The following is a 56,437-nucleotide window of genomic DNA, read 5'->3' on the forward strand; positions in this document are numbered from 1 at the left end:
CGTGTTTCCTTTATCTCAGTCGAAGCGCTCCAGTCCATACACCGATAGACGGGCGCCTTCCGCTTTTCTTAGTTTGATTAGCGAATAATGATTCGATTTATTGGGAACCATCCGCCAGGTTTTAATTGATAATAATATTGTCCGCCACGGCCTTCATCAATTAAGATAATGTCCCCGGTCGCAAGGAATCTCCCCTCGTAATTTGTCGGAATTCTATCGGTCACATTAAAACGGCTAAAGGTCTCCTGTAAACAATGTTCACGGCTATTTGCGGGTATAAGAATTCGATAAACCTCTTTATACCCTTTTCGTTCACGATACTTTGGAGTTTGAAAGATCGTCACATCATATTGATTACATGCTCGTTTTGTTAACATTTTGATCATCATATACCTCCAATTAATTAGAATTTATTGTCTATTCTAATTATTAGCTGTCGATGATGTCGATTCCTCCATAGAAACTTAAATATTTTTGTCGAATTTCATTTTTTAAAAATATTTATTTTAATGGAAGTGTCCTTCCAAATATGTTAGGTTTTTATTCCTCCACCTCTTCGTCAATAATGCTCTTTTCAATCAAATATTCGAATGTTATATCCGCAAGCTCTTCCAATTCTTCCTCGCTAGGAACGTATCCCCTTTTTACAAGCTCATGAAAGAAAAATTCGGCAATTTCTTCCGTGTCAATGAATACTTCAATTTCTCTCATAGCATCGCCCCCTTTTTAGAGAATGTATGATGTACATGGCCTTTTCATGCTATTTACTTTGATTTCCATATACCATTTGATTTAACCCAAAATATCCAGAAATAAGGAAATAATTTATTTAAGAGAGCATGTCTAATTTGGATTGGACAAGCATAGGATGTAAAAAAACACTTTGAGGTGATCAAATGTCGAACTTGCAATTGAAGTTAGAGGCGTTTATTGATGATGTTAACCGTGAGGATAGTCTCACCCTACGATTCATGGAGAAGATAACTGACACCATGTTTTTTCTGATTAAATGGGCTGCAATTCCGTTTGCTATCTATTTATTATTTGTCATTTCAAGCTGGTAGCTAGACATGGCTTTTGCCATCGTTGCTTGTTAGACCTTCTAATTTTCTAAGAATCACGCGCATGACCTGATAATATTCTTGATCCTGAAACAGTTCATATAAAGTTCGGTAATCATTATATATGTCTAATAGATTATCGATTAATTCCTTTTTTTCCTTTTTACGTTCGATTTCTTCAACTTCTGCTTTTCTTATCATGTTCTGCAATAATTTTGGGGTTTTTTCTGCTTTTTCATTTTTATTGACTAAGTATAGGAGACCTAATTTTTGAATAAAGGTGTCGGCATTCTCCGCATCGGCAACAAGAGTTAATTCCTCCTCCCCCGCTTCAAGCCATTCCCCATCACTAACCCTTGAAAGTTCATAAATGACATCTTCCCAGGCATCCTCTTTGTAGCGCCAAATTTCGGTTCGAAAACCAACAACTTTAAATAAATCAGCACCATAACCACTTACCTGAACTAAATCTCCGAAAAAAAACTTGTATTCAATATCAATCTGTTCCTGCTCCATAACTGTGCCATCATATTCTGAAAGTAATTGTAAGGCTTCTTCAATAAATAAACCTTCACTCTTATTTACTTCATACACATATTTCCCTTCCAGCCATTTGACATCAGTGACCTTACCGACGGTGCCATACATAGTAATCACAACGGTATCACCAATCTGATACTTCGATTTTTTCCTTTTTGCCATGTCCTCCCATCCCCTCAATTGGATTAGTCTGAATAGTATATACAATAGTATATGCGTGGTAATGGATATCGCTAATGTGATTTAAAAAATGAAAAAATCGCCTCCAATTTGGAGACGATGTCATTTCTTCATTATTAACTTTCGGACGCGATATATTGCTGCCAGGCTTCATCAAACACAGTCATAGACTCCAAATAAGATCCATTTAGTTCCAAATAAGAACTTAATTCATGGTAATCTTCAGCTGTTTTTGGAAAAGCATGATCCAGATAGGCATGGTTAGCAAACTTACTTATCTCATCCTTTGGTGCTGGATGTCTATATTTCATTAGGAAATGATAAAATGATTTTCTCATCAATAAATGACCTTCTTCACTGGTTACAGATTTCATATGAAATACTATAACGGATTAGGTCGTTTCCGTCTACCTGTAAAACTGGAAAAAGCAGCCCAAAATCGGGGCTGCTCACTTTAGGAGGAAAAATCAAAATAATTCTTTTTCAATAACTTTTGAATTTTCATTAATTCCTCAAAGGCAATCACTTTGCCAATTTGCTTGCAATCAATAAGATACAAATGATTCTCAATTTCTTTGACAATGACCTCACTCTGATAAATCATGTCACAATCTCTGCAGCAGTATGTGGGGGTTTTCGCGATTTCAATCGCTCTTAAACCGTCCGGTAATTCCCAAAACACGGAATCCGTTATTTGTTCTACATTGATGCTGTTGCACCATTCACATTCAATTTTCACCCTTCCCGCCCCCCTATTCCTTTATCAACTCAGAAGCTCTTTATTGGCCTTTTCCTTCTCAGTCAAGGCAATAAATTTCTTTTCCTTTAATTCATCACGCTTACTCCGCTTATCCTTTAATGAGGTATGTGCAGGGTCCTGATTATAATTCTGACGGCGATTCAATCTTGTTAAACCTTCCGGAACAAGATTAAAATGTTGATCATTCATGATACCAGCAATACCTGCAAGCGACCGTTTCTCGTCCATTTCCGGATAAATTTCTTGAAAGTACCCTTCCGCTCTACCCGGTACATAGTTTTCCGGTTCCGGATAAGAGGTAATCACCCCTTCAAAATTACGGAGAACCACTTTTTCCGGGCTTTGGGAAATTAAATAGTTCGGCTGCAGGGCGATTTTCCCGCCGCCGCCAGGAGCATCTACGACAAAAGTCGGGACAGCATATCCGCTTGTATGTCCGCGCAGTCCCTCAATAATTTCGAGTCCTTTCGATACAGGTGCCCGGAAATGGCCAATTCCCTCTGACAGGTCACATTGATAAATATAATATGGGCGAACACGAATTTTGACGAGGTCATGCATCAGCATTTTCATAATCGGAACACTGTCATTAATTCCTGCCAAGATAACCGACTGATTACCAAGCGGAACTCCTGCGTTTGCCAGCATTTCACATGCTCTTTTTGAATCATCGGTAATTTCGATAGATGTATTAAAATGAGTATTTAACCACACAGGATGGTATTTTTTCAAAATATTGCAGAGGTTTTCGGTAATTCTCTGCGGAAAGACAACAGGTGCCCTTGTTCCAATCCGAATAATTTCCACATGATCAATTTCTCGTAAATTTTTTAGGATATATTCTAAAATATTATCATTGATTAATAGCCCGTCACCACCGGAAATTAATACATCACGAACCTGCGGTGTCTGCCTAATATAGGAAATGGCGGCATCTAACTGCTTCTTCGGAACACCCATCCCTATCTGCCCGGAGAAGCGTCTTCTTGTACAATAGCGACAATACATCGAGCATTGATTGGTCACAAGGAATAGGACACGGTCAGGATAGCGGTGCGTCAGACCAGGTACTGGGGAATCCTCATCCTCATACAATGGATCCTCCAGGTCATATTTCGTTTTATAAATTTCCTTTGAAATCGGAACAGATTGCATTCTGATTGGGCACCTAGAATCGTCAGGATTCATTAAGGAAGCATAATATGGAGTAATATTTAAGGGAATCGTTTTCGTTGAGATCCTTACGCCCTCCTCTTCATCAGGAGTTAAGTTAATCACCTTTTTAAGATCGTCTACTGTGCGGATAGTATTGGTTAATTGCCAGAGCCAATCATTCCACTGCTCTTCCTGAACATCTTTCCAGAGCTCTATATCCTGCCAATGCCTTTTAGGTTTATATAAAAATTGCTTCATCATCCATTCCCCCTAAAACTTGCTTTATTACCTAAATATGCAAGTTTCGTGCCATTTTTTAAAACAGCTTGAGAAGTGGGTTTGATGGAAAATTCATAATTTTAATAAGAATTTCATAAAAAAAAGCGCCGAAAACTCGGCGGCTTACTCCATCATTTTTTTCATTTTATATTGTAATGTCTGCCTCGGAATTTCCAGAAGCTTTGCTGCCTGGTTAATATTCCCCGCACATTGGTCAAGTGCATCTTTGATCAGTGTTTTCTCTACTGTTTCAAGATTCTTTCTTAATGATAAACCCTCAAGAGGAGGATTCTTTCCCTTTGATTGGGCAGGAGGCTGCCGCAGCATGATTGGCAAATCCTCAACCCGTAGGTTTCTCATCTCGCAAACATTCATCATATATTCCACGGTATGTTTAAGTTCCCGGACGTTCCCTGGCCACGGATAGTCAATGAAGAAACGTTCAAGCTTTTTATCCACACCTTGAATATCTTTTTTTAGTTTTTTATTAAACTCTTGAATAAAGTTTTTCGTTAAATACAATATATCCTTTTGCCGATTCCTTAAGGGAAGGAGGGAGAAAGTGAATACATTTAAGCGATAATAGAGGTCAGATCGCAGCTTCTGTTCCTCTAGTGCCATGCTTGGGTGTACATTCATGGCCGCGATCACACGGACATCAACGGAAATATTTTGCGAGCTGCCAACCCTTCGCACCATTCCATCCTCTAACACCCGTAATAGCTTCGCCTGCAGTTCAATCGGCATGGTATGTAGTTCATCCAGAAACAGGGTTCCACCGTCAGCAAGTTCAAATAGCCCTTTGCGATCGACTGCCCCCGTATAGCTGCCTTTTGCGGTGCCAAATAGGATACTTTCCAACAAGGTTTCTGGGATGGCGGCACAGTTTTGGGCAATAAAAGCACCACTCGAACGAAGTGATTCATGATGAATTCCTTGGACAAATAATTCCTTCCCCGTTCCCGACTCACCATAGACAAGAATCGGAGAATCTGATTTAGCCAGTTTCCTAGCTTCATCTATCAAGCTGCTAAATTCAGGAGTAATCGTCATTAAATCATTTAATGTATAGTTTACTTGCTTTGATAATTTTTTCTTTCTGCTCTTATTGACCCCTTTTTGTAAATCCAATAACCTTTCTGCCAGCAGCTTCATCCGCGAATAGTCTTTCGCAATTTCAACAGCCCCGATTATGTCTTCGCCGAGAAAGATTGGCAGTGTCGTGTTAATGGTATCAATTCTTGTCCCATGTAAATTCAGATAAACCTGTGTTTGATTGTAAATCGGCTTCCCTGTTTTAATCACCTTTAAAAGCGTACTGGATTCTTCAGTCATCGAGGGGAATGCATCAATTAAATGCTTTCCCTGCACTTCCTTGACATCCATGCCATCATGCTTTGCTGCAACTTCATTATAAAAAATAGTTCTTCCTTCTATATTGACCACATGGATCCCTTCATCAATGCTCTTAAGAATGGCGGTCAGAACTTCTTGCGTTAAAGCCGTTAATTGAACCATTTCATTCACCTACCCTTCTGGAGGTATTGTAAGGTGCCGAAAAATTGGCTTCTTCAGCCGAAATATTAGCAGGTTGCCAGATTCTTCACCCACATATTCATATTTTCGAGCTTGTCATAAATATAGCAATTATTAACGAACCTTCCCCGGTACGAATAGCCAAGTTGAAATAAAACAGCGTTCATCCCGAAGGATAATGACCTTGCAATCGAATAGGCACAAAAAATTCCGTTTCGTTTCAATTCCCGTTCAAGCTCCTGAAGAATAATCTTCATCAGTCCATATTTCCTGTGCTCCGTTAATGTGGCACAATCCGTTAATTCGGCATTTTTATAAAAGGAATTGATTTCGGCAGAAGCGGCACTGACAATTTTCCCTTGATAAAAAAAGATGTAATAAATCGTTCCCTCCTGCATCGTCTTTTTTACATATTCCTGGTCATGTAATGGGGTTGGATAGATTTGAAATACTTGTTTATAGAGGGCTGAAAGCTCCACAGCACAGCTCTCATCCGCTTTTTTTAATTCATATTCCTTTGGTGGGTACGTTTTTTCCACTGAAGTGTCTAATTGATAAATGCTATGAATCATCCCGTCTTCGGTAATCCAATGATCATTGCGTTTCCGTTCCGGTGTATAGAATTTAGAGAAAAAGTGGGCATCTGAGCCCAGAAAATAGCGGTCAACCACTGCCTCAGGCTGAAGTCCTTTTTCGAAAAATAGCAGAAAATCTTCGCTGCGAGCCTTGATAATTAATTTTTCCGCTTGGTGCTTGTGGGCTAGTTCCTCTGCTTTTTCAAGCAATAATCGTGTATTCCCACGATAATCATCCACACGAATTCGTTTATTAAACGGGTCTAGATACACCTCAAGGAAATAACTTTCTTCCTCCAGATAAATGGTGGACGCGGTTAAGTTCATTTAGGTCACTCCTTACAGTGATTTCTCTGTCACGTCTATTTGAAAAATGTCTGGCCAAGAATTAAGCCAGACATTCCATTCATTCAATTCAATTATATCAATTAATTGTGTAAAATGGTGAATCCCCTACTCATCGACCTCGCACCATTTCAAGAGTGTTAATGCAATGATTTCACTTGCGGCAAACAGATCTTCTAGATTAATATGCTCATTGGCATCATGTGCCGTTTCAGTTATACCAGGCCCGAACACAACGACGGGAGTATTACCCACTGTAGAAAGTATGCCGCCGTCTGTTCCCCATGGACTTGCTTCAACAATAGGGGGTGCTCCCTTCACTTCAATGAAACTATTTGTCAGTTCATTCATTAATGGATGGTCACTTCCAAGACTTCCAGGCAGCCACATGCCGCCAAACCATTCAAGATTGAGAGGATTTTCTCGCAGCCATTCATCCCCCTCATTTAATTCTCGCAGACAACTTTCCATTTCATGCTGTGCCGCTTGAATCGTTTCTTCTGGCGACACGCCCATTCTCCCTTCAATAATGGCGGTGTCAGGCACCGATGAAGGCCATTCGCCGCTAGTAATCTTTCCAATGTTAATCGGAATCGGAATCGGGAATTTTTCAAAAAGGGGATCCGTTATTTTCTCATTTCTATCTTTCTCTAACTGTTGTAATCTTTGAATCACAAAAAGGGATTTCTCGATGGCACTGACTCCTTCGTATCTTGTACCTCCATGTGCCGCTTTACCGGTAATGGTGATGCGAAACCACATCGAACCTTGCTGCTTAGGAAATAGTTTCATATTCGTCGGTTCAGGAATAATGGCTCCGTCTGCATGATACCCCCTCAAAACAGCCGCAAGCGTCCCAGCCCCGCCGCTTTCCTCTTCAATTACACTTTGAAAAATAACATCCCCTTTCAGCTTAATGCCATTGGCGATCAACGACTCGATTGCCATTAGCAATGCCACATTTCCGCCTTTCATATCGGTTGCCCCGCGGCCATACAACTTTCCGCACTCAATCATGCCACTAAATGGGTCATGCTTCCAGCTTGACTCGTCCCCGACTGGAACGACATCGATATGACCGTTTAAAATGATTGATTTGCCGCCGCCCGTACCTTTTAACACCGCTACCAGATTAGGATTTCCATCGAAGCTTTTGCGGTCACAGCAATATGCTGGGTGGTTTTTTAATTCAGCGCCGCCTATTTCCCAAATATCAAGTGCCAGCCCAAGCTGGCGACATTTTTCAATCACAAGTGCTTGCGTACTGCTTTCATTTCCCCGCGTACTATTTTCACGAACAAGGATTTGTAACAGTCTCGCTCCGCGTGCGCGATTCTCTTTTAGCCACTGCTTTATTTGGTTGTCATATTTCATCTACTGATTCACTCCTCCTCAAGGCAAATTTACGCTTAGTACGGGATATGACGAACAGGTTCGGCTAGTTTAAATTTACACCCGGTTTTATCCATTACATTTTCTAAACTGTATGGTGCAAATAGCTCTGTCAAAAGCAGACCCTCGTCGGTCACCTTGAAAACAGCTAACTCGGTAACTATTAGATTAACGCTGCGGCCCGAAGTTAATGGTAATGTGCAGGATGGTAAAATTTTGGGGTTTCCATGTTTGTCACAATGATTCATCACGACAATCACCTTTTTTGCCTTTTGCGCGAGTTCCATCGCCCCTCCCATGCCAGGCACCTTTTTCCCCGGAACAATCCAGTTAGCGAGGTCGCCATATTGACTGACCTGCAGTGAACCTAATATGGTGATATCAACCCTGCCGCGACGAATCATTCCGAACGAAATGGCACTATCACAATAAGAACCCCCACTATTTAGTGTGACAGGAAATCCGCCGGCATTGCATAAATTTTCATCCTCTTCCCCAATGTCCGGACTCGGCCCCATCCCGGTAATTCCGTTTTCAGCATGAAACATTACCATTGTCTCCTCAGACAAATGGTTTGGAACAAGTGATGGGATCCCAATGCCGAGGTTAACCACCATACCATTTTGAATTTCTTCCGCTGCCCTTTTCGCCATTTGGTTACGCACATCTATTCCCATGCCCATTTCCAATTCACCCCCTTCGATGGAATCAAATAATCAACAAACACTCCCGGGGTAATGATTTCGTCAGGATCAAGACTTCCCAATGGGACAATTTCTTCGACCTCGGCAATTGTAATATCCCCTGCCATCGCCACGAGTGGATTGGTATTTCGGGCACTTTTGTCATAAATTAAATTACCATATTCATCTGCCTTTTTTGCATAAATGATCGAAACCGCTGCTGTTAAGGCTGTTTCCACCAGATAATCTTTCCCATCAATCGCAAAAAGCGGTTTATTTTTCGAAACTAGTTCATTATCCATGCCAATATCAGAAAGAAAAGCTGGCAAACCGACACCCCCAGCGCGGATTCTTTCGGCTAAAATGCCTTGTGGCGAAAATTCTACTTCCAATTTTCCATCATGCATAAGCTGTCCTGCAATCGGGTTGGAGCCGATATGCGAGGCTATTACCTTCTTGGCTAAGCCCCGGCTGACGATTTTCCCGATGCCAATATGCGGAAAACCCGTGTCGTTTCCAATTAAGGTCAGTTCGCTAATACCTTTCTCCAAAATCCCATCAATCAATGTCGGTGGAGAACCCACCCCACCAAATCCTCCAAACATGACTGTCATACCGTCATGAAAAAATTCCATGACCGCCTCTAATGTAGTCATTTTTCCGAATGAATTTTTCATTTAGCTATCACCAACCGTTTCCGCATTTATTTGGTTCGAAAAAGCTGCAAGGGTTTCTTTTACTAATAATAGTAAGTTCTCAATCTCTTTTTCTGTGATTGTTAATGGCGGTGAGATAATAATCGCGTCGCCATTCACCCCATCAATTCCAGCACCCGCTGGATAAACAAGGAGACCTTTTTCCATAGCAATCCTTACCACTTTTTGGGTTATGAAGGCCTTTCTCGGAAATGGCGTTTTCGTCTCTTGATCCTCAACAAATTCGATGCCAAGCAGTAAACCCTTACCACGGACATCACCGATAAATGAAAACTGCTCTTTTAGTTTTTCAAGCTGATTCTTCAAAAAAATACCCTTGGATTCTACTTCTTTAATAATCACGTTTTTTTCTAAGTATTCAAGGACAGCTAATGACACGGCGCAGGACTGTGGATTCGCACTTAATGTATGTCCGCTCATCACTGACTTTGTTCCGGCCAAAATTGGTGCCATCACCTTTTCACTGGCCACTGCAGCAGCAATTGGTGCATATCCTGCCCCCATCCCTTTGCCAAATGCGACAATATCCGGGATGACATCCCATTGCTCACAGGCCAGCACCGTCCCTGTCCGGCCAAAACCGGTCATGACCTCATCTGCAATAAAGAGAATATTGTTGTCCTCGCAAATTTTTTTAATGGTTTTAAAATAATCCTTAGGTGGCGCAATCGCCCCGCCAGCGGCTCCAATAACAGGTTCAGCGATAAAAGCAGCTATTTGGTCAGCGCCAATCCGTTTGATGGCCATTTCCAATTCATTAGCACACGCATAACCGCAAGCTGGTGCCTCAAGATTATACGGGCAGCGGTAGCAGTAAGGAGGGTTGATCACTGGAAAATCTTCTAAAAGGGGAACAAACCTGGCCCTTCTCCCGGTATGTCCAGACATCGAAAGCGCTCCCAATGTAATCCCGTGGTAACTAACCCATCTTGATAATACCTTTGTCTTAGTAAGAATCCCCTGCTCCTGCCAATATTGAATCGCCATTTTCATCGCCGTCTCTGTCGCTTCCGAGCCGCTGTTCACAAAAAAACTCCAGTTTAGATCCCCTGGCATCCAGTCGGCAATTTTCTTCGCCAGCTTTTCAGCCGCTTCACTGGTAAATTGCGAGCGATATACAAAAGAAACTTTTTTCGCCTGCTCCTCCATCGCTTCAATAATTTCGAGGACACCATGTCCGATGTTGGCGGTTACGGCACCGGAAGCAGCATCAAGGTATTTTTTTCCTTCCATATCATATAAGTAGACCCCTTTACCATAATCAATGACCGGGTATATTTCATCAAGCATGGGTTTGATAAGAAATGATTTTTCCATATGCCACCACTTTCTTTTTTCAAAATAAATTCTTATTAATTCCATTATATGAGAGGATTTTTCATTCTATCATTGCATTTGAAAAGGTGACATTGAAGAAATAATCATGTGGGGCATTATGAATCTCTCTTTTACTTTTTGGCATGGGTATTATAGAATGACTGTAGATTACAAAAGGAAAGGGTCATATGGACACAATTAAAAAAATTCAATTAAAAACGAAGGAATTATCGACGATCCAGTTAATCGTCATCTTTTATTTGTCTGCATTAATCGTTTCTACACTATTATTAAAAATCCCTCTAGCCCACCGTGAAAATGTTTCATTAAGTTTTATTGATGCCATGTTTACTTCTGCCAGCGCGATAAGTGTAACGGGCTTAAGCGTTATTTCGTTAAAGGAAACCTTTAGTAACTTTGGCATTTTTCTTTTATGCTTGATTCTGCAATTAGGCGGACTTGGAGTGATGTCGTTAAGTACATTCCTCTGGATTATGCTGGGCAAAAAAGTGGGGTTGAAAGAAAGACAGCTGATTATGATTGACCAAAATCAGTCTAATTTAGCGGGGTTGGTGCAGCTGGCCAAACGGATCTTCATTATATTTGTATCATTTGAATTAATCGGCGGACTTATTTTAGGTTTCTGGTTCAAAAGTTACTACGGAAGCACGTTAACTGCTTTTAAACATGGATTTTTTGCTTCCATTAGTGCCACAACCAATGCAGGGTTTGATATCACAGATGAATCGCTTAGCCCATTCAGCCATGATTATTTTGTTCAAACAGTGATCATCATTTTAATGATTGTTGGTGCCATCGGTTTCCCGGTAATGGTGGAGATTTATGAATTCTTTTTAAGCACGAAACAAAAGAAAAAATTTCATTTTACTTTGTTTACAAAATTAACGACATTAACCTTTGTCATTCTTACAGTGGTTGGTGCTCTTTTTATTTTTCTTTTAGACAGTCATCACTTCTTTGCAAATAAGGCCTGGCATGAATCGTTTTTTTATTCGCTCTTTCATTCGGCCACAACCAAAAGTGCCGGATTAACGACAATGGATATCAATGATTTTACGCCAAGTAACCAGCTGTTCCTGTCGATTTTGATGTTCATTGGCGGCTCACCGAGTAGTGCAAGCGGAGGAATCCGAACAACTACTTTTGCCATCGTAATATTATCGATTATTTTTTATGCTCAGGGAAAAAGCTCAATCAAAATATTTAGACGGGAACTCCATAATGAAGATGTACTTAAATCATTTATCGTGCTTACAACTGCTGCCTTCCTTTGTTTGTGTTCGATCATCGTATTATCAATAACAGAGCACGGCACATTAATTGAGGTCATTTTCGAGGTCTCTTCCGCCTTCGGTACAAATGGCTTATCAATGGGGTTAACCTCCGAATTAACGACTTTTGGAAAAATCCTTATTATCAGCTTAATGTTTATCGGAAGAGTGGGGATTGTAACCTGTTTGCTTATCTTACGAGGAAAAGGAAGTAAGGAGAAATTCAATTATCCGAAGGAAAAGGTTACAATCGGTTAAAATATAAAAGCTGCCCTCGTGAGGCAGCTTTTTCCAGTTTAGAACCCCCAGCTTGCGCCGATGATAATTAACAAAATAAACAAGACAACAATTAACGCAAATGCTCCGAAACCTCCGAAGCCTCCGCATCCACCTACTGGGGCGGCCGGGTAACCGCAGCAGCCATCATATCCATATCCATATCCACCATACATACATGCTTCACTCCTCGATAATTTGTATCTCTTCCCTGTTACTTTATGTACTAGGTACTTGACCTGTATGTGCATTCGCCTATATTATGAAAGACAATGATAAATTTGTGGGTGATAAGGTGAAATCAATTCTAAAGAATTTTATTAATGGTATTTTAACCATAGTGCCAATCATTCTTGTAATCTACGTCATTTATAAGACGTTTATATTTTTGGACGGGTTATTAGGTAATACATTAAGACCCTACCTGAGGGAAGATTACATACCTGGCTTTGGCTTATTAACGACGATTGTGTTGATTACTCTACTTGGATGGATGTCTACAAAGTATGTAACAGGAAAAATAATTAGGCTAATTGACCGCCTTCTTGAAAAAATTCCTGTCGTGAAGACGATTTATTCTGTCATCAAGGATACAGTTCAATCCTTCCTTGGCGACAAGAAGTCTTTTTCCAAAGTGGCTTTGGTGGTGATTCCGGGAACTGAAATGCGCAGTTTAGGTTTCATTACTTCCGATCAATTAGAGGAATTCTACAGCCCTTTAAAGGATCACGTGGCAATCTATATTCCACAATCATTCCAGGTAGCCGGATTTACCTTTTTAATCCCAAAGGAACAAGTGGAGATTATCGATGTTAAACCAGAAGATGCAATGAAATTTGTCTTATCCGGCGGGATGACATCTTCTTCAAAACAGAAGGGGAAAAATTCATAACAAAAAGCCGCAAATTGCGGCTTTTATTTGTTATCAAATAGTTTTGTAAATTCTCCGTACCCTTTTTCTTCAAGCTGTTCTTTTGGTATAAACCGTAGTGCGGCGGAGTTGATACAATAGCGTAAGCCTGTCGGATCGGGCCCATCATTAAATACATGACCTAGATGAGAATCTGCAGATTTACTCCGTACCTCAGTCCGAACCATAAAATGGCTATGATCCGCTTTTTCCAATACTTCTTCATCTTCTAGCGGTTTCGTAAAGCTTGGCCAGCCGCAGCCAGCATCAAATTTATCTAGAGAACTGAATAACGGCTTACCTGAAACAAGGTCAACATAAATCCCGTCTCTTGTTTCATTCCAATATTCATTGCGAAATGGCGGTTCAGTACCATTATTTTGTGTCACTTCATACTGGATGGGTGTTAATTCCTTTTTCAAATCTTTATTTTGCATGTTCATCCCCCCAATTCCTCTCGATAAATCCGGCCCGTCCTGACCCGACATGATAAGACTGATAATGTGCGCGGTTTTTCTTATAGTAGTGTTGATGATATTCTTCAGCTGGATAGAAGGTTTGCGCAGGTAAAATCGGTGTCACGATTGGCTTACTAAATCGGCCGCTTTCCCGCAATCTTTGCTTAGACTCTTCTGCAATCCTTTTTTGTGTTTCATTATGGTAAAAAATCGCCGTTTGATATGATTGGCCTCGGTCATAAAACTGGCCGCCTGCGTCGGTAGGGTCAATTTGCTGCCAAAATAACTCTACTAATTTTTCATACGGGAAAATATCCGGATTATAGGTAATTTGAACAGCTTCATAATGTCCAGTCGTATCTGTGCATACCTGCTGATAGGTCGGATTTTCAACTGTTCCACCGGTATATCCGGACAAAACACTTATAATGCCCGGCTGTTCGTCAAATGGCTTCACCATGCACCAGAAACAGCCGCCCGCAAATGTTGCTACTTGATGCTTCTCTTCCATATTCCCACCCCTTTTCGTCTTATTAAAAGTATAACAGAAGTTATAATAAAAAATAAATTTCTGGCACTCCACATAAAGAAAGCCGAACCAGTCCTTCCTGGTTCGGCAATTCCAACTTAGCGGCTTTTCCTCTGCTTCATCTGTTTATTGATCTGTTTCCACTGTTTACGTTCTTCAGACTGGGCCCGTTTATCGGCTTTCCGTTCAATAAACGCTAATTCCTTTTGCAGCTTGTTGTAGCTAAAAAGCCTATCAGCCTCAACAAATCCATCTTCAATTGCTTTCACGACAGCACAGCCCGGCTCATCCTTATGCTTGCAATCGCGGAAGCGGCACTGTGAAGAAAGTTCTTCAATTTCAGAAAAGGTTTCCATTAACCCATCAGCGCTTTCCCAAAGCTGTAATTCCCTCATTCCGGGGGTGTCAATCAGGATACAGCCATTTGGCAATAATATCAGTTCTCTGTGGGTTGTCGTATGTCTGCCTTTCGCATCGTCCTCGCGAATTTCCTGAACCAATTGTTTTTCTTCCCCCAACAATCGATTGGTAATGGTCGATTTCCCGACGCCGGATGACCCGAGCAAGGCAACCGTCTTTCCTGGCCGCAAAAAGTCTTCCAATTTTTCAAATCCACTCATCGTCTCCGAACTGATCGGAATAACAGGGACACCGCCATAGGCAATGGCTTCAACTTCGGCCAACCTCGCAGTGATATCTTGACAGAGATCTGCTTTACTTAACACAATAACCGGATTTGCCCCGCTTTCCCAAGTTAACAATAAATACCGTTCAATCCTTCTTAAATTCAAATTCTCATTTAGAGAATTTACTAGCAAAACGGTATCAACATTTGCGGCAACGATTTGTTCTTCAGCGGTGTCACCAGCAGATTTTCTCGAAAACTTACTTTTACGCGGCAAGACGGCGTAAATGGTTCCCCGCCCTTCATCAAACCTTGGTTTCAAGGAAACCCAATCACCAACCGCAGGAAAGTCCTCTCTCGTATGAGACTGAAAGCTAAACTTACCCGAAACCTCACATAATACTTCACCCTGCTCCGTCCAAACCCGGTACATCCGCTTATGCTCAAGGGCCACGCGGCCGATGATCAAATCATCACTAGTTTTTACTGTATTAAAATCATTCAATATTTTATCAGTTAAACCCATTGTTACTAAATTCATCCTTTTTCCTCCAGCGAATCTTTATTTTTTCAAAATAAAAAACCATAGGCACACACAGCCCATGGTTGAATTCGCTTCCTGAAATAAAGGGTATGTAAAGAGACCCTATACGGAACATCCTTGGGCTGTGCAAACAATATTAAACTCAACTAATAATCTCATCGTTTCAATTATCATTGCACGTCACCCACTTTCATTGATATTTAATCCTAGTATATGCAAAAATTCCCCACTTGTAAACAAAATTTCCATTTAAAGCAATTGAATATAGACACCTACCTATTTCAGCTTGAATAAATTATAGGTAAGCCACTAGTTAGGAGTTGATAATATGTCCGAGACAAGAAACCAAGCCGATTATCTCCAAAAAGCTGCCATGTATGATTTGTTAGCGCAATACTATAAATACACAAACCCAAACTTACACATTCATTTCTATTTAAAACATGTTAAAAGCATCAATAAAGCAATGAACATCATGCGTACCAATTTTCAATTACCACAGGGAGAAGCCAAAGTCCGCCTGCTTCACACCTCCCATGATGCCCCTAATGTTGATATGTATATAAATGGTAAACGAGTCATAAGGGATCTTCCGTTAAAACAGGTTAGCCAGGAACTTGCATTACATCCTGGTAAATACCATATAGATATCTATCCAGCCGGAAACATGGTGGATAGCGTCTTAAATAAAAAAATTACGGTTGAGGCGGGAAAATCGTACACGCTGACAACGATTGATTCTGTCAAAAAAATGCGCTTGCTCGTATTTTTAAACGAGCCGCAGGTTCCTTTAAATGAAGCAAAGGTTCGCTTTATCCACTTATCTCCCGACACCCCTCCACTTGATATCGCCGTGAAGGATCGGGATGTGATTTTTTCGAAAATTTCCTACAAACAAGCAACAGATTATTTGGGATTGACACCAATGAGAGTTGACCTTGAGGCAAGAACTGCCGGCAGTAAAGAGGTAGTCTTACCAATGCCGAAAGTTCAGTTTAAAGCAAATGAGACCACTACAATTGTCTTTCTCGGTTTATCCAAAGGCACACCCGATTTACAATTTATCAGGATCAAAGATTAAAAAACAGGTGCCCCGTAGAAAACGAGGCACCTATTTCATAGGTACTAATATTGTAAAACCAATATCATCCTTCTTCAGATCAAATTTATCTGCCTTGATTTGAAGATCACTTTTCAATTTTAATTGCTGCATATGGACATAGACGAGATGATCGTTCGGGCGAATCTCAACTCCTTTTGGGAGCTTATAGTTTTCGCTAATATAATTTAATACATAGGAGATGGGAAGATGTAACTTTCCCACCGACATTGATTTTTGCTCCAAAACTAAATCACCATTCTTCTGAGCAATCGGCTCAAAAGTCAATTTCAAATTTAACTTTTCACTAAAAAACGGTAATACCCCATATAGCTCGACTTCATCTCCTAATATGATCCGATACTCAATCGGAGAATCAGCAGCCTCTTCTTTCAGGTAATGATTAATAAGTCGATTTAAATCATACTTGTTTGATTTAACATGAAAAGAAACATGGTCACCTGTAGGACTATTTATTTTGCTTATTTCCTTACCATCCAAGGGAGATATAACGAGTGAAAAAATAATAATAGCAATTAAAAGGTTAATACCTAACAAAAGTAGGAAACCAATTTTCCATTTGTTTCGTTTCATCTAATTCTCCTCTGTACTGACCATGTAGGAGGATTTCTCTAGGTCAGGTATTACGCGGTCACCCAAGGTCTCATTCAACCTTTCAGCAATCAGTTCATATCCCTTGTCGTTAGGGTGGAAATGATCAGTATACAAAAGATCTTCAGCAGCTGTCAAAAATACATCTTCTATTTTAACGAAGTAGGCATGCGAAAAATTGGCAATCACATTTTGACCAACTTGATTCCACTCAGCAACAACCTGATCCATTTCTTTAATATCAGAAAACCATGTTGAAAATGGATTGTACAAGCCTACCAGCACGATCGACGCATTAGGGTTTTCTTGGACAATTGCCTCAAAAATTTGTGTCAAATGTTCTTGAAATGCGGCTTTTTCCTTTGTAAAATTGGAAATTTGCAGGTTTGAAATATTATCCTTTACGACCTTCATAATATCATTACCGCCTATCGTAAGGATGACCAAATCAGTTTTCTGTAATACTTCCTTCATTTCCGGTGTCTTGAGTCTTTTTAATAGCTGTGTTGTCCGATTTCCTTTTACCCCAAAATTATAGAAATCCACTTCCTGTATCCCTTTTTCCTTTTCCAGCATCGTTTTTAAGTATGGCAGGTAACCACCTTGGCCTGTACTATCACCAACGCCTTGTGTTAAGGAATCACCTGCAGAAACGATGGTCAATTTTCGCGGGACAAAATCAGCGGGAATCGGGGCAAAAACCTGTGCTGCAACCTTCTTTTCCTGATGGAGCACTAAAGGATTGGACTCACTGCATGAACATAATAATAATACCGAGAGAATTAGAGGGGTGAAAAACTTTTTCATTTTATTCACCTGCCTTCTATTTTCACTTTATTATACCACGACTATAATCATTCAAAACAATTAAGTCCTATATCCTATTCCTGGCAAAAAAAATAGACCTATGTTATGGTCTATTGCAATGTTTTAATGTCACCGATAATTTCATCAAAAGGAACTTCTTCGTTCCCTTTATATGTTTTTTTGATGTTGCCGTCCCGATCCACCAGATAAAAATATGGTTGGTGCATAACATTACCCTCTGATACTTTTTTAATAATTGTTTTAAAATTTTTAGGTCCATATTCTTCAATAAAATCCTGAGAATAGCCAGTTAGAAATGTCCAATTATTAAAATCAACACCAAATTGCGCAGCATAGCGTTTAAGAACTTCTGGTGTATCTACCGTCGGATCCACACTGAAGGAAACAAATTCTATATCCTTTAACCCTTCATCCTTCACCATTTTTTGTAACTTCGTCATATTGGAAGTCATCGGCGGACATATATCCGGACAGCTGGTAAACATGAAATCAGAAATCCATATCTTACCCTTTAAATCTTTTAACCCTAATGGCTTGTTATCTTGTGTGGTCGCGGTAAAATCTTTTAACGGCCATGTCACAGAATCTTTAATATCCTTTTTTCCGCATGCGGCCATTAACAATACACTAATTACCAAAAAAATAAACAAAAACCGAGCCCTCATCGTATCACCTGCAACCTTTTCTATTACATAACGTGAATAGTTTATCAAAGAATTGAAAAAGAGGAAAGTAAATGGGCTTTAATCAATAGAACCGGTCTTAGTTATAGTATTTTTTACTTCAACATCAAATTTTGCATTTTTGTATTTTTCTTTCCATCCTTTTTTAGAAATCCTTTTCCCGCGTGTACTGGCGATATATTTTTCCCCAAATCCTGCAGGATCCACACCATTTTTTTGAAAACCTAGGAGTAATTTTTTTATCTCCTTTTCCATTTCCTTATTAGCTTCATTTTCAATATACTTAATTTTCTCCGGAGAAGACAAATCTAATGGCTCTGTAGCTTCCAACAATATTGATGCCAAGTCTATTTCTATTTTATAACGAAGGTTTTGTTTGTCGACTAATTTAATTTTAGAATGACTGCGAATATTATCTAGATTAAGATAAAATTTATTGTAAACCGTTCGATAAGCAATACCTTCTTCTTTCCTGATGACTTTTTTAAATCGGGATCGGGTAAAGCTAAGTTCGAATGACCCGGATCGATATTTATCTGATAAGACTTTTAAGTAAAAAAGTTGGTCACTATTAAGTGTACTAACCATCCTGTCTTCCTTAAAAAGGGCAAGGCCCGATATGACAATGGCCCCATTCTTTATTGTTAAAATGGGCAACACTGGGTCCTTTCCGTGATCACTAAAGAAATGATTGAATTCATGCAGTGTGGGAGAAAGGAGCTGCTCACTCTCAACATTTTGTTTAATTAAATTATATAAATACGTCCCAAGGTCAGATTTTAGACTCTTTTGTTCAATATTAAGAATAGATGAAGCATCACCTTCAGCAACCGTTAAGTAAACCGTATTTCCAATGCTTGGATCGCGATTAAGGGCATCTACAAGCTGAATAATTCCCCGCTTTGCCAATTCCCTACTGTAGATTACACAGCGAAGCTGGCCCATGACAAGATTTTGGTCGGTTTCAAGATTTTGTTCTTGGCGGATAGCCTTACTTGTATTGCCATCAACAGTAATGATTTTCGTAAGATTTTTTGCTAACGGATCAAATTTATGGACAACTGCTGAACCTTTAATCCGATTTTCCTGTTCTAGATCATACCCCACTGCCGTCATTAATCCTAACTTTTCCAACTGTTTTCGCTCAACACATCCCGATAAGAAAATGATGGAAGAAAGAAGGGCTGCCAGCAGATTCCACTTAGGATCCTTCAGCATGTGTTTTTTTCCTCCTTGATAACCGTTTTTTCAAAAAAACAATAATGGAAAGAACAATTGGGTAGCAATAAGCCGCATAAAACGCTATTTTTGCAACTATATCTGTAACCACATTCTCTTGATATCTTGCTTTTATGAAAAAAGTGGTACTAAAAGCGAGTATAGCTATGATCCATACTCCCCATTTTTGCTTTCGTTTAAAAATTCTCGAAAACCCTTTTGAGGCCGCCCATAAGTAAGCACACAAATTTGGTAAAATTACCAGCATCCAAAAGGAAACAACAATAAACTCAAACCTTTCTAGATTGGGAAGCTTGACAACTTTAAACATCGAGATCACAGGCCAGATCACATTTTTAAGGCTATCTTCAGCAAAAAAGATAATCGAAATAAATGTAAGAATTGTAAATGTTAGAGTCGTAAAAGCATTGCCAATCTGGGCATAAAGATGGGCCTTACGTTTTTCCTTAATGAAGGGATAGACGAATAAGATTAATTCAAAGCCCATCATCGAGAAAGTAGTACTTTTAACACCTTTTAGCAGGTGTTTTATATCTACATTCATAATTGGAAATATATGCGCAATGTCCGCATACCGTAAAGGTACTATTTGAATTAAAATAAGCCATGCCGTACCCATAACAGATAGAAATGCTACCCCAACAACCACTCTAATACCACCATAAACAGCATAAACGGATATCAGGATAAGAACGAAAGCAAGCTGCCAAGTGGGTAAAGTGGAGAAAATCCACACCTGAACAATTTCAATATAGTTCATCATGATAATAAAAAAAGCGGTGGACATATAGAGCATGTAAAGAATGCTCAGAAAATTACCTAGCCATTTTCCGAATACATCGACATGAATCCCGTATAAATCAGCACTTTCATATTGATTAAGCATCATCATCATGAACCACAAAATAATGGCAACGAAAACACCGCCTAATATCACAGAGATCCACGCATCATGCTTGGCCTCTAGAAAAACGATTCTTGGCAGCCCGACAACCCCCACCCCAGCTTGGACTGAGTGAATAATAAACATGAGAAAAAACGCATTAAACAACATACTTTTTTTGGGATGTAAATTCACCTTCATTTTGTTCGCTCCTATTCATCTACATCCTTTTTTTTCGCTTTTTGCGGGGAAAATCGCTGCACATCGATTGGGCGGTTCGATATTGGCCGCTTTGAAAGATATTGAGTTGGAACGCGGAAGAAACTATATCCCAGGTCTTTCCACCTTAACGGATAGACAGGTGAAAGATAGGAACCTCCCATCGTGTCCAATCTTAGGAGATGAATGAGGAAAAAACAAAAAGCAACCATGATCCCAATTCCTCCCCAAAAACCCGCTAACAGAATGATCGGAAACCGGATCATTCTAATGGATGTGCTCATTAAATAACTTGGAGTGGTAAATGAGCCAAGCGCACTCAGGGCAATGATAATAATTAAAATATTACTCGTAAATCCGGCATCTACTGCTGCTTGCCCGACAACAATACCACCAACGATACCCATTGTTTGACCAACCTTTGTGGGCAGCCTGGCTCCCGCCTCCCGTAAGAGCTCAATAAAAAATTCAAGCAGGAGAGCTTCAAACACAGGTGGAAATGGTACATTTGCTCTAGATTGTCCAAGTGAAACAAGCAATGGTGAGGGAATGATTTCATAATGATAGGTTAAAACGGCTACATAGGCAGGTGTAAGAAGAACGGACATAAAAGCTGCCAGTAACCGTAAAACTCTTAGACCAATCCCCATGTTCCAGCGCATATACACATCTTCTGTGGACTCAAAAAAAGTAAAAAATGGAGTTGGGCCATATAAGGCATCTGGACTCCGGTCCATTAGGACAACAACCTTTCCCCTCATAAGGGCAATCGAGACCCGATCAGGCAGTTCCGTTGTGACTAATTGCGGGAAAACCGTCCAACTATTATTCTCTATCAATTGACCAAGGACTGTCGTACCAGGAACATGATCGATTTCTAATTGACTTATTTTCTCTCGAAATTCGTTGACATTCTCTTCATCCGCTATATCTTTTATATAGATGAGCTTTGCCTCAGTTTTCGTTCTAGTCCCAACTGTTAAATCTTCCATACAAAGGTTTGTATCTTTGATGTTTTGCCTTAAAATATTTATATTGCCAATCAGTGATTCAGTAAAAGCAATTTTGGGACCGTAAACAAGTGACTCCGTTTCTGCCTTTTCAATTCCTCTTTCCACGGTTTTGCTAACATTACCGAGAATTCCATAGGGCTGTCCTTCCACATAAATATACACATATCCGGCGTTTAACCCCTCAACAACATCATCTATTTGATTTTGAGCAGATAAATCAGCAATAGGAAGGATTTGAACAATTGATTCATAAGTCCATTCATTGTGAGTATTTTCTTGAATGGGCGCTACAATAAATTCATCTAAAGCGGTTTTATCAATTAAGCTCTTCATATAGCAGCAAACAAGTTTGTTGCCACCATGTTTTATGGTTCTAAAAGTCAAATCTTCTCCAACATTGAGTTGACTTTTAATCTGTTCCTTTAATCCATCAATCGTTAAACTATGTGGTTTCGTTCCCTCTGTTTTCTTTTTTCCAGCTAACCATTTGAACATCGGCAACACCTTTTAAGAAATAGTTTTTCTTATCTTTTCCAAAATATTTGATTTTACCCATAAAAGGAAATAGGGTCGGTTTCATTCATTTTTTAATTCAAGTAATGCTTTACCACATCACAATGTAAAAGAACTATTTTCATGAGTTTGAAATATATGCTATGATTATGAATGAGTATTCAGTCAATAAGGAAAGTTACGAATAAAAGGAATGCGATGAAAGGCAGAGTGATTATATGCAGAAAATTGGCCCAATCATGATTTTGGAAGGCCCAAACAATAGTAAGGTTCCCTATTCACGCAGTCTGTTCATTGATTGTCCGGACAAGGTGTTAATCGATAGCGGGGCGGATGCTAAAATCCTGTTAGACATAAACCAAGAATACGGGATTGAATTGATTATTAATACACATTACCACCCTGACCATACCCGTCATAACCACCTATTTAGCGGTGTAAAAAAGTGCATCAATCCAATTGAATTTGAAACAGCTAAAACGGTAGAAGGAGTTGCCCGTGCTAATGGGGTTTATCAGGAATGGGGATCCGCCGGGGTTGAAAAATGGAAAAAATCTCTTCCACAAGAGTGGACGCAAAATCTTGGTGAAATTTCAGGGACGTATGAATATGAAACGGACTATTTATTTGGTGATGTAAAGGTGCAGTTTTTACACACCCCAGGACACACCAGCGGACTTTCATGCCCTTACTTTCCGGATCAAGGTGTCGTCTTCGTTAGCGATTATGATATGACTTCATTTGGCCCATGGTATAATGGCACTGATGGCGATATTGACAACTTTATTGCTTCCGGCAAAAGACTGCTGGCACTTGATGCAGACGTCTATATTACGGGTCACCAAAAAGGAACCTTTTCTAGGCAAGAATTTACTGAGAAAATGGAAAAATTTCTTCATATTATTGATCGAAGAGATGAAACGATTGATAAGTATGTCCGTCAAGGAATGACTTTTGAAGAATTAACGAATATCGGGATCTTCTATCCAAAAAAGAGTTTGGAAAATTCCATTTTCCGGACTTGGGAACGAAGCGGCATTCGCAAGCATTTACAGCGTCTTGGAATTTCATGTTCTACATCTACAGGAGAATTATTGCATGCAAAATAGGATGAGCTTGGTGCCCATCCTATTTTCTATTCTTCTAATCAACATAATACATCAATGCAAGGGCTCCTGGTCCTGTATGTGTACTGACAATTGGGCCAGTGTAATCAATTTCCACGTTTTGAAATCCAGTTAGGTCAATAATACTCTCTTTTATTTTCACAGACAGTTCATAGGCCTCCGCATGGGCAATCCCCACACCACGAATCGTTTTCCCTTTTACGTCTTCTGCAAACTGCTTGGCCATAAATTTAACGACCTGGGAATGGCTGCGAACCTTTGTCACCGGGTTATATTCTGCTCCCTCGAGCGAAGCAATCGGTTTGATATTTAATAGGGAACCGATAAACGCCTTTCCTTTGCCAATTCTTCCGCCTTTTACAAGATTCTCTAACGTATCTACCATAATGTATAATTTCGTATGTTCACGGATGGTCTCTAGTCGTTCAAGAATTTCCTCCGCACTCTTGCCCTGTTTTGCCATTTCGGCGGCTTCCCTTACTTGAAAGGAAAGAGCTTTCGAAATAAACTTTGAATCAACAACAGTCACTTTAGTTTCTGACATCCCGGCAGCGCTTTCTGCTGAGCGAACGGTGCCGCTCATTTTCCCTGTCATATGAATGGAAATGACTTCATAACCCTCTTCACCAAGACGGTCATATACCTCCAGAAAGGAGCCTGTGGAAGGCTGGGAGCTTTTCGGCAATTCTTTTGAACCACTCATATTCTCAATAAATTCAACCGGATTAATTTCCACCCGGTCTAAATAGGCTTCACCATTTATCGTTACAGTCAAAGGTACAATGACAATACCAAGCTGTTCAGCCATTTCATTTGGGATATCCAAAGTTGAATCGGTTACAATTTTAATCTTGCTCATATATTCACATCCCTACCATTACTGCTATGTATTATACAGGTTTCATGTAATGAAAAAAACAAAATCTATCTATTTTATTAAAACTAACCTGAGACCCAATTACCAACCCAAGTATGGAAATAAATTGATTATGAGTAGCACACCAACATAATAAAGGCGGTGTGAGCAGAGCTGGGGTTCACTTCGTTCAGTGTCGAATAATATTTATCAAACGCTAAACTTGTCTATACTAATTCTCTTTTACGGCGCTCCGCCCCTTTTCCATACAAATAAAAGAGCGCCGGTCGCCCGATGCTCGAAAGAAGTAAGTTATGCGTTGTTTTTTAATTCTGCTACTTTAAACAGCTGTTCATAATCCGGCCACTTCATGACCTTCTTCAAATACTCTTTAAAAGAATAACATCTCTTTGGCTTCGTTTCCCGGTCAATAGCAGCGAGAAACGTTCGTAAACGGACTTGGATCATAAATTTATAAGTACTATCTTCCTCCAATACAGGAATATCCATGACTTTAACCTTCTGTCCAACATCATTTTTGAACTCTAGGCTTTTGAATAACAAAATATCAATCCTCTTTTTCACCCGTTTGACTATATTATACACCTATTACAACTCGAAAGCTGTCTAATTATGCTTGGATTAGGAAAATATTTGTGAATTATTTGCAATAAAAAACAGGACACTTTTATATGGCCTGTTGGATTAATCGAAGGATTTGAATGCGTAGGGTTTTATCTTTGCATTCAATTCTGGAGTTTGTTCTAGGTAGTCCTTTTTAATGATGAATAATTGCGGTCTATCATTTTGGGAGGTTTCAGCATCTTTAGGTGTGACATGAGTGAGGTCATTGTTGCAGTTTGGGCATAGCCATTTATCTCTATCACTGCTGCTGAAGGATGGTTGGTGGCATTTGGTACAAAGTTTTTTGTACATATGGGACAACTCCTGTTTTTGGGTTTTTAAACTATTAATTTACTATTTTATTAGTTATGTACATTATTTATTAAAATAGGCCTTGATTTTCAAATATTGCAAATCAAGGTCTTGTTATACACGTCTTTCAATCCTTCTTCGTCTTTTTATGATAAATTGAAAAATGGTTCCAGTTAAAACTAACACGGCTCCAGCTACTAGAATATTAAACATATTTGTTCCGGTTTCGGGAAGTTTCGGGCCGTCAGCTGGGAGGATGCCGCCTAGCGTTCCTTCAACGTAAAACTTAAATTGGAATTCACAGCTTAATCTTTGAAAATCATTTCCGAGTTCACTTGGAAAATAAATACTAAAAGTAAGTTCTTCATGAGTATTACTTTTTAGGTTTCTTGAAACTAGTTTTTCATAATCTTTTAATTTTCCTTTATAAAGTTCACCAGACTTATCAGTAACAGTTAAAACTAATTCCTTATAAATTTTTTCAGAACCTGTTAATAAACGATTGGAAAAAAGATAACTAAAGTCTTTTGTTCCCTCATTTTGAACTATTAATGTTTTGGTAAATACATCTCCTGGTTTAGAATTTATAATTTCAAAAAATACCTTATGGGGGCTTGTTGAAATATCAATTTCCTTTATATTTCCTTCAGCATCTACATTTTTTATAGGGAAAATAAAAGCAATACAAATACTAGTAAATAAAAACAAAAGCAAAAATTTTGTTTTCATACCTTACACCCCAAATTGTATTTTTTAAAGGTGGGCTAACTTACACCCACCTTTCTTATTTATAATTTTATTCGTTTGTATCCTTCCATGCGTCATTATCTGTTTTATCGGAGCCTAATAGTTTTTTAGATGAATCTGTAGTTTGTTGATCACCGATTTTTCCATTTCCTGTTACTGTCCCGTTAGGCCCTTGTTGATCGTGGTATACATCACCCATTACTTGGCGAGCATCTAAGTTAAAGTTAACCTTAGCCTGCATTCCTTGCAATTTATTTTGAGGCTCTTTTGTATCTGGGAATGAAATCATTACACGAAATCTATGGCTTTCCCCAGAATTAATACCATTTGGAGTAAGATTAAGTGTTCCGTCTTTTTTTAAATATAAAGGATTAATTTTATCCTTAAAGTCACCAGCAATTGCCTCTTTTAATGTAATATCTTGAGAGTTCAACAATAGATAGCCATCTCCAGATTGACCTGGACCAGCATCAACAAAATAACTTACCTTTAATGCACTTAAAAAGTCACCATCGGTAGCTCCAGTCTTAAGCGTATTCTCAACTGATACTTTTGAAAAACTCATATAAGTATCTTCAATTGCTAAGCTTCCACTATTCTTTAAAACGAACTGCCTTTCAAAAGTATCACCAGGTCTGATATTTTGAAGATCGAAATTAAGTGGCCAATTTGTTTCAGGATAATTACCTAATTCAAGATCTAACGTACCTGCTGCGAATCCGTTATGAATTGTTGCTTGATCACTAAAGTAAGCAAATGTTCCGCCCCCAATTAATGATAAACCTAGTGCTGCTGATGCCATTCCTAAACCTAATTTCTTTTTAATACCCATTCTTTTCTCCTCCAATTTTCCCCTCATTTTTATGAGGTATGTAGTTTTATATTGAACCCTTATGTTTTTATAAGGAGTTGCAACCAGTTAAACGGTTTCTTGCACATCTTTTGATTTTTTAGAATTATCGATTTCCCTTAAAGCTTTAAATATAGTAAATCCAGAGTATGCAAGTAAGAGTAAGCCAGGCAGAATTAATAATAATGCTGTTCCATTTTTTGATTTTGCATAATCTACTAGGTAACCTACATATGGAATAGTGAATCCTGTATACTTTGCTACAACATTCTGAGCAACTACTGGATCTGTATCAGCATTATCGTTGTTATCACCTTTGGTTTTGTACATTACATGATTAACATTTTTGATTACATCAATTACCCTGTGAGTAGCCATTTGATCATCTGTTATCATAAAAGTGATTACATCACCTTTTTTTAAGCTAGTTTTATCTTCTACCGGCTTAACTGCTATGATTGAACCTGTTTTAAAGGTCGGTTCCATTGATCCGGAAAGGACTGTTTTTAGTTGATAGCCTAAAAAGTTTGGTTCCCCACCTGAGGCTTTGGACGAAATTACCACAAATATCATAAATAGCAGGGTTATAGATAGGATTATGGTTATTAAACTACTAATAATCTTTTTTGCTTTTTTCATGTTTACACCGCCATTGTTAATTAATTTTCTCCGTTTTCCTTTGTTTGATCATTATTAGTTTCCTCAATATTTGAATCAGAACTTTCAGAGGTAATTTCTGTATCAGGTTTATTACTTTGAATCTTTGTTGGATTTCCTTCATTTTCATCATTTTTTTCTTCTATTGTTTGCGATTCTGTTGTTTCATTTGCAGGGGCATCAGATGTATCCTGACGATTTTCATCCTCTAAATCCTTACAATGTTTGTTCCAGAATTCGGAGTCCTTTTCAGCGTCCTTACAAAAATCTTCCGAAACACTAATTGTTCCGCTTATTGTTTCAACATCATTAAAATAAGCACCAGTATCGGTTGTAAGATATGTACCAGTTAGGATCAGAATGTACCATGCAGCAACAATCTGAGCTGCAAATACTAGTTTTTTTTCACTTTTTTTAAACCTTTTCAAACGAGTATGTCGGATGGTATTCCCTCCCTCATTCGTTCTATTAAATTGAGAAGTCTTCTTATGGAGCTTATTGAGAACGAAGTTGGTGACTTTTTTTATCATGTTCATCAACTTCCTTTTAATACTCATTTTGTTCCGTATAACGAACTTATAAGTTGAGTATATGCCAAAATAACGAACTTGAAAAACCCCAATAACGAGCAAATTTTCTTAATTAAGAACATTTTATGGGGTTTTCCTCCTATTATCTTCTGTTTCCTTACTTTTTTGTACTTTATAAAAAAATAATTGTTCTTTATAATGTATATTAATACTGCAAACAAAATAGGAGTTGAGGGTGATGATCGGGGAACGGATTAACCGTTTAAGAGAAAAGAAGGGATATTCGATAACAGAGATGGCACGATTGGCAGATGTTTCAAAGTCTTATTTAAGCCAAATCGAAAGGGGGTTACAATCCAATCCGTCACTATTATTTTTGAAAAAGATTGCGATCCCATTAGATACCAGCGTAGAATACTTATTAATGGATGGAAAGTCACAAAAGCAGCATGAAACAAAACTTGATGAAGAGTGGAAGGCGTTAATTCAACAGGCGATGGAAAATGGTGTGAAAAAAGAGGATTTTCGAGATTATTTAAATTACATACAATTCCAATCCTGGTTGAAGGAACAGAACAAAACTTAAAAAACAGCCCCATTCTTTTTAGAGAATGAGGGCTTTAAATGTTAGATATGTTCGTTATTTCTTGATACCAAAAAGGCCTTAAAGGATTTTTATCCTTTAAGGCCTTTCATTTACATTTAAACTTCCGCTGCCTCTTCCTTATCCTCATCTTGCTTTGCTTCTTGCAGTTTCTTCAACCGTTTACGGTAAACGAATTTTGATAAATTAATACTGACTTCATATAGAAGCAAGAGTGGTAAGGTTACAACAAAATCAGACATAAAGTCTGGCGGTGTAATTACTACAGCAATAATGATCAGAACGAAATAAGCATATTTACGAATTTTTGATAATACAAACGGATTGATAATTCCCAGTGATGTTAAAAACATTACCACTACCGGCAGTTCAAACAACACACCAAATGGCAGTGTCATGTTCATGATAAAGCTAAAATACCTTTCGGCAGTAAAGTTTGTCACAAACATATCTTGACCCATATTTATCAAAAATTTCAATACCATTGGAAATATGACAAAGTAACCGAAAGCAAGGCCAATAATAAATAAGAAAAATAATGCAGGTACATAAGAAAGGGTTATTTTTCTTTCTATTGGTCTTAACGCAGGCTTCACAAATAGCCAAATTTGCAACGCTAAGACAGGAATGGTTCCCGTAATGGCAACAACAGTTGCAAGCATGAAATAGATCCACATAATATCACTGGGCCCAAGAACCATTAGTTTTGTATCCCCTACAAACCAGCGATAAATATCATCAACATAAATAAAACCAACAATAAAAAAGACGATAAATGCCAAAGCTGAAATGATGAACCGTTTGCGCAATTCCTCTAAATGATCAACTAAATTTAATTCTTTATCTTCCATGTACTTCCCCTGCCAATTTCAAAGGTTAAAAAATGGACACGTGAATGTGCTCTCAGATTTAAATGGTTCTAAATTGAGAGATTAACACGGTTTCACGCATCCTTATAGTTTTAAAACGAAGAAGAAAAAAGGTGCAAGACACACATCTTACACCTTATTTAGTCAAGTTGTTCTTTTCTTCTTTAATATCTTCCATTACATCATCCGTAAGTTCGCGGGTTGATTTCTTAAATTCCTTTAAAGTTTGTCCAAATGCTTTTCCGATTTCCGGCAGTTTCTTTGGTCCAAAAATAATCAGCGCTAGTGTTAAAATCAAAATTAATCCGGGTATTCCGATATTAGAAAACATGGATTTACATCCCCTTCAAATGTTGTATATTTCTACTATGATTATAGTATTGAAAGACCATTTTGAGTAAATTATCCGCAATAATTCATAGTTATTTCACAAATTCCAAAAAAAATACCTTTAGAGTGATTTTTAGCATTTTCATCACTATAGACAATTTAACAATTACGACGGCTTAAGTCAATGTCCAATTTGTTGGTTAAATTTTTAAAATATTTTGACAACTGACTTATTTTTGCATATAATTGGAAGAATAAGAACATATACTAAGGAAAAAATAAAAACCTTTGGATGGGATGTGATGAGGATGGAATTTTCACTATGCAGTTTTGATGGAGCCCTCCCTGTTGAGGTAACAATTGATGACGATAACGGAAGATATACCATTCGTAAAAGTGATCGAAGTGGAGAATATTTCAATAGTCCTGTTGAGTTAATTACCTGGGTGAAAACACATTTCCGGGAGGAAGAATTTTGCCATCCCCATGAATTCAGAGGTATGTTAGCGAAAATGGCAGATTATGAATTGAATGGCACATATTTATAATTCATCCAATGGAAAGAAGCAACAGCCAATTTGCTGTTGCTTCTTTCCATTTTGCTATGCCTTCCGCTCATATATCTTAAAATCGTAATCGTAAGGATTCTTTTCATTCTTTATTCCTTTTTCAGAAGAGGTCAATTCCCAATCATCCAGAGTAAATTTCGGAAAATAAGTGTCCCCGTCGAATATTTCATGAATTTCGGTAATATAAAGACGATCTACAAAAGGAAATGTTTCTTTAAAAATTTCTGCGCCGCCAATAACAAAAATTTCATCGTCCTGCTCGCGGCAATACGTGACAAATTCCTCGACTGAGTAAAAAATAGTGCATTCTTCACTTTTATAATCGGGCTGACGGGTAATGACGATATTTTCTCGCCCTGGAAGAACGCGGCCAATCGAATCATGCGTCTTTCTTCCCATAGCAATCGGGTGGCCCATTGTCACACGTTTAAAAAACTTTAAATCCTCCGGTAAATGCCATGGCAATTGATTATTCTTGCCTATAGTGCGATTTTCGTCCATTGCAACGATAAAGGAAATCATACACTGACCACTCCTTTAATGTGTGGATGTGGGTCATATCCTTCTAAAGTGAAATCTTCATATTCAAATGAGTATATATCCTTTACACTCGGATTGATTTTAAGGACTGGTAAGACCTTAGGCTCTCTCCCCATTTGCAGCTTTACTTGTTCAAGATGGTTTTGATAAATATGTACATCTCCAAAAGTATGAATAAATTCTCCCGGCTTTAAATCACATACCTGGGCAATCATTAATGTTAATAATGCATAGGAGGCAATATTAAACGGGACTCCTAGGAAGACGTCCGCTGACCGCTGGTAAAGCTGACAGCTCAGCTTTCCATCTGCCACATAAAATTGGAACATGCAATGGCATGGCGGAAGTGCCATGTTATCGATTTCGGCAACATTCCAGGCATTGACAAGCAATCTTCGTGAATTAGGATTTTCCTTAATCTGGTCAATTAATTCACTGATTTGATCAACGGTTTTCCCGTCGGCACCAGTCCACGAACGCCATTGATGGCCATAAACAGGCCCTAATTCTCCGTTTTCATCCGCCCATTCATTCCAAATCCGCACCCCATTCTCCTGGAGGTAGCGAACATTCGTATCACCCTTTAAAAACCAAAGCAATTCATAGATAATCGATTTTAGATGTAACTTTTTGGTTGTTACTAGTGGAAAACCTTCTTCTAAATTAAATCTCATTTGATAGCCGAAAGTACTGATGGTACCAGTTCCAGTACGATCACCCTTTACGGTGCCATTGTTAAGTACATGCTCACATAGATCTAAATATTGCTTCACTTTGGACACTCCCTTAGCAGCCATTTCATATTTTTTCATTCTATCATAAATAGCTTTTAAAAGGTGCTTTCGATAAATTTAAAAGTATTTGGTGCCTTCATCTTAAGTTCTAAATTAGAACCATCATTTAAATAAAACATGGCAAAGCTCTCGGCAAAATATTCTTCTGGAAAAAGAAAGTACCTGTTTCCGGGAAACAATTGATCATGCTCTTTTTCCCAAACACGCTGAAATTCATGTGATCCACTAATGTCTACACACACGTAGCGATCAATTGAATGTGCCAGTTCATGTAATTCTAAATTAACAGAACCATGTCCTTTTCCTGCTTCACTGGAGCCAATTTTAGCAAGCACAACCTTGGATCCGCCGATGCCTGGTACATCATCCCATGTGACGTTGGCTTGATACCCTCTAGGGACTTTTCCGGCTAATTGTTGGGTCGTAGGATTATCGGTAAGCTTCCCCGTGAAAAGCTTAACATTGATACCATTTTCATTTATTTTTTCCAAAAGAGAACGTGGTAACGAAGCTATACGAGTTATCATAGCGGCTGCTTCTCTTTGATCAAAAGATTGCTCCGGTAACACAATGATTTGATTTAGCAGATTCACAGATTTTTCAGTTTTTATAGAGTTGTAGAGCATTGAATTACGCGGGAAATCCCCAAGTATGATTCCATCAAATGAAGCCTGTGATGTCGTTATGGATGATAAAAACACACCAGCAATAAAAAGGACAACTACCCATTTCTTCATAATAATTCCCCATTTTTCTATAGATAATAGAATTATATCATGAGAGAATTCCTTAAGGAGTGGAACATAAAGGTAATAAGGGGACCCACATAAAAAGAAAAGCCACCAAAACCGGCAGCTTCTCATAAATCTAAACTTCTAATCCAAAGTTTCGGCAAAGGGCAGCTAAACCACCTGCAAAACCGCTTCCTATAGCGTTGAATTTCCAGTCTCCATTGTGGCGGTAAAGCTCACAAATAACCACTGCCGTCTCAACTGAAAAGTCCTCACCAAGATCATATCTTAGAACTTCTCCACCTGTTTCCTCATCAACTAAACGAACGAAAGCGTTGGAGACTTGGCCAAAATTTTGGCTCCTTGCTTCGGCATCATGAATTGTCACGCTGATTGCAATACGATGAACATGGGAAGGCACTTTACTGAAATTAATCTTAATCTGCTCATCATCGCCTTCACCTTCACCAGTCCGGTTATCTCCAGTATGTTCGACCGCACCTGATGAGTGTACTAAGTTATTGTAAAAAATAAAGTCTAAATCCTGCGTAACCCTGCTATTTGCATCTGTTAAAAAAGCAGAAGCATCCAAGTCAAAGTCATGCCCGCCACTATAGCGGTTTGTATCCCAGCCAAGCCCGATAATTGCTTTCGTTAAACCAGGATTCGTTTTGGTTAGATCAATTCTTTGTCCCTTTGCTAAGTTGATACCCAAATAGATCACCTCATTACGAAAATTATTTTACCTAACTATAAAAACGAACAACTTCACTAAGGCCCCCAGCTGTCGTGCCAGTCCCAACTGCCGCGAACTTCCACTCATTGCCATGGCGATAAAGTTCACCGGCAACTAGACAGGTTAATCCTCCATAATTATCTGATAAATTGTAGTGGATAAGCTCTTGATTGTTGTTAGGATTCACGATTCTGATAAACGCATTTTTGATCATTCCGAAATGCTGTTTTCTTTTTACACAATCATAGATATTTACAACGAAAACAAGCTTTTGAATGGTTGATGGAACTCTAGCTAAGTCGACTATGATCTGTTCATCATCGCCGTCTCCATCTCCTGTCAAGTTATCTCCTGTATGTTGAACGCTGCCATCATTGCTTTTTAAATTTCCAAAGTATACCACATCTTTATTGTTTTGCAGCTTATCATTTGCACCTAACATAATCACGGATGCATCACAGTCTATGTTTGCTCCACCGCCGCCGCCGAATAAACTTCCGAACAAGCCGCCGCCACCTCCGCTTTGCACGGGATCCCAGCCTAATCCCACCAAGATTTTGGAGAGTCCTGGATTACCTTTCGTTAAATCAACTCGTTGACCTTTTTGTAAATTAATAGCCAAATCATTCACCCCATTAAGAAATTTTTTGATACTGTAACTATGATTGTTTCAATTTTTTAAAGTTGTCTTGCAATTGCTCTAAACGTTTTGTACCCTCGACACGCATCCGTTTATTTTCCTCTTCAATTGCTCTCGTTTCCTGCATACCCTTGATGATAATATTCCAAGATTCCTCAATTGTCTCGATCTTAATGCTTGGACCGCCGGCAAGCCTAGCAATATCGGTACTTTGTTGGGAAATGTTCTGCGCATTTTTAAGGAGCATTTCATTTGTTCTGCGGTCAAGCTCACTCATCGAATCAGCGACAAGCTTTTGCCTTTTCGCTGCAACGGCTTGAATTAAGCCATTTTTAAAAATAGGGATTGTTGTTACAAAGGCAGAATTAATTTTTCCTATAAGTTTTGTATTCCCTCTTTGCAATAAACGAATTTGCGGTGCAGTCTGCAAGGAAACCATTTTCGCCATTTCTAAATCGTAAATTCGCTGCTCAAGCAGTTCAATCGCATTTTTCAATGAGTCCAACTGCATCGACGCAAGCTGATCACCAGATGCAACGCGAGCCTCAAGTTGTGGAAGCTGGTGATTCTTCAGCTCTTCTACCTTTAATTCGCCGGCAACAATATATTTTTCCAAGGTTAAATAGTATTGGTAGTTTTGTTCATACATTTGCTCAAGCATATTTGTGGAATCGACCATTTCATGCTGATATTTCGAAATTTCTACATATACTTTATCAATTTCGGAACCCATGGTCTGGTACTTCCCAAATAGTTTTTCTACCATTTTCTCGCCCTTTTTAAAGAACTTGGCAAAAATGCCGCCAGAAGTCTTTTGGAAGTCCTTGGCATCAAATTTATCCATGATGCGACCAAGACTTTTTAGAAGTTCACCTGAATCCTCCACTTTCGTTGTCCGCATATTACTTAAGATTTGATCGGAAAATCGAGATATTTGCACAGCCGGCTCTTTCCCAAATTCCAATATTTGAATTTGGTCGCGTTCATCGATGGTGCGGGCTAAGTTTTGGATTTCCGGTTCTTTGCGAAGTGCTACTTTAATATCAGAAACTTTTGTCTCTGTAAGCACATCCTCAGCATTCGCAGGTGTTAATCCGCTGGATGAATTTGGCGATAGATTCACTAGTTAATCTCCCCTTAAATTTTTTAAGATTCCTTGAAAAAGCCCTTTTTTAAAAAGTGACGGCTCTTTGAATTCCAGATCAAAGACAACGTCATCAAGCCAGTGTTTGTCAAACAATCGTTCATCGAGATAATTTTCGATATCATTATGCCCTGGCGGATTATACAAAATAATATCAATTCCAAATTGATTAAGAAGCAGCAACAGTGCCGCATCCGACCTTGAAAGCGGGCCGGTTGCTTCGTTATTGTAAATAATTAGTTTTGGAACATGCTGGGAATAATCAAATCTCTCCATCAATTGAATGATATTTTTGGGCATAAACATGGCCTGTGTAAATAAATACATTTTCACATCTTCTAGATTTTCATTCGGCAAAGGCTTTAAACCTGGTTTATCGCAGATTCTCCTTACGGCATTAGCAATTCCTTTTTGCAGGCCTGTTGCTAAAAAGGAATAGGGCCAGTAGTGTGCCTGCATGATTTTTTCCGGTGCAATTAAGCCATCCTTGCCAAGTGCATTTCGGTAATGAAAGCGAAAATCACTGTGGCTTGGAATCGTATATGGCAGCTTTCGAATAAGTAAACTATGTTCCAATTGACTAAGCGATTGCAGCCGATCCCAGTATTCTTTACGATTTTTACTTACACCTTGTACTTTAGCAAAGATAGAAGGGATTTTAACTTGTCCGTTTTCAACTACAAAATCCGGGCGAATCATCGCGATTTCTTTACTAAGAATAAAGAGCTCGTCATAGGTCGTTTTCAGGGTAATGGAGGAAGGTGTATAATCCCTTAATTGCCATGGTTTGTAAAGGCCGGAGCCTTCCTGATTTAATATCGTCTCAATCTCTTTGGATGCCCGATATGCAACCGTTGTTTTTCGAGTTCGCTTTTCTTTCGGAAATGGCTCTGCAGGCTGTTTATATTGAAATTGATGGGTGAATACTGGCTCATCCATCATTTCCGCTAATAGATCACTGCCCTCCGGATGAAAAATAACAACGTCACAGCCAAGCTTGATTAAATAATATACAAAATATTGATGGCTTTTTTTAAAGTCCCCATACCAAAGGAATTTCGGCATTGCTTTTTGCGGATCAGCATGGTCCAGTTCCGGCTGTAAATGGTTGATGGACCACTTAACTAGGTCCACAAGAACCCGTCTTAGCTCATGATTTTTTAATCCTGCAGGTTCAAGCTTCGTATATAACTCAAGCGTGGCAATCATCGCTTCTCTTAATTTTCGATGGATCACAGGAACACTTGACTTCAATAAAAGCTGCTCCCCATCAAGAAATGCCGTGAACCGGTTGATCGACAGTTTCTGTTCATTATTAATATTGATCACTCGCTGAATGGCTTGAAAGTGAGCATTATTAATCGTCTTATCGAGTGAGTCCTCGCTTAACAGCTGTAAATTCCATTCCTTATTATGGACGTAATCAAATAACTGGTTATAATATTCATCCGTGTCAATCGGTACTCCGAAAAACTTCCCAAGTATTTGACCAATTTGAATTGCTCCATTTTCCACAGAATAATTTGGCCGTTCCGGCAGCGGTCTTTTCAGCATACCGTGCCAATTTTCATAAGAGAGGGCAACTATAGGACGGACGTTCAATTGATTTAATGCTGGATACATTCATAATCCCTTCCCTCTATTAGCGAAAGCTTTTTTTACCGATAGAAAATTATGTAAGGTTTCCATTTCATCATAACACAGTTAATAAATTGGTTCATTTGTTTATACGAAAGTCATGAAAAAATGTTTCAACATTTTAGGCAGCACAGCCATTTTTCACCTTTTTCCTTGTCCCAACATACATATGAGTACGATACTAAAGTAGGTGACCCTAATGAGATTTTTATATAAGCGGCCGCGGATGGAGCATGTTCAGGAGGAATTGGACACCCTTATGGAAGTGATGGTATCCGATCTATTTATCTATCTAGATTTATTTTTGTTCAGCCTCATCTTCACACTGCTGCTTTCTCCTATAATCAATTCATTTGCCCTATCCATTCTATTCTTCATTGCTGCCTATAGTTTATTTTCTAGCCTTTACTATTTTCTAATTAGTCGTATCATGAACAAAAGTTAGATTCTCAGTGACAATAGTTTAAGAAACCCTTGGAGAATCTCCTCTCCAGCGTTTACTCCACGGCTTTCTGTAAGAATATGGTTATTGGTGCCTGTCACCCTTGACAACATTGACATACTGGAAAGCTCATTTACAAGTTCTCCGTGGTTTGGAATGAATCGATGTTGGCAGTTCACTAGAAAGTCCCAATCGAGGATGGAGTCCCCCGCGCCGGCAATCGCTTTCGCTCCTTCACGATTACAAATATATTCAAGTGCGCTTCCTTTACTAATCGCCTTCGGTATGAAATAAAGCTTTCTCCCTTGTAAGGAAATCCTCCAGCCATATTTTACAGCTAATCCATGAAGCAATTCTTTTTCGGAAGCAGCAGGGCGACAATTTAATATGTAATAAAAAAATAGATTCTCAGCCTGCTTCTTTTCCCCATCCAAATGGAAACCTTCCCTTTGCAAAATAAAAAGCAATTCAGCTTGGGAAACTGAATCCGAGCGCAATTGGCTATGAATATGGTTCGACCATTCTTCCATTGGCACGCCTTGATAGAGAATATTCGCACCATTAGAGGTAATCGCGTATTGAATTGGAATTTCCTCCGCAAAAATAACGAATCTGTTAAATTGCGCTGTTGTCCTTGTTGTCACCGGAACAAATAAACTATGAAGGGAAAGCTCCTTTAATGCCGAATAGGCGGCTTCTGTCATATAGCCCACCCACTTGCCGTCCTTTTGTTCAACAGGTTTAAGGATGTATTCTTTTGGTTCACCAAGCTCTTCAATTGCCCGTTTAGAATACATCAATGTGCGGTCAAGGTCAGATGCAAAAATCATTTTTGCATCCCCTTTACCGATTTAATCAAGCCGCAGCATAAATAGTTCAATTCAGGATACGGCACGACTTCAACTCCTTTTTCTTCCGCTAACATGAGGATATGTTTGACAAACGGACTGGAAGGATCCCGCATTAAGATCTTCCATGGAACCCTGCGAAGCAGAACCCTCGTCGTCTCGCCTACACCTGGCTTAATATAATGGGTACTTTCGATGGAAAATTCCGCTTGAATTTTTTTGACATCCGCCATCCCCAAGAACCCTGTTTCAATATTATCTTGGAGTTTTTCAGTCGCAGCTGCCGCTGCATCTTTCATAACTGATGCAAACTCACTTGTAATCACATCAATAAATTCATTTGAGACATCCTCAGCGAGTAAATCTCGATAATACTTAGCCCCATGAAAATCATCCTTGCCAATGTATTGTTCATTTAATACCGTCCGGCTCACAAGCCCGGAAACAGTTGAGTTTAAACAAGCACTTGGGATTAAAAAATCCTCTCTTGTCCCAAATAAAGTAGTACAGTATCCAGGGTCTGCAATAACCGCAAGTGTATCATCCAGCGAAACTCCGTATTTTTGTCCAAAGTCCTTACAGGCCTTTGTTAATTCAATCGAAATCGCCCCTTTGCCTGTCCAGCCATCAACAAATTGAATCTTTCCAACTGGGTGCTCATTACGAATATATTGAATTGCGTTAACGTCAATCCCGCGATCCCGGATAATCGAAATACTATAATGCGGTAAGGAAACACCAAAGCGCAGTTTAATATATCTTTTAATTAGGATTCCTACCGGTGTGCCTGCCCGTGCAAGTGAAACAAGGATGGTCTGATCCCCTTTTACTTGATAGATTTGTTCAGCGACAACTCCCACACACAAGGCCACTTTTTGTTTGTAATCCTGGAGAGTTTTCCAGAATAAATCCACATAATCCTTTGGCGGCTGGTACTCAATTGGCAAGGATTCACTATAATGTCCTCCCGATTGGATCTTCGATTCCCGGTTCATGGCGGAATCCTCAAGCCTTACATCACTTAGATCCTTTAATAAAAATTGCACATCTTCAGCATGATAGGTTCCTATTTTAGCAGGTTTGTTCATTGCTTTTTGCATGGTATTCACCTCTGACTTTCGAAAAAAAGACGATCTTAATTGATTTAATTGCGGCTTTCCCTAATTCATTCAGCATTGGCATTAGATTCTCATATTCAATTTCTCTTTCAAAAAAGATAAATAATTCATCGTAATAACCATGTGGAATATTATAAACAAAATGAGAAACATCAGGATCCTCCGGAGAGGGAAAGTTCACCCCGAAACGAGCTCCATAGTCCTCTATGTTTTCGATGTAGATTGGGCTTCTTGTGGTTGAATGATAATATACACCATTGCCCATTTCAGCAGCTATTTTCATTGGCAGGTACATAAACTCACCGGTGCCAAGACAAAGTGTTTTTTCACCCGTTCTTTTTTGCTTTAAGAGCGCAGCGGCAGCAGAAACCCTTTTATGCAGTGAAGGATTTTCACGGCCACGCAAGCCGAATCGTCCTGTCTCTTCAATATATGCTGCCTTCGTTACCTGATTTTCAGACAAAAATCCGCTCGCCGTAAAAAAGGAGGAAAGCTGCAAAATTTCTACAGAAGGCTCACCAAGGTCGCTCGATTCGTTATTTTTGAACTTCTGCTTTATTTCTTTTAATTGCCTCACCTGAACTGAACCGGACATGAGGCTGACTACATGTATTTTTATCCCTAGTAGCTCTTCAAGTTGTGAAAAATTTCGCCTATGTTCCTGAGACCGCCAATCCAAAATACTTACAACCGTATATTCCCGCCTTGGAAATTTAGCATGAATGGATTTAATGATATTTAACGCTGTTTTTCCGGTTGTCATTTCATCATCGACAAGAACGATTTCCCGCCCATTTTGAATCATTTCTAATGGGATATAACAACGGTGCGATGTCGCATGGGAATGCTCTTCTTCAAAGGTTATCTCCGGTATTGCATCTAAGAGTTCCTCCCTAGTTGTGTGGAAATACTCAGCAGTTTGAAAACAATCGAAAAAGGCATGACCGAGTGCTGTTGCTGTTTCAGCAAAACCAATTATAACAGGATTAATGGCAGCCGGAATGAAGGCATGTGCGGTAAATGATCCACCCTCTAAAAAAGCGGACAACAGACTTTCCTTTTCCATACATGCTAAGCCCTTCACCGATTCGTCATATCTAGCAGCTAAAAGGGCAGCAGTTACCAGCCCTTTACTCGGATGAATCGGTAAGTGCTTGCCTAACACTTTACTAACAAACAAAAACGAGCGCTTTTTATTGATTCGAGCTGCCATTGTAAATAGTTCTTCGATGGGAAGATCATACGGGTTTTCCGCTATCTTTATCTCTGTTTCAATGGATTCAAGGATTTTAAACGTATACTTCTTTTTTGATAAGGTCAATGTTGGTAAATTCTTCATGTAACACCCCGTATAGCTGCGATTTTAATAATATTTTCTTTGCCCAATAATAGTGAGGCTTAATTTCGTTCATTTTATTGGCAAACATACTCTTCATTACCCCGATTTCCCCGGTAGCTGCTTTTACAATATTGCTGGCATCCACATATTCCTCATAGGAAACGATATTAAGTGCCTGAACAATTTTAATATGCGAAGGATGGATAATCGTTTTTCCCGTTAATCCATTGGCAATATCCATAAGGATCTCACGGATCAATCCATCCACATTTTCATCTATTAATTTGGCTCTCCATTTAAGTCCCTCATCCCCATACCGTTCGCGAAATGGAGTTTGCCGGAGCTGCGGCTTTAACATCCTGTTTTTAGTAGAAAAATACTCCCAAACAGGGCCTGATACTACATATGGACTATCAAACCGTTGAAAGACATTGATGATATCAGAAATGCAATCTCTTAAAACAGCAATCTCATAGACGGTGGTGTCGGCACTCCGACGAATCCCGTACAGGCCGCAAAAATCAGTCGCCCCAATCCGTACATTGAGAATATGCTCCTTATATTGATCGAGAAGCTGCTTGATTTTCATTAACTCTTCCATTCTTGTCTCTTTCCGGATTACATTTGCTGTTTCTAAAATCGGCATGGCATAAAACGGATGCTCGCCCGTGTGAACCTGACGAACCGTCTCTAGTAATTCCTCACCATTTTCGGCACTAAACTTTGGCAGCACTACCCCCGTCAACAGGCTTGTGGCTTGCCCTAATTGTCCAGTTACTCGTTTAAACTGTTCAAGACTACGAATACGGATAAACATAAGCGGTAAATCACCAAAACTTAAAAATCCCTTATTCAACTCACTGAACAATTTTAACAATTCTTTGATGAGAAGTTCTTCAGCTTTAAAAACTTCATTGTCGCCAACCGCATCTTCAAGGTCAATGACGAGCGAGGTTAGACCTTCGTGCTTCTTTGAAAGGATTTCCTGATGAATATTCGGGCGTGTGGCAGGCATATAGAGCGTCGCTCCTAAACCATATGACAACAGCTCACGATGGGTATATTTATTGAAAAGTTGTGGTCTTCGATAGAAAAATCGCTCAATTTCATCCTCGTAAAAATATGTAAAAAACTCCATAACCTTTTCTCCTCTTCGAAAGGTAAAAAATAGAGGAGGCGGACATTCGTCGGCTCCTCATTTTTGTAAACTTTTATAAATTACCTTCCTTGCTGCCCTCTTTTTTCTTATTCATAAAGTGAACAATAAAAGTAGCCGCAAAGGTAACTAATAGAATGATAAAGAATGTCACATGCCCCATATCAATACCTACTACCGCAAGAAGCATTTTTAAGGCAATAATCAGGATTAAAATATAGGCTGTAGTTTCCAACTCAGGCACGCGGTCTATTAATGTTAAGAATACACCTGCAATACCACGCATCATTAACACACCAAGCATACCGCCAATTAATAAAACCCAAACTTGTTCACTTACACCAAACGCTGCCAAAACGCTATCAACAGAGAAGGCTATATCCATTAATTCAACGGCTGCAACTGTACCCCAGAAGGTTCCAAATAAGCGGATCAGCAATCCGGTTTGATTCATTCCTTGAGCTTCATCATCGTCTTCGTTCCCAGCAGCTTTTCGCTTATCTATGAAATACTTGATGGACAACCAAGCTAGGTACCCGGCTCCTAGTATTTTCACCCACCAAAGTTTGATGAGTAAAACACCAATCCCAATCGCAATAAATCGGAAAATATAGGCGCCTAACAGGCCGTAGAAAAGGGCTTTCTTCCGCTTTTCTGATGGCAAGTGTTTAACCATGACCGCTAATACAAGTGCGTTATCGGCCGAAAGTAATCCTTCCAGAATGACTAGGGTTCCAATCAATCCCCAACTGACCGGATTTGTTAACACTTCTCCCCACATCTCCCAATTAAAAAATTGGGCATAAGTATCTATAATATGTTGTAAAACCGACATTAAATGTATTCCTCCTAGAATATAGCCTTATATGTTCTAATTATTATGCTATTGATAGACCAAAATCTGTTGCTAATGCTGCTAAACCACCTTGATAGCCGCTGCCAATTGCACTAAATTTCCATTCACCATTGTGGCGATATAATTCACCGACAACAATTGCTGTTTCAATTGAGAAGTCTTCTCCCAGGTCATAACGAATAAGTTCTTCACCTGTAGTCTCGTTAAAAATACGAGCATATGCATTGCTGACTTGTCCAAAGTTCTGGTTTCTACTGTCAGCCTCGTGGATTGTAATTGTAAATGCAATCCGCTGCACGTTTGCAGGAACCGCCGTTAGATTAATTTTTACTTGTTCGTCATCACCGTCACCTGCACCAGTGCGATTGTCTCCGGTATGTACTACAGCACCGCCTGCTCCTTGTGGATTATTGTAAAAAACAAAATCCGCTTCAGTCGAAACTTTTCCACTCTCGCTTAAAAGGAATACAGATGAATCTAGGTCAAAATCGCTTCCGCCATCATATTTATTCGTATCCCAGCCAAGCCCGACCACAACATTTGTCAGCCCCGGATTTGTTTTTGTTAGATCAACTTTCTGTCCTTTTGATAAACTAACTGCCATTTTTTCATTCCTCCATATTGTTAATAGTCTATTTACGAGTCTCTCTCAAAAAAGGTTTCATTTTATTATAATTAATTATTTCCTTGCCCATTCACTAGCATAAAAACTAACTCATCCACTTTGGCGGTGTATTTTTCGCCCAATAAATAGTTCCCAGATCATGGTGGCTTTGGAAATCATCGTGGTAAGTATGGTAATGAAAATTAAACCAATAGCCTGATTTTGGCGGATTATCTCTTCTTACATGGAACCGTAAAATATCTTTTCCTGTTTTACCGTTTTTAATATTAAAAATTTTCTCAGAAACTCCCGCACTCGGCTGCTCAGTGATGGTAAGATTTTTTAAATCTTCTTCCGGAAAGTGTGACGCTGTTTCAGCTAGTGCCTTTTCGATATTCGGCAAAATAATTTCACGAAATTCATTTTCTATCACAGGCTTAATTCGTGTACCAAATTTCTGATAGGACTGAATTTCTGCCTGCTTCATTAATTCTTCCATAAACTCTTCTCTATTAAACTCTGATTCTTCGAAAAATCGATTCTTTTGCGTGACACTATTTTCTACTGCTGTAGTTTCAAAGGCATCCCGATCTTGAAGATTCTCAGCGTTTACCGAGTTCATTAATTGCGTTGGCGTAACAAGGCCGAAGGTTAAAATGGAAATCATTACAAACAGTGATTTACGAAGCCACTTAGTCATCTCTACATCACACCTTTATCTATTGAAAAATACAAATATAACATTTCTTACAAAATATTATACTTCTTTTTTTGAAAAAATGGAAAAATCAGTTTGAACAATTTTCAAAATTTTAATTTATTGATAATACTAGATTCCCTAAAAAACATAAAAAAAGAGGACGTCTAATGACATCCCCCTTTAGCAATGAGCTTCAAACGCTCCCATTAAATTTTGCATTACCGCTTCCATTGGCATCCCTTCGATATCGTGGCGGGGAATGAAATGGACAACCTTTTTATCCTTTACTAGTGCCATCGATGGTGAGGAAGGTTCAATTCCTCCGAAAAACTCACGCATTTTCGCAGTCGCTTCTTTATCTTGACCGGCAAAAACGGTTACTAAATGTTCCGGTTTTTTCTCACTGTTTAACACGGCTTGTGTGGCAGCAGGACGAGCAAGACCAGCGGCACAGCCGCATACAGAATTCACAACAACTAGTGCTGTCCCGTTGGTTTTATCCATAAAATTCTCAACGTCCTCCGCTGTTGAGAGCTCGGCGAACCCAGCCCTTGTTAGCTCTTCACGCATCGGCAGCACCATTTGTTTCATATATTCTTCATAGGCATTTGACATGTTAGATCACTCCGTTTCTCTTTTTAAGAATACTATAGGATTGGCTAATTACAAAATTACTGTTCTAATTTTCTGGCTTCAGTCATTTGCTTCCAAACAGAACCCTTTGCTTCCTCGCCGCCTTCAATTCTTTCAATCGCCATTTTGATTTGCAGGCTCACTTCAAATTCAGGGTCATTTTCAGCTGCTTTTAACGCCGGTAGTGACGCCCGGTCACCCACCTCGTATAAAAACATTGCTGCCCGCCAGCGCACCAATTTGCTGGAATCGCGCAACGCCATTGCCATTTCCACCGCCGCTTCCGGAAAGCCTAAATCTGACAAGCAATCGCCTGCGGTTCTCCTCACGGTGACGGTTTTGTCCTTTAATGCCCGATATAACAGTGGCAGTACTTCCTGTTCTTTAATCATGCCAAGATAGACAGTCGCTAATCTCCGAATCGATGGCTTCTCATCTGCTAAGGCTTTTTCAAGGACAGGTAAATCCACCAATTCCGGGTCATCCATTTGCTCGAGCAGCTGGTAGCGAATCTGCCAGTCCGGATTTTCGAGATCCCCAACCGTTACTTTTTTATTTGCACGTTTCGTTTTCTGGACGGTCACAGATGCAGAACCACTTGTTTGCGCTTTTGTGACAAGGGCTTCAAGCCGATCTTTTGGATAGGCTGCAATTAATTCATCGACAACCTCTTGGCCAATTTGATCGAACTCACCGTAACGGACACCTTGATTTTGCCATTTTCTTAGCAGTATATAATTGTCTTCGGGAAGCTGTGCCCGCTCCCTTGCCTTTAAAAAGTATTCCGGCATGCCAAACCTGCGTTCAGTCGAGCTATCTGTCAGCTTCACCTGGAGCGGAATCTCCTTAAACATTTGGATTTCAACCTTTATTTCACCAAAATGTTCATCTATCATATTAGACGAAGCAGTTTCATCAGCTTTTTCACCAAATGCTTGGCGGACTTGCGGCAATAGTTCCTTCCAGTCATATTTCGCATTTCGTTCCACAGCAAGAAAGTCAGCTACATGATACACGCCTTTAATTCCCTCAATTTGTAAAATCGACTGAATGATGGCCGGTGCATCAACAGATGTTTCCTTCTTATAATTATGACTTTTCCCCATTGGCAGCTCTTGATCTAAATTGATTTTCATGGTATTCGGACTTGGCGTTGGTTCTATTGCCTTAATTTTCACCACAATCACCTTATTCTTATGTTTTCTATTACAAGTTTATCATATTGGTAATGGTACGTTCATGGGATATGCTTTAACATGTCCTTAGTCAGCGAGCTCAGCAAGATAGGACCAGCGTTCGATTAAATGCTCGAGCTTTTCGTTCAAGGCTGTTTCTTGTTTCAGTAATTCCTGCGCCTTTGTAAAATCACTGCCTACCCTTCCCAGTTCCTCCGATACCGCTTCAAGGCTAGCCTCCGTCGCCGCAATCACATCGTCTATCTCTTCCCATTCTTTCGTCTCCTTAAAGGTCAACTTTTTCTTCTTTTCCTTTCCATCCGCTTTGTATGATGGTGTGGACTTTGTTACTGCTTTTTGCACATCTATGGCCATTTCTTTTTCAAGATGTTCGCTGTAATTTCCGTAAAAAGAGGCAATTACCCCTTCTCCACGTAAAATCAACAGCTGTTCCGCCACTTTATCAAGGAAATAACGGTCATGCGACACGGTGATGACAACTCCAGGGAATTCTTCCAGATAGTCCTCAAGTACCGTTAATGTTTGGGTATCAAGGTCATTTGTCGGCTCGTCCAATAAGAGAACATTAGGTGCAGACATTAACAGTTTCAGCAGGTAAAGACGTCGCTTTTCTCCTCCGGATAGTTTGCGAATGGGCGTACCATGTGTAAAAGGAGGGAAAAGAAAGCGCTCAAGCATTTGCGCTGCTGAAATGGTCTTACCATCGGAGGTTTCCACAATCTCAGCCGTTTCTTTAATATATTCAATCATCCGTTTATTCTCATCCATATCTTCGCTTTCTTGCGTATAGTATGCGATTTTAACGGTTTGTCCCATGATAAATTCGCCTTCATCAAGTGAAATTTTCCTTGCAAGGATATTTAATAATGTTGACTTTCCGGCACCATTCCTGCCAATGATCCCAATCCTATCCCCTGGTTTGACGAGTAAATCGAAGTGATTTAGAATGACTTTTTCCTCGTAGTGCTTAGAAGCATCCTTCAATTCAAAAACCTGTTTCCCAAGCCTGCTGCCATTTAACGAAATATCCAGTTTTTCTCCGTTCGACTTTCCACCGGAAAGCTTGTCATCAAGCTCTTCAAAGCGCTGGATTCGAGCCTTTTGTTTCGTGCTTCTCGCCTGAGCACCACGCCGCATCCACTCAAGCTCCCTACGGAAGAGATTTTTTCTTTTTTCAAATGTGGCCGCTTCATTTTCCTCGCGAATCGCCTTTGCTTCTAAAAAGGCTGCATAGTTTCCTTTGTAACTGTAAAGATTGCCGCCGTCCAATTCAAACATCCGGTTGGCTACCCGGTCTAAAAAGTAGCGGTCATGAGTAACTAGCAAAATGGAGCCATTATATCTACTTAAGTATTCTTCCAACCATTTAACAGAATCAAAATCGAGATGGTTCGTCGGCTCGTCTAAAATGAGTAAATCCGGCTCGGCAATTAATACTTGTGCTAATGCTACCCGCTTTTTTTGGCCCCCTGAAAGTTCTCCTATTTTTTTGGTAAAATCCTCAATCCCCAATTTCATTAAAATGGCCTTGGCATTTGTACTGGCATTCCAGGCATTCAATGCATCCATTTGTTTTTGTAATTGAAAAAGTTCCTCTTGAACCTTCACATCGTTTGGAGACAAATTAAGATTTAATAACGTCTTTTCGTAATTACGCATTAATTTTAAAATTGGCGCATCACCATGAAAAACCTGCTCCAATACCGTTTTATCTTCATCTAACTCTGGTCTTTGATCTAAAAACGAAATCGAATAATCTTTACCGGTGATGATCTTTCCTGCGTCAGGTGCATCCAGCCCGGCAATAATTTTTAATAAGGATGATTTACCGGTTCCATTAATTCCGATTAGACCGACGCGCTCTTTTTCAGTAATCGTAAAGGAAATTTCGTTAAAAAGCTGTTTCTCACCATATGTTTTTGAAACATTTTCCACTGTCAGCATTTTCATAAGTCTTGTCCATCCCATTCTTGATAAAATTGTTCTAAAAATAAGGCCATCATCTGCTGTCGGCTCTCTGCCAATTTTTTTGCGGTATTTGTATTCAACAAGTCCTTTAATTTCAACAACTTTTCATAGAAGTGATGAATGCTCGTTGACTTTCCTTTCCGATATTCCTCTACTGTCATTTCTTCTCTGACGTTGATGGAAGGATCATAAATCGGCTGTCCTTTTTTACCGCCATAGGCAAACGCCCTAGCAATGCCAATCGCCCCAATCGCATCTAATCGGTCAGCATCCTGAACAATTTTCGCTTCCACCGTTTCAAGCTCCGTTTTTCTACCGCCTTTATATGAAATCGATTCGATTATTTCTGTAATATGGTTTTTAACCTCTTCAGGGAGGATGATTGTTTGGAAAAATAAAGCTAATTTCGCCATGCCTGCTGCCGCACTATCGTTCAATTTTTCATCCGGTATGTCATGGAGAAGCGCCGCCATTTCAATAATAAATGGATCTCCAGTCATTTCTTCTTTGCAAATATGTAAAGCATTACGGCGGACGCGGTCGACATGGAACCAATCGTGACCGGTAGCATCCTCTCCTAATTCAACCTGGACAAATTTTTCTGTAGTCTCTATGATTTGATTTTTCAAACTCAAACACCTACCTTCATCAATGCTATTTTATCATGAATTGGGAGGTTTGATAAAAGGCTTTGCGGCTGTTTGGCGGAATTATTAGCTGTTTTGGCGGAATTCGCTCGAACTTTGGCGGAATTACCAATATATTTGGCGGAATCCCATCCAACTTTGGCGGAATTACCAATATATTTGGCAGAATCCCATCCAACTTTGGCGGAATTATCAATCGGTTTGGCGGAATAAAAAAAATTCCGCGAAATCCATCCGCGAAATTTTTGCGTAAAACATTATTTCAATCCATTAAACCAGCTAATCCCAAGGGTGTTCTCTCCTGCATGAACACCGATTACCGCTCCCAGCGGACAACAGATGATTCGAACTTGCGGGAATTGTTCTTTCAGTTCTGCTTGCCATTCCTCCGCATGTTCTTCATGTAAACCATACAAAATATATACTTCTTTAAATTGGTATTTTTCATAGGATAATCGGAAGTAATCAAGGATTTTTTCTTTAGCCTTTTTCTCCCCCCTAACCTTTTCCTTCACTTCTAATGCTCCCTCGACTATTGAAATGATCGGTTTCACATTTAACATACTTCCAAGGAAAAATTGCAGCCCTGACATCCGGCCGCCACGATGAAGCTGCTCTAAACTGCCAACCAAAACATAGGTCTCATTCGTATCCCTTATTAGTTCCAATTCTTCGATGACTGATTCAACACTATGACCAGCGGCTAATAATTCCATTCCCTTTTTTAATAATGCCGACATTGGATAAGTAAGAATATGTGAATCAAAAGTTGTGACCGGAATATCAACAAGCTTTGCTGCCTGCTCGCTTGATGATACTGTACCGCTTAATTTCCCCGAAATGAGAACAGTGATAATTTGGTCGTAGTCTTTCGCTAGCCGCTCATATAATGAATGAAACGCGCCTACGGATGGCTGCGATGTCATCGGTGGATTTTTTAAATGTTTTAATCGCTCAAATAACTGGTTTGGCGTTAAATCAATCCCATCGGAAAATTCCTCACCATCAAGCAATACTGTTAATGGAATCGTATATAAATCCGGGTGATTTTGTAGTTCATCATCTAAATAGGCTGTACTATCGGTAACCCACGCCGTCCTAATCATGGTCATCTCCCCCTTGTTTTAGTACGAGGTCTTAAGATCTAGTTAGTAACATCGTACCCTTTATTTCCAATATTGTAAATATTTAATCGCACAAAATAAAACCAGCTAATAAAAGCTGGTTTATTCCATTTGCACAAAGATAAGCAGGTACAGCTGTTCTAAGCTTATCATCATGAAATTGATCATTTCAACCAAGTCATCCATTTGGTCTTCAGTAATCAATCGGTCAAATTCCACTGTAATAAGTGTAGATTTTGTCTTTTTCATTTCTAATGGGTTTTGATTAACTGAAAAAGTAATTTTTCTATCTGTCCCCCATGTATCTTGAAGGATAGCTTTTATGGTTTGATAATCAATCTCCTCTTCATGTTCAAGCGAAAACCCGAGCCTCACAAAACAGCCGGCATGCTGCTCTTGTAACGCGTTTGAGAGAAGCTCCGCAGCCAAATTAGCAAGTCTTGATTCCATTTCAATTTTTGCCATGACAGGGTGATGCGGTAATTGGAAAGATATATCAAACTGTCGGGACATTTTAGCCATATTAATGACATCGTTACGGTCTATGATAACGATTTCGCCGTCTATGTCCTTATCATAAAGCGCCCCTTCTATAACCACCTTCATATTATCGAAGGCTGTTGGATCAAACATATAGGATAACTCCTTTTTAGAAAAGCCCGACTGCATTTCCATTTTCATCTACATCCATATTTAAGGCGGCCGGTTTTTTAGGAAGACCCGGCATGGTCATAACTTCGCCTGTTAAGGCAACAATAAATCCAGCTCCAATAGATGGTTTAAATTCCCTAATAGTCACGGTGAAATCCGTTGGTCTGCCGAGCTTCGTCGGATCATCCGACAAGGAATACTGGGATTTCGCCATACAAATGGCCAAATTAGACCAGCCAAACTTTTCAAAATCAATTAATTGTTTTTTAGCTTTTGGTGAAAACTCGACATCCTTCCCGCCATAAACCTTTTGAACAATCGTTTGAATCTTTTGTTCAAGCGAATCAGATAAGTCGTATAACGGATGGAAATTGTTCTTTTCTTTTTCAATTACTTCTAAAAGCTTATTAGCAAGCTCAATTCCGCCTAGGCCGCCCTTTTCCCAGACCTCTGTTAAGGCAACAACCACATTCTCTCTATCACACCACTCTAATAATGTTTGCACTTCTAAATCGGTGTCAGTGATAAATTTATTGATGGCAACCACAACTGGTAATCCAAAGCTTTTAATTGTTTCAATATGCTTTTGAAGATTTGCAAATCCTAGTGTAAGGGATGGGATGTTTTCTTTAGCTAATTCTGTTTTCGCCACACCGCCATGCATTTTCAAGGCTCGTATGGTCGCAACGACAACAACTGCCTCCGGTTTAATCCCGGCACTTCTCGCTTTTATATGTAAAAACTTTTCTGCACCTAGATCCGCTCCAAAGCCGCCTTCGGTAATGACATAGTCAGCTAACTTAGCTGCCGCCGTAGTGGCAATCACACTGTTGCAGCCATGGGCAATATTAGCAAATGGTCCGCCATGAATGAGTGCCGGAGTATGTTCAATCGTTTGGACAAGATTTGGTTTAACCGCCTCTTTTAATAATAATGTTAAGGCTCCTTCGACTCCAAGATCGCCAACCGTAACAGGTTCCTTGTTCACATTATAAGCAACTACCATCCGCGCTAGTCGCAATTTTAGATCCTTTAAATCAGTCGCTAAACATAATACAGCCATTATTTCTGATGCGACCGTAATATCAAAGCCATCTTCTCTTGGGACACCTTGAAGTGGTCCGCCAAGTCCAATTATCACCTTTCTTAAGGCACGATCATTTAAATCGACAGCCCGTTTCCAGACGATGCGGCGCTGGTCAATGTGCAGTTCATTTCCTTGCTGAAGATGATTATCGATTAAGGCTGCGAGGGCATTGTTTGCAGTCGTAATCGCATGAAGATCGCCAGTGAAGTGCAGGTTTATGTCTTCCATTGGCAAAACTTGTGAATAGCCCCCGCCGGTTGCTCCGCCTTTAATCCCCATTGTCGGACCTAAGGAAGGTTCCCGCATCGCAATCATTACTTTTTTGCCAATACGATTAAAAGCATCCGCAAGCCCTACGGTAACTGTCGATTTTCCCTCACCCGCAGGAGTTGGATTTATCGAGGTAACAAGAATAACTTTCCCACTCACTTTTGTCTTTATTTTACTTAGCGCTTCATTGGAAATTTTCGCTTTGTATTTACCATAAAGCTCGAGATCATCCTCTGTTAATCCAATTTTTTTAGCTATTTCTACGATTGGTTTCATTGTAGACGCTTGTGCAATTTCAATGTCTGATTTCACTGATGTTTTCATAGCCACATTAATCCCCCACATTCAGCATTTATAATTCCCTACTTTTTCATTGTATCAAAAAGGCGCTTTCATTCCGATTATTAATTGTGAACAAATTATTATCTTTTCTGAATTTATAATAATGTTTATAATGGAATTAAAAAGGGGGAGGATTACTTGCCAATTAACATTCCAAAACTTTTGCCCGCAAGAGAGGTTCTTGAACAGGAAAATATTTTCATCATGGACAATGAACGGGCAACCAGCCAGGATATCAGGCCTTTAAATATACTAATTTTGAACTTAATGCCTGAAAAAGAGAAAGCGGAAACCCAGCTATTACGATTATTGGGAAATTCACCATTACAGGTAAACGTCAATTTTTTAAAAACCAACTCCTATGAATCTACTCATACGAGTAAACAGCATTTGGAGCAGTTTTACACAACTTTCCCGGAAATTAAAAATCAGAAATTCGACGGGATGATCATTACCGGTGCCCCTGTGGAACTATTGGAATTCGATCAGGTTAAATATTGGGCCGAATTAACCGAAATTATGGATTGGGCCAATCAAAATGTCATCTCAACATTACATATTTGCTGGGGGGCACAGGCGGCGCTTTACTACCATTATGATATTGGTAAATTTGAGCTGCAGCGAAAATGTTCCGGAATATATTCTCATCGTATTTTTGAGCAAAATGATATCTTGTTAAGGGGGTTTGATGATCATTTTTATGCACCCCTTTCTCGCTATACGGATGTATCGATTGAAGCAATTTTGAAAAACCCAGACTTAAAATTGTTAGCAGCTTCAGAAGATGCCGGCGCATTATTGATTGCTTCCCGAGATCGAAAGCATGTAATGATCACTGGTCATTTGGAATATGAATCTGATTCACTGGCGCAGGAATATGAAAGAGACTTACAAAAAGGTCTTGAGATCCATATGCCAGAAAATTATTTTCCTAACAATGACCCTACCCAGCCACCCATCAATCGCTGGCGTTCTCATGGTCACTTATTCTTTTCCAATTGGCTCAATTATTATGTATATCAAGAAACCCCTTATACTTGGGTATGAAAACAAGCATCGGATCTATTCCGATGCTTGTTTTTCCCTGTAAATCAATCGTCCCATTGTTTATTTTTTAAAATATAAAGAGATAATACAAATAAAAGAGGGGGGAATGTAATTGGAAACAATCACTGGAGTCCATCGCAATCATTTCGGCGAGATTATTAATTTTGTTACTTCCGGCGGGCGGGTTATTTCGTACCGTAAAGCATTATTCGAGGCGGAAAACGGCCATATCCAAGGTGTCCAAACCAACCTTGATCAGGACGGAAACATGTCCTTAATGCCTGAACCAAACCAGTCGTTTGACCAATATCCGAATTTATTTTAAAAAGCACCTAGTTTGTCTAGGTGCTCTTTTGGTCATTCTTGTTCATTTTGTTTTTGAATTTCTCGCAAAACCGCTGCCCTGTTCTCGTCTTCTTCAAAAAACTGTACAAGGTCACCAATGCGATCAATCGAATCCCAGCTTAAATGATGTTCAATTCCCTCAACATCGTTATAAATATTTTCTTGTTTTACCCCAATAATTTTTAAAAACTGTTCTAACAAATCATGCCGAAAGACGAGACGCTTCCCGATCTTCTTCCCTTTCGTTGTCAGCACAAGTCCTCTATATTTTTCGTAGACCAAATATTCATCTTTATCCAGCTTTTGCACCATTTTCGTTACTGAGGAGGGATGGACAGACAGCGCTTCGGCGATATCTGATACCCGAGCGTATCCTTTTTCTTCAATCAAAATATAGATTTGTTCAATATAATCTTCCATACTAGGTGTTGGCATCCCGAGACCTCCAAAAAATTACTCCATTCAAAGTTTACTATAGAAAAAAATGAGTGACAAGGCTCTTTATCACTTATTTGAAAACAGCTGGAAGTTATTTTGCTGTTAATTCCTCAAATAAAAATTTCACCCTTTTGTCCTGTTCATCTAAGAAAAGCCTTGCATTAAAGGTTTTGTCCTTGTTGGTAAAACCTTCAATCAACTCTGTTTTCCCTTCTGAAAGGAGCAGTTTTACATTTTTCTGGGTAATATTCTTCCCAAGGATTTGTTTGGAAATAGTAAAATTACATTGATTATTTTTATAATTACTGCAGCCATAAAAGCTGCCCTTATCCACAATGGCTCCATCACATTTTTTACATGGTCCAAGCTTAGTAAATGTCTTTTTCTTGGTATATTGTTTTCCGGGAATGAAATTTTGAGTAACCTCCTCGGAAAATGTCCAATTGCCGGATTGATCAATACTAGAGGAAATTAAATGGACAACCATCTTTTTTGTCTGATCCATAAAATGACCGGGTACCGCCGAACCTTCTGAGATTTCCTTCAATTTTTGTTCCCATTTAGCGGTCATTTCCGGAGAAGCAAGAATCTCTGAGCCTATTGCTTCAATTAGTATTTTTGCTTTTGCAGTTGCATAAACTACATTCTTTTTCACTTCAATGTATAAGCGATCCTTAAGCATTGTGATAATTCCCGCCCGAGTGGCTTCGGTACCAAGACCTTCCGTTCTTGTTAAGACTTTTTCCAGCTCTTTATCATCTATATGCTTACCAGCGGTCTTCATTAATGTGATTAGCTGCCCTTCAGTATAACGCTTCGGCGGCTGCGTCTGACTTTCTTTTACATCTACTTTTACCGTTTTTCCTTGCTCCCCCTTTGTCAAAGAAGGAAGCTCAGGTTCATCCTCACGTTCCTTTTGGTTCAGAACCTTTCTCCAGCCCTCCTCCAGTTGTACTTTTCCCTTTGAGATAAAGGCTGCCCTGCCGTCTACTAAGGTAGTAACTGTGGTATATTCTGCTAAAGACTTGTTGTAATGAGCGGCAATTAAACTCGTCACAATTAAATCATAAATTTGCCGTTCATCAGGACTTAATCTCGCGACATTTGGGATTTGCTCTGTCGGAATAATCGCATAGTGATCGGTAACTTTTTTTTCATTTACATATCGTTTGTTATCGGCTATAGAAGCGATTGGTAATGGAAAAAAGCTTGAATAGTCGCTTATATGACTCAGTTTATTTAGAATGTCAGGGAAGGTATTAGCCTCTTCTTTCGTTACATGCCGCGAATCGGAGCGGGGATAGGATACATTCCCCTTTTGATAGAGTTTTTGCAGGACATCCAACGTTTTTTTCGGCGGGAATTTATAGCGCCTATTTGCCTCTGCTTGTAATGCGGATAAATTATAGAGTAACGGCGGTAAAAATTCCTTCCTTTCGGAAAGTACCTCTGCCACTTCTGCCGTCTTTTCGCGGCAAAAGGCAGCAACTTTTTCTGCCATTTCCTTTGTTTTTACCCGGGTTTCGCCATCATTCTCCCACTTTCCGCTATATTTCTTACCATTGATGTCAAAATGAGCTATCACTTCCCAAAAGGGCTCGGACTTAAATTTCTCAATTTCCAGTTCTCTTTTTACAATGAGCGCTAATGTTGGGGTTTGTACCCTCCCAACCGAAAACACATCGGAAAAGCCTTTTTTTTGCAGCAGCAAACTATAAAGCCTTGAGCCGTTCATTCCCACCACCCAATCCGCACAGGCACGTGTATAGGCCTCAAAGTACAGACTTTTCGTCTCCTTTTCATCCAGCAATTTACTAAATCCTTCCCGAATCGCATTTGGTGTTAAGGATGAGGTCCAAAGTCGTTTCATTGGTTTTTTACAGTTTGTTAATCTTAGAATATTGCGGATGATTAATTCGCCTTCACGTCCGGCATCCCCTGCATGGATAATTTCCGTAACCTCAGGGTTCGAAACCAATTTTTTAATCACTGCAAATTGTTTTGCTTTATCTTTCGTTACCTCATATTTGAAGTGCCCCGGTATAATGGGCAGATTGTCTAAAGACCATTTTTTCCAGCTCGGTTCATACTTTTCCGGTGCCACAAGCTGGCAAAGATGACCGATGGCCCATGTAACATAAGCACCTTTCGTAAACATGTCATTTGGAAAAATCTCAATAAAACCATTTTGTTTTTTATGTTTAAAAATAGAAGCTAATGTTGAACCTTGATCGGGTTTCTCAGCAATAATTAATTTCATATATATTTGCTCCTTTTTAAAGCATCCCGGATTCATTTTCCCACTTCCAACGAATTTCGTAAAGCAATAAAAATAGGAAGTAACCTAATAACCGCATTAAGTTAGGGCAGAAATAAATGTCAAGATTATGACAATTCCATTAGCGGTTATGACCTCCGTACAAATAAAAAAAGGGTGCCATTTTCATTCAGGCAGGCCCTTACTAATTTGTGATTCCCATTCAACTATTTTGAATATTGATCAGTTTAATCCCTTGAGTGAAGACTTTTGAATATACCAATTCTCCTTAGGAATGATATTTGAGACAGTTAATATTAATGATGGAATTCTTTCTACATCGAAGACAATGGCTCCAATTTTCTTTGCAAACATAATAAAGGCATCTCCATGAGAAAAATTAGCTAAATCATTACCAATATGGAGCAAAGACATCATGATTGCCTGTTTTTCATCTGACTCAATGAAAACCTGTGGTGAGAATCGTAAAATCCAATCCTCCCCTTCAATTGAAAATCGGAACATGCGGGTCCCCACCTCTAAAATATTAAATATATTAATTAAAGATATGAGGAAGAGGCATGAATATGTTAAGTGATGAATTAAATTCAGACTCTTTTGTAAATTTATCAAAACCTGCATATTTTCAGCAAAAAACCACTTTCCTTTTCTTGACTGTCCATTTTCATTATTGTATATTTAAAGCATCATGCAGCCAATTAACAAAAAATAGCTGATTTGCTGCATGATAATATTTATCTTTGGCACCATCCAGTGGTGTCTTGAAAGGCTTAGGAGGAAGAAGTACA

At 39.2% G+C, this 56,437-nt stretch carries 67 protein-coding genes (1 of these 67 cut by a window edge); 12 read left to right on the plus strand and 55 right to left on the minus strand.

Translation table 11 applies throughout. From position 1 onward, the window contains the following. Nucleotides 1–77: 77 nt before the first annotated feature. Nucleotides 78–389, minus strand: coding sequence for a YodL domain-containing protein (locus BABA_RS08410; RefSeq protein ID WP_157273144.1), 312 nt, complete (start codon nucleotides 387–389; stop codon nucleotides 78–80). A gap of 151 nt (nucleotides 390–540) precedes the next feature. Further along, entirely contained in the window at nucleotides 541–711 is a 171-nt protein-coding gene (locus tag BABA_RS26445; RefSeq protein WP_007084733.1) for a YozD family protein, read from the minus strand. Between the two features lie 185 nt (nucleotides 712–896). Between BABA_RS26445 and BABA_RS27260 the strand changes: the two genes are divergently transcribed. Continuing rightward, a complete protein-coding gene (locus tag BABA_RS27260) occupies nucleotides 897–1,064 on the plus strand; it encodes a hypothetical protein (protein WP_157273145.1) in 168 nt (55 codons plus the stop codon). On the opposite strand, the gene BABA_RS08415 is transcribed toward BABA_RS27260, so the two are convergent. The 10 genes from BABA_RS08415 to BABA_RS08460 all read right to left on the minus strand — a co-directional run bounded on the left by BABA_RS08415 (nucleotide 1,065) and on the right by BABA_RS08460 (nucleotide 10,539). After that, nucleotides 1,065–1,763 carry a hypothetical protein gene (locus BABA_RS08415; protein ID WP_007084734.1) on the minus strand — a complete coding sequence of 233 codons (699 nt, stop codon included), beginning with the start codon at nucleotides 1,761–1,763 and terminating at the stop codon, nucleotides 1,065–1,067. It lies immediately after the preceding gene. Nucleotides 1,764–1,897: 134 nt separating this feature from the next. Beyond that, on the minus strand, nucleotides 1,898–2,119 hold the full coding sequence (locus BABA_RS08420; protein ID WP_007084735.1) for a YozE family protein: 222 nt from the start codon (nucleotides 2,117–2,119) through the stop codon (nucleotides 1,898–1,900). Between the two features lie 116 nt (nucleotides 2,120–2,235). Next, nucleotides 2,236–2,520 carry a YokU family protein gene (locus tag BABA_RS08425; protein WP_007084736.1) on the minus strand — a complete coding sequence of 95 codons (285 nt, stop codon included), beginning with the start codon at nucleotides 2,518–2,520 and terminating at the stop codon, nucleotides 2,236–2,238. A 24-nt stretch (nucleotides 2,521–2,544) separates the two neighbouring features. Continuing rightward, nucleotides 2,545–3,954, minus strand: a complete 1,410-nt coding sequence (kamA, locus tag BABA_RS08430; protein ID WP_007084737.1) for a lysine 2,3-aminomutase — start codon at nucleotides 3,952–3,954, stop codon at nucleotides 2,545–2,547. A 144-nt stretch (nucleotides 3,955–4,098) separates the two neighbouring features. Then, on the minus strand, nucleotides 4,099–5,493 hold the full coding sequence (locus BABA_RS08435) for a sigma-54 interaction domain-containing protein (protein WP_007084738.1): 1,395 nt from the start codon (nucleotides 5,491–5,493) through the stop codon (nucleotides 4,099–4,101). 65 nt (nucleotides 5,494–5,558) lie between these two features. After that, nucleotides 5,559–6,413 carry a putative beta-lysine N-acetyltransferase gene (gene ablB / locus BABA_RS08440; protein ID WP_007084739.1) on the minus strand — a complete coding sequence of 285 codons (855 nt, stop codon included), beginning with the start codon at nucleotides 6,411–6,413 and terminating at the stop codon, nucleotides 5,559–5,561. A gap of 126 nt (nucleotides 6,414–6,539) precedes the next feature. Then, complete coding sequence (locus BABA_RS08445) at nucleotides 6,540–7,805, minus strand: peptidase (protein WP_007084740.1); 1,266 nt, start codon at nucleotides 7,803–7,805, stop codon at nucleotides 6,540–6,542. A 35-nt stretch (nucleotides 7,806–7,840) separates the two neighbouring features. After that, nucleotides 7,841–8,506 carry a 3-oxoacid CoA-transferase subunit B gene (locus BABA_RS08450; RefSeq protein ID WP_007084741.1) on the minus strand — a complete coding sequence of 222 codons (666 nt, stop codon included), beginning with the start codon at nucleotides 8,504–8,506 and terminating at the stop codon, nucleotides 7,841–7,843. Further along, complete coding sequence (locus BABA_RS08455) at nucleotides 8,491–9,183, minus strand: CoA transferase subunit A (RefSeq protein ID WP_007084742.1); 693 nt, start codon at nucleotides 9,181–9,183, stop codon at nucleotides 8,491–8,493. Before BABA_RS08455 ends, BABA_RS08450 begins: the two co-directional genes overlap by 16 nt. Then, entirely contained in the window at nucleotides 9,184–10,539 is a 1,356-nt protein-coding gene (locus BABA_RS08460; protein WP_007084743.1) for an aspartate aminotransferase family protein, read from the minus strand. Nucleotides 10,540–10,727: 188 nt separating this feature from the next. Between BABA_RS08460 and BABA_RS08465 the strand changes: the two genes are divergently transcribed. Then, complete coding sequence (locus BABA_RS08465) at nucleotides 10,728–12,089, plus strand: TrkH family potassium uptake protein (protein ID WP_007084744.1); 1,362 nt, start codon at nucleotides 10,728–10,730, stop codon at nucleotides 12,087–12,089. 38 nt (nucleotides 12,090–12,127) lie between these two features. Here the strand turns inward: BABA_RS08465 and BABA_RS26450 are convergent, their stop codons facing one another. Then, the gene (locus BABA_RS26450) at nucleotides 12,128–12,283 is read right to left on the minus strand and encodes a YjcZ family sporulation protein (RefSeq protein ID WP_007084745.1); all 156 of its coding nucleotides are present in this window, start codon (nucleotides 12,281–12,283) and stop codon (nucleotides 12,128–12,130) included. Nucleotides 12,284–12,402: 119 nt separating this feature from the next. Here BABA_RS26450 and BABA_RS08470 point away from each other — a divergent pair, with 119 nt between their 5' ends. After that, entirely contained in the window at nucleotides 12,403–12,999 is a 597-nt protein-coding gene (locus BABA_RS08470) for a DUF502 domain-containing protein (RefSeq protein ID WP_040345783.1), read from the plus strand. A 23-nt stretch (nucleotides 13,000–13,022) separates the two neighbouring features. On the opposite strand, the gene msrB is transcribed toward BABA_RS08470, so the two are convergent. The 3 genes from msrB to rsgA form a co-directional block, all read right to left on the minus strand. Next, a complete protein-coding gene (gene msrB, locus BABA_RS08475; RefSeq protein ID WP_007084747.1) occupies nucleotides 13,023–13,454 on the minus strand; it encodes a peptide-methionine (R)-S-oxide reductase MsrB in 432 nt (143 codons plus the stop codon). Next, complete coding sequence (msrA, locus tag BABA_RS08480; protein ID WP_007084748.1) at nucleotides 13,444–13,986, minus strand: peptide-methionine (S)-S-oxide reductase MsrA; 543 nt, start codon at nucleotides 13,984–13,986, stop codon at nucleotides 13,444–13,446. Before msrA ends, msrB begins: the two co-directional genes overlap by 11 nt. A 116-nt stretch (nucleotides 13,987–14,102) precedes the next feature. Beyond that, complete coding sequence (gene rsgA, locus BABA_RS08485) at nucleotides 14,103–15,170, minus strand: ribosome small subunit-dependent GTPase A (RefSeq protein WP_007084749.1); 1,068 nt, start codon at nucleotides 15,168–15,170, stop codon at nucleotides 14,103–14,105. Nucleotides 15,171–15,501: 331 nt separating this feature from the next. On the opposite strand from rsgA, the gene BABA_RS08490 reads away from it, so the two are divergent. Continuing rightward, a complete protein-coding gene (locus BABA_RS08490) occupies nucleotides 15,502–16,254 on the plus strand; it encodes a DUF4397 domain-containing protein (RefSeq protein WP_007084750.1) in 753 nt (250 codons plus the stop codon). Between the two features lie 30 nt (nucleotides 16,255–16,284). Here the strand turns inward: BABA_RS08490 and BABA_RS08495 are convergent, their stop codons facing one another. From BABA_RS08495 to BABA_RS08520, 6 genes are all read right to left on the minus strand, one after another. Further along, a complete protein-coding gene (locus BABA_RS08495; protein WP_007084751.1) occupies nucleotides 16,285–16,866 on the minus strand; it encodes a YpmS family protein in 582 nt (193 codons plus the stop codon). After that, on the minus strand, nucleotides 16,867–17,691 hold the full coding sequence (locus BABA_RS08500; RefSeq protein WP_007084752.1) for an SGNH/GDSL hydrolase family protein: 825 nt from the start codon (nucleotides 17,689–17,691) through the stop codon (nucleotides 16,867–16,869). It abuts the gene before it with no gap. Between the two features lie 110 nt (nucleotides 17,692–17,801). Then, the gene (locus tag BABA_RS08505; RefSeq protein WP_040345742.1) at nucleotides 17,802–18,377 is read right to left on the minus strand and encodes an SCO family protein; all 576 of its coding nucleotides are present in this window, start codon (nucleotides 18,375–18,377) and stop codon (nucleotides 17,802–17,804) included. A gap of 78 nt (nucleotides 18,378–18,455) precedes the next feature. Beyond that, the gene (locus tag BABA_RS08510; protein WP_007084754.1) at nucleotides 18,456–19,613 is read right to left on the minus strand and encodes a Ger(x)C family spore germination protein; all 1,158 of its coding nucleotides are present in this window, start codon (nucleotides 19,611–19,613) and stop codon (nucleotides 18,456–18,458) included. Then, nucleotides 19,597–20,718, minus strand: a complete 1,122-nt coding sequence (locus BABA_RS08515) for a GerAB/ArcD/ProY family transporter (RefSeq protein ID WP_007084755.1) — start codon at nucleotides 20,716–20,718, stop codon at nucleotides 19,597–19,599. The genes BABA_RS08510 and BABA_RS08515 overlap by 17 nt, the downstream gene beginning before the upstream one ends. Nucleotides 20,719–20,729: 11 nt before the next feature. After that, nucleotides 20,730–22,244, minus strand: coding sequence for a spore germination protein (locus tag BABA_RS08520; RefSeq protein ID WP_007084756.1), 1,515 nt, complete (start codon nucleotides 22,242–22,244; stop codon nucleotides 20,730–20,732). Between the two features lie 236 nt (nucleotides 22,245–22,480). Here BABA_RS08520 and BABA_RS08525 point away from each other — a divergent pair, with 236 nt between their 5' ends. Further along, nucleotides 22,481–23,371, plus strand: a complete 891-nt coding sequence (locus tag BABA_RS08525) for an MBL fold metallo-hydrolase (protein ID WP_007084757.1) — start codon at nucleotides 22,481–22,483, stop codon at nucleotides 23,369–23,371. A 34-nt stretch (nucleotides 23,372–23,405) separates the two neighbouring features. Here BABA_RS08525 and BABA_RS08530 read toward each other — a convergent pair whose 3' ends face one another. The 7 genes from BABA_RS08530 to BABA_RS08560 all read right to left on the minus strand — a co-directional run bounded on the left by BABA_RS08530 (nucleotide 23,406) and on the right by BABA_RS08560 (nucleotide 27,965). Then, on the minus strand, nucleotides 23,406–24,248 hold the full coding sequence (locus BABA_RS08530; RefSeq protein ID WP_007084758.1) for a DegV family protein: 843 nt from the start codon (nucleotides 24,246–24,248) through the stop codon (nucleotides 23,406–23,408). A 309-nt stretch (nucleotides 24,249–24,557) separates the two neighbouring features. Then, nucleotides 24,558–24,809, minus strand: a complete 252-nt coding sequence (locus tag BABA_RS08535) for a DUF2535 family protein (protein ID WP_007084759.1) — start codon at nucleotides 24,807–24,809, stop codon at nucleotides 24,558–24,560. Nucleotides 24,810–24,950: 141 nt separating this feature from the next. Beyond that, on the minus strand, nucleotides 24,951–25,181 hold the full coding sequence (locus BABA_RS08540) for a hypothetical protein (protein WP_007084760.1): 231 nt from the start codon (nucleotides 25,179–25,181) through the stop codon (nucleotides 24,951–24,953). 114 nt (nucleotides 25,182–25,295) lie between these two features. Further along, nucleotides 25,296–25,910 carry an LPXTG cell wall anchor domain-containing protein gene (locus tag BABA_RS08545; protein WP_007084761.1) on the minus strand — a complete coding sequence of 205 codons (615 nt, stop codon included), beginning with the start codon at nucleotides 25,908–25,910 and terminating at the stop codon, nucleotides 25,296–25,298. Nucleotides 25,911–25,977: 67 nt separating this feature from the next. Beyond that, a complete protein-coding gene (locus BABA_RS08550; protein WP_007084762.1) occupies nucleotides 25,978–26,760 on the minus strand; it encodes a TasA family protein in 783 nt (260 codons plus the stop codon). An 87-nt stretch (nucleotides 26,761–26,847) separates the two neighbouring features. Beyond that, the gene (gene sipW, locus BABA_RS08555) at nucleotides 26,848–27,417 is read right to left on the minus strand and encodes a signal peptidase I SipW (RefSeq protein WP_007084763.1); all 570 of its coding nucleotides are present in this window, start codon (nucleotides 27,415–27,417) and stop codon (nucleotides 26,848–26,850) included. A 20-nt stretch (nucleotides 27,418–27,437) separates the two neighbouring features. Further along, complete coding sequence (locus BABA_RS08560) at nucleotides 27,438–27,965, minus strand: SipW-dependent-type signal peptide-containing protein (protein ID WP_007084764.1); 528 nt, start codon at nucleotides 27,963–27,965, stop codon at nucleotides 27,438–27,440. 238 nt (nucleotides 27,966–28,203) lie between these two features. Here BABA_RS08560 and BABA_RS08565 point away from each other — a divergent pair, with 238 nt between their 5' ends. After that, entirely contained in the window at nucleotides 28,204–28,551 is a 348-nt protein-coding gene (locus tag BABA_RS08565) for a helix-turn-helix domain-containing protein (RefSeq protein ID WP_007084765.1), read from the plus strand. Nucleotides 28,552–28,667: 116 nt separating this feature from the next. On the opposite strand, the gene tatC is transcribed toward BABA_RS08565, so the two are convergent. Both tatC and BABA_RS08575 read right to left on the minus strand, forming a co-directional pair. Further along, nucleotides 28,668–29,420, minus strand: a complete 753-nt coding sequence (gene tatC, locus BABA_RS08570; protein ID WP_007084766.1) for a twin-arginine translocase subunit TatC — start codon at nucleotides 29,418–29,420, stop codon at nucleotides 28,668–28,670. Nucleotides 29,421–29,574: 154 nt separating this feature from the next. Next, the gene (locus tag BABA_RS08575; RefSeq protein ID WP_007084767.1) at nucleotides 29,575–29,769 is read right to left on the minus strand and encodes a twin-arginine translocase TatA/TatE family subunit; all 195 of its coding nucleotides are present in this window, start codon (nucleotides 29,767–29,769) and stop codon (nucleotides 29,575–29,577) included. Nucleotides 29,770–30,076: 307 nt separating this feature from the next. Between BABA_RS08575 and BABA_RS08580 the strand changes: the two genes are divergently transcribed. Then, nucleotides 30,077–30,316: a hypothetical protein gene (locus BABA_RS08580; protein WP_007084768.1), complete on the plus strand. Its 240-nt coding sequence runs from the start codon at nucleotides 30,077–30,079 to the stop codon at nucleotides 30,314–30,316. Nucleotides 30,317–30,370: 54 nt separating this feature from the next. Here the strand turns inward: BABA_RS08580 and BABA_RS08585 are convergent, their stop codons facing one another. The 7 genes from BABA_RS08585 to BABA_RS08615 form a co-directional block, all read right to left on the minus strand. Then, on the minus strand, nucleotides 30,371–30,859 hold the full coding sequence (locus BABA_RS08585; RefSeq protein WP_007084769.1) for a dihydrofolate reductase: 489 nt from the start codon (nucleotides 30,857–30,859) through the stop codon (nucleotides 30,371–30,373). Continuing rightward, nucleotides 30,856–31,650, minus strand: coding sequence for a thymidylate synthase (locus BABA_RS08590; protein ID WP_007084770.1), 795 nt, complete (start codon nucleotides 31,648–31,650; stop codon nucleotides 30,856–30,858). The genes BABA_RS08585 and BABA_RS08590 overlap by 4 nt, the downstream gene beginning before the upstream one ends. Before the next feature lie 56 nt (nucleotides 31,651–31,706). Next, on the minus strand, nucleotides 31,707–32,408 hold the full coding sequence (locus tag BABA_RS08595; protein ID WP_007084771.1) for an anthrax toxin lethal factor-related metalloendopeptidase: 702 nt from the start codon (nucleotides 32,406–32,408) through the stop codon (nucleotides 31,707–31,709). A 130-nt stretch (nucleotides 32,409–32,538) separates the two neighbouring features. Continuing rightward, a complete protein-coding gene (locus tag BABA_RS08600; protein WP_007084772.1) occupies nucleotides 32,539–33,117 on the minus strand; it encodes a TerD family protein in 579 nt (192 codons plus the stop codon). 31 nt (nucleotides 33,118–33,148) lie between these two features. Beyond that, nucleotides 33,149–33,760 (minus strand): TerD family protein, encoded by a 612-nt coding sequence (locus tag BABA_RS08605; RefSeq protein ID WP_007084773.1) that lies wholly within the window; start codon nucleotides 33,758–33,760, stop codon nucleotides 33,149–33,151. A gap of 37 nt (nucleotides 33,761–33,797) precedes the next feature. Then, nucleotides 33,798–34,901, minus strand: a complete 1,104-nt coding sequence (locus BABA_RS08610) for a toxic anion resistance protein (RefSeq protein WP_007084774.1) — start codon at nucleotides 34,899–34,901, stop codon at nucleotides 33,798–33,800. Between the two features lie 3 nt (nucleotides 34,902–34,904). Then, nucleotides 34,905–36,545, minus strand: coding sequence for a YceG family protein (locus tag BABA_RS08615; RefSeq protein WP_007084775.1), 1,641 nt, complete (start codon nucleotides 36,543–36,545; stop codon nucleotides 34,905–34,907). A 214-nt stretch (nucleotides 36,546–36,759) separates the two neighbouring features. Between BABA_RS08615 and BABA_RS08620 the strand changes: the two genes are divergently transcribed. Next, complete coding sequence (locus BABA_RS08620; RefSeq protein WP_007084776.1) at nucleotides 36,760–37,005, plus strand: hypothetical protein; 246 nt, start codon at nucleotides 36,760–36,762, stop codon at nucleotides 37,003–37,005. On the opposite strand, the gene BABA_RS08625 is transcribed toward BABA_RS08620, so the two are convergent. The 11 genes from BABA_RS08625 to BABA_RS08675 form a co-directional block, all read right to left on the minus strand. Continuing rightward, complete coding sequence (locus tag BABA_RS08625; RefSeq protein WP_007084777.1) at nucleotides 37,002–37,832, minus strand: HAD family hydrolase; 831 nt, start codon at nucleotides 37,830–37,832, stop codon at nucleotides 37,002–37,004. The two genes, BABA_RS08620 and BABA_RS08625, sit on opposite strands and share 4 nt — an antisense overlap. Then, on the minus strand, nucleotides 37,829–38,950 hold the full coding sequence (locus BABA_RS08630) for a cysteine protease StiP family protein (protein ID WP_007084778.1): 1,122 nt from the start codon (nucleotides 38,948–38,950) through the stop codon (nucleotides 37,829–37,831). The genes BABA_RS08625 and BABA_RS08630 overlap by 4 nt, the downstream gene beginning before the upstream one ends. Continuing rightward, nucleotides 38,922–40,307, minus strand: coding sequence for a phosphoribosyltransferase family protein (locus BABA_RS08635; protein WP_007084779.1), 1,386 nt, complete (start codon nucleotides 40,305–40,307; stop codon nucleotides 38,922–38,924). The genes BABA_RS08630 and BABA_RS08635 overlap by 29 nt, the downstream gene beginning before the upstream one ends. Continuing rightward, entirely contained in the window at nucleotides 40,258–41,445 is a 1,188-nt protein-coding gene (locus BABA_RS08640) for an HpcH/HpaI aldolase/citrate lyase family protein (RefSeq protein WP_007084780.1), read from the minus strand. The genes BABA_RS08635 and BABA_RS08640 overlap by 50 nt, the downstream gene beginning before the upstream one ends. A gap of 73 nt (nucleotides 41,446–41,518) precedes the next feature. Beyond that, nucleotides 41,519–42,298: a TerC family protein gene (locus BABA_RS08645; protein WP_007084781.1), complete on the minus strand. Its 780-nt coding sequence runs from the start codon at nucleotides 42,296–42,298 to the stop codon at nucleotides 41,519–41,521. A gap of 43 nt (nucleotides 42,299–42,341) precedes the next feature. Continuing rightward, a complete protein-coding gene (locus BABA_RS08650) occupies nucleotides 42,342–42,923 on the minus strand; it encodes a TerD family protein (protein ID WP_007084782.1) in 582 nt (193 codons plus the stop codon). 106 nt (nucleotides 42,924–43,029) lie between these two features. Next, entirely contained in the window at nucleotides 43,030–43,623 is a 594-nt protein-coding gene (locus BABA_RS08655; protein ID WP_007084783.1) for a YpjP family protein, read from the minus strand. A 180-nt stretch (nucleotides 43,624–43,803) separates the two neighbouring features. After that, a complete protein-coding gene (locus BABA_RS08660; RefSeq protein WP_007084784.1) occupies nucleotides 43,804–44,238 on the minus strand; it encodes a BrxA/BrxB family bacilliredoxin in 435 nt (144 codons plus the stop codon). 56 nt (nucleotides 44,239–44,294) lie between these two features. Next, nucleotides 44,295–45,434: a conserved virulence factor C family protein gene (locus tag BABA_RS08665; protein WP_007084785.1), complete on the minus strand. Its 1,140-nt coding sequence runs from the start codon at nucleotides 45,432–45,434 to the stop codon at nucleotides 44,295–44,297. 84 nt (nucleotides 45,435–45,518) lie between these two features. Next, the gene (locus tag BABA_RS08670) at nucleotides 45,519–47,402 is read right to left on the minus strand and encodes an ABC-F family ATP-binding cassette domain-containing protein (protein ID WP_007084786.1); all 1,884 of its coding nucleotides are present in this window, start codon (nucleotides 47,400–47,402) and stop codon (nucleotides 45,519–45,521) included. Further along, a complete protein-coding gene (locus BABA_RS08675; RefSeq protein WP_007084787.1) occupies nucleotides 47,399–48,049 on the minus strand; it encodes an HD domain-containing protein in 651 nt (216 codons plus the stop codon). Before BABA_RS08675 ends, BABA_RS08670 begins: the two co-directional genes overlap by 4 nt. Before the next feature lie 72 nt (nucleotides 48,050–48,121). Between BABA_RS08675 and BABA_RS27265 the strand changes: the two genes are divergently transcribed. Further along, nucleotides 48,122–48,280, plus strand: coding sequence for a hypothetical protein (locus BABA_RS27265; RefSeq protein ID WP_157273146.1), 159 nt, complete (start codon nucleotides 48,122–48,124; stop codon nucleotides 48,278–48,280). Nucleotides 48,281–48,324: 44 nt separating this feature from the next. Here BABA_RS27265 and BABA_RS08680 read toward each other — a convergent pair whose 3' ends face one another. The 3 genes from BABA_RS08680 to BABA_RS08690 all read right to left on the minus strand — a co-directional run bounded on the left by BABA_RS08680 (nucleotide 48,325) and on the right by BABA_RS08690 (nucleotide 51,523). After that, nucleotides 48,325–49,173 carry a DegV family protein gene (locus BABA_RS08680; protein ID WP_007084788.1) on the minus strand — a complete coding sequence of 283 codons (849 nt, stop codon included), beginning with the start codon at nucleotides 49,171–49,173 and terminating at the stop codon, nucleotides 48,325–48,327. Nucleotides 49,174–49,293: 120 nt separating this feature from the next. Continuing rightward, nucleotides 49,294–49,824, minus strand: coding sequence for a hypothetical protein (locus BABA_RS08685; protein WP_040345749.1), 531 nt, complete (start codon nucleotides 49,822–49,824; stop codon nucleotides 49,294–49,296). A gap of 16 nt (nucleotides 49,825–49,840) precedes the next feature. Beyond that, a complete protein-coding gene (locus tag BABA_RS08690; RefSeq protein ID WP_420805986.1) occupies nucleotides 49,841–51,523 on the minus strand; it encodes a formate--tetrahydrofolate ligase in 1,683 nt (560 codons plus the stop codon). Between the two features lie 156 nt (nucleotides 51,524–51,679). Here BABA_RS08690 and metA point away from each other — a divergent pair, with 156 nt between their 5' ends. Next, nucleotides 51,680–52,588, plus strand: a complete 909-nt coding sequence (gene metA / locus BABA_RS08695) for a homoserine O-acetyltransferase MetA (protein ID WP_007084791.1) — start codon at nucleotides 51,680–51,682, stop codon at nucleotides 52,586–52,588. Nucleotides 52,589–52,700: 112 nt separating this feature from the next. Further along, on the plus strand, nucleotides 52,701–52,913 hold the full coding sequence (locus tag BABA_RS08700; RefSeq protein WP_007084792.1) for a DUF3892 domain-containing protein: 213 nt from the start codon (nucleotides 52,701–52,703) through the stop codon (nucleotides 52,911–52,913). Nucleotides 52,914–52,945: 32 nt separating this feature from the next. Here BABA_RS08700 and mntR read toward each other — a convergent pair whose 3' ends face one another. From mntR to BABA_RS08715, 3 genes are all read right to left on the minus strand, one after another. Next, complete coding sequence (mntR, locus tag BABA_RS08705; protein WP_007084793.1) at nucleotides 52,946–53,368, minus strand: transcriptional regulator MntR; 423 nt, start codon at nucleotides 53,366–53,368, stop codon at nucleotides 52,946–52,948. 94 nt (nucleotides 53,369–53,462) lie between these two features. Beyond that, nucleotides 53,463–55,631 (minus strand): DNA topoisomerase III, encoded by a 2,169-nt coding sequence (locus tag BABA_RS08710; protein ID WP_007084794.1) that lies wholly within the window; start codon nucleotides 55,629–55,631, stop codon nucleotides 53,463–53,465. 240 nt (nucleotides 55,632–55,871) lie between these two features. Beyond that, complete coding sequence (locus tag BABA_RS08715; protein WP_007084795.1) at nucleotides 55,872–56,153, minus strand: hypothetical protein; 282 nt, start codon at nucleotides 56,151–56,153, stop codon at nucleotides 55,872–55,874. A gap of 283 nt (nucleotides 56,154–56,436) precedes the next feature. Here BABA_RS08715 and cspD point away from each other — a divergent pair, with 283 nt between their 5' ends. Further along, nucleotide 56,437, plus strand: partial view of a cold-shock protein CspD gene (gene cspD, locus BABA_RS08720; protein WP_007084796.1) — a 1-nt sliver only. 200 nt of this gene lie beyond the right edge of the window; only 1 of the gene's 201 nt is visible here; only part of the start codon is in view: it crosses the right edge, with 1 base visible at nucleotide 56,437; its stop codon lies off the right edge, out of view.

Source organism: Neobacillus bataviensis LMG 21833 (assembly GCF_000307875.1).
Lineage (GTDB): Bacteria > Bacillota > Bacilli > Bacillales > Cytobacillaceae > Neobacillus > Neobacillus bataviensis.

Coding starts and splice junctions, on each gene's coding strand:
- BABA_RS08410 (WP_157273144.1), bottom strand. CDS start 389: ATGATGATCAAAATGTTAACAAAACGAGCATGTAATCAATATGATGTG.
- BABA_RS26445 (WP_007084733.1), bottom strand. CDS start 711: ATGAGAGAAATTGAAGTATTCATTGACACGGAAGAAATTGCCGAATTT.
- BABA_RS27260 (WP_157273145.1), top strand. CDS start 897: ATGTCGAACTTGCAATTGAAGTTAGAGGCGTTTATTGATGATGTTAAC.
- BABA_RS08415 (WP_007084734.1), bottom strand. CDS start 1,763: ATGGCAAAAAGGAAAAAATCGAAGTATCAGATTGGTGATACCGTTGTG.
- BABA_RS08420 (WP_007084735.1), bottom strand. CDS start 2,119: ATGAGAAAATCATTTTATCATTTCCTAATGAAATATAGACATCCAGCA.
- kamA (WP_007084737.1), bottom strand. CDS start 3,954: ATGAAGCAATTTTTATATAAACCTAAAAGGCATTGGCAGGATATAGAG.
- BABA_RS08435 (WP_007084738.1), bottom strand. CDS start 5,493: ATGGTTCAATTAACGGCTTTAACGCAAGAAGTTCTGACCGCCATTCTT.
- ablB (WP_007084739.1), bottom strand. CDS start 6,413: ATGAACTTAACCGCGTCCACCATTTATCTGGAGGAAGAAAGTTATTTC.
- BABA_RS08445 (WP_007084740.1), bottom strand. CDS start 7,805: ATGAAATATGACAACCAAATAAAGCAGTGGCTAAAAGAGAATCGCGCA.
- BABA_RS08450 (WP_007084741.1), bottom strand. CDS start 8,506: ATGGGCATGGGAATAGATGTGCGTAACCAAATGGCGAAAAGGGCAGCG.
- BABA_RS08455 (WP_007084742.1), bottom strand. CDS start 9,183: ATGAAAAATTCATTCGGAAAAATGACTACATTAGAGGCGGTCATGGAA.
- BABA_RS08460 (WP_007084743.1), bottom strand. CDS start 10,539: ATGGAAAAATCATTTCTTATCAAACCCATGCTTGATGAAATATACCCG.
- BABA_RS08465 (WP_007084744.1), top strand. CDS start 10,728: ATGGACACAATTAAAAAAATTCAATTAAAAACGAAGGAATTATCGACG.
- BABA_RS26450 (WP_007084745.1), bottom strand. CDS start 12,283: ATGTATGGTGGATATGGATATGGATATGATGGCTGCTGCGGTTACCCG.
- msrB (WP_007084747.1), bottom strand. CDS start 13,454: ATGCAAAATAAAGATTTGAAAAAGGAATTAACACCCATCCAGTATGAA.
- msrA (WP_007084748.1), bottom strand. CDS start 13,986: ATGGAAGAGAAGCATCAAGTAGCAACATTTGCGGGCGGCTGTTTCTGG.
- rsgA (WP_007084749.1), bottom strand. CDS start 15,170: ATGAATTTAGTAACAATGGGTTTAACTGATAAAATATTGAATGATTTT.
- BABA_RS08490 (WP_007084750.1), top strand. CDS start 15,502: ATGTCCGAGACAAGAAACCAAGCCGATTATCTCCAAAAAGCTGCCATG.
- BABA_RS08495 (WP_007084751.1), bottom strand. CDS start 16,866: ATGAAACGAAACAAATGGAAAATTGGTTTCCTACTTTTGTTAGGTATT.
- BABA_RS08500 (WP_007084752.1), bottom strand. CDS start 17,691: ATGAAAAAGTTTTTCACCCCTCTAATTCTCTCGGTATTATTATTATGT.
- BABA_RS08505 (WP_040345742.1), bottom strand. CDS start 18,377: ATGAGGGCTCGGTTTTTGTTTATTTTTTTGGTAATTAGTGTATTGTTA.
- BABA_RS08510 (WP_007084754.1), bottom strand. CDS start 19,613: ATGCTGAAGGATCCTAAGTGGAATCTGCTGGCAGCCCTTCTTTCTTCC.
- BABA_RS08515 (WP_007084755.1), bottom strand. CDS start 20,718: ATGAAGGTGAATTTACATCCCAAAAAAAGTATGTTGTTTAATGCGTTT.
- BABA_RS08520 (WP_007084756.1), bottom strand. CDS start 22,244: ATGTTCAAATGGTTAGCTGGAAAAAAGAAAACAGAGGGAACGAAACCA.
- BABA_RS08525 (WP_007084757.1), top strand. CDS start 22,481: ATGCAGAAAATTGGCCCAATCATGATTTTGGAAGGCCCAAACAATAGT.
- BABA_RS08530 (WP_007084758.1), bottom strand. CDS start 24,248: ATGAGCAAGATTAAAATTGTAACCGATTCAACTTTGGATATCCCAAAT.
- BABA_RS08540 (WP_007084760.1), bottom strand. CDS start 25,181: ATGTACAAAAAACTTTGTACCAAATGCCACCAACCATCCTTCAGCAGC.
- BABA_RS08545 (WP_007084761.1), bottom strand. CDS start 25,910: ATGAAAACAAAATTTTTGCTTTTGTTTTTATTTACTAGTATTTGTATT.
- BABA_RS08550 (WP_007084762.1), bottom strand. CDS start 26,760: ATGGGTATTAAAAAGAAATTAGGTTTAGGAATGGCATCAGCAGCACTA.
- sipW (WP_007084763.1), bottom strand. CDS start 27,417: ATGAAAAAAGCAAAAAAGATTATTAGTAGTTTAATAACCATAATCCTA.
- BABA_RS08560 (WP_007084764.1), bottom strand. CDS start 27,965: ATGATAAAAAAAGTCACCAACTTCGTTCTCAATAAGCTCCATAAGAAG.
- BABA_RS08565 (WP_007084765.1), top strand. CDS start 28,204: ATGATCGGGGAACGGATTAACCGTTTAAGAGAAAAGAAGGGATATTCG.
- tatC (WP_007084766.1), bottom strand. CDS start 29,420: ATGGAAGATAAAGAATTAAATTTAGTTGATCATTTAGAGGAATTGCGC.
- BABA_RS08575 (WP_007084767.1), bottom strand. CDS start 29,769: ATGTTTTCTAATATCGGAATACCCGGATTAATTTTGATTTTAACACTA.
- BABA_RS08580 (WP_007084768.1), top strand. CDS start 30,077: ATGGAATTTTCACTATGCAGTTTTGATGGAGCCCTCCCTGTTGAGGTA.
- BABA_RS08585 (WP_007084769.1), bottom strand. CDS start 30,859: ATGATTTCCTTTATCGTTGCAATGGACGAAAATCGCACTATAGGCAAG.
- BABA_RS08595 (WP_007084771.1), bottom strand. CDS start 32,408: ATGAAGAAATGGGTAGTTGTCCTTTTTATTGCTGGTGTGTTTTTATCA.
- BABA_RS08615 (WP_007084775.1), bottom strand. CDS start 36,545: ATGTATCCAGCATTAAATCAATTGAACGTCCGTCCTATAGTTGCCCTC.
- BABA_RS08620 (WP_007084776.1), top strand. CDS start 36,760: ATGAGATTTTTATATAAGCGGCCGCGGATGGAGCATGTTCAGGAGGAA.
- BABA_RS08625 (WP_007084777.1), bottom strand. CDS start 37,832: ATGATTTTTGCATCTGACCTTGACCGCACATTGATGTATTCTAAACGG.
- BABA_RS08630 (WP_007084778.1), bottom strand. CDS start 38,950: ATGCAAAAAGCAATGAACAAACCTGCTAAAATAGGAACCTATCATGCT.
- BABA_RS08635 (WP_007084779.1), bottom strand. CDS start 40,307: ATGAAGAATTTACCAACATTGACCTTATCAAAAAAGAAGTATACGTTT.
- BABA_RS08640 (WP_007084780.1), bottom strand. CDS start 41,445: ATGGAGTTTTTTACATATTTTTACGAGGATGAAATTGAGCGATTTTTC.
- BABA_RS08645 (WP_007084781.1), bottom strand. CDS start 42,298: ATGTCGGTTTTACAACATATTATAGATACTTATGCCCAATTTTTTAAT.
- BABA_RS08650 (WP_007084782.1), bottom strand. CDS start 42,923: ATGGCAGTTAGTTTATCAAAAGGACAGAAAGTTGATCTAACAAAAACA.
- BABA_RS08655 (WP_007084783.1), bottom strand. CDS start 43,623: ATGACTAAGTGGCTTCGTAAATCACTGTTTGTAATGATTTCCATTTTA.
- BABA_RS08660 (WP_007084784.1), bottom strand. CDS start 44,238: ATGTCAAATGCCTATGAAGAATATATGAAACAAATGGTGCTGCCGATG.
- BABA_RS08670 (WP_007084786.1), bottom strand. CDS start 47,402: ATGAAAATGCTGACAGTGGAAAATGTTTCAAAAACATATGGTGAGAAA.
- BABA_RS08680 (WP_007084788.1), bottom strand. CDS start 49,173: ATGATTAGGACGGCGTGGGTTACCGATAGTACAGCCTATTTAGATGAT.
- BABA_RS08685 (WP_040345749.1), bottom strand. CDS start 49,824: ATGTTTGATCCAACAGCCTTCGATAATATGAAGGTGGTTATAGAAGGG.
- BABA_RS08690 (WP_420805986.1), bottom strand. CDS start 51,523: ATGAAAACATCAGTGAAATCAGACATTGAAATTGCACAAGCGTCTACA.
- mntR (WP_007084793.1), bottom strand. CDS start 53,368: ATGCCAACACCTAGTATGGAAGATTATATTGAACAAATCTATATTTTG.
- BABA_RS08710 (WP_007084794.1), bottom strand. CDS start 55,631: ATGAAATTAATTATTGCTGAGAAACCCGATCAAGGTTCAACATTAGCT.
- BABA_RS08715 (WP_007084795.1), bottom strand. CDS start 56,153: ATGTTCCGATTTTCAATTGAAGGGGAGGATTGGATTTTACGATTCTCA.